67 protein-coding genes and 2 pseudogenes are annotated in these 57,671 nt (G+C 32.3%); 17 read left to right on the forward strand and 52 right to left on the reverse strand.

The window, feature by feature from the left end; translation table 11 throughout:
- Positions 1-792: 792 nt before the first annotated feature.
- Positions 793-936 (forward strand): helix-turn-helix domain-containing protein, encoded by a 144-nt coding sequence (locus ACQKNX_RS23675; protein ID WP_427431003.1) that lies wholly within the window; start codon positions 793-795, stop codon positions 934-936.
- 1,254 nt (positions 937-2,190) lie between these two features.
- Here the strand turns inward: ACQKNX_RS23675 and ACQKNX_RS23680 are convergent.
- The gene (locus tag ACQKNX_RS23680) at positions 2,191-2,466 is read right to left on the reverse strand and encodes a hypothetical protein (protein ID WP_427431004.1); all 276 of its coding nucleotides are present in this window, start codon (positions 2,464-2,466) and stop codon (positions 2,191-2,193) included.
- A 211-nt stretch (positions 2,467-2,677) separates the two neighbouring features.
- Between ACQKNX_RS23680 and ACQKNX_RS23685 the strand changes: the two genes are divergently transcribed.
- Positions 2,678-2,863 carry a hypothetical protein gene (locus ACQKNX_RS23685; RefSeq protein ID WP_427431005.1) on the forward strand — a complete coding sequence of 62 codons (186 nt, stop codon included), beginning with the start codon at positions 2,678-2,680 and terminating at the stop codon, positions 2,861-2,863.
- A 208-nt stretch (positions 2,864-3,071) separates the two neighbouring features.
- On the opposite strand, the gene ACQKNX_RS23690 is transcribed toward ACQKNX_RS23685, so the two are convergent.
- The 7 genes and pseudogenes from ACQKNX_RS23690 to ACQKNX_RS23720 form a co-directional block, all read right to left on the reverse strand.
- Positions 3,072-3,494: an ester cyclase gene (locus ACQKNX_RS23690; RefSeq protein WP_427431006.1), complete on the reverse strand. Its 423-nt coding sequence runs from the start codon at positions 3,492-3,494 to the stop codon at positions 3,072-3,074.
- Between the two features lie 301 nt (positions 3,495-3,795).
- Positions 3,796-4,278 (reverse strand): hypothetical protein, encoded by a 483-nt coding sequence (locus tag ACQKNX_RS23695; protein WP_427431007.1) that lies wholly within the window; start codon positions 4,276-4,278, stop codon positions 3,796-3,798.
- A 188-nt stretch (positions 4,279-4,466) separates the two neighbouring features.
- Positions 4,467-4,991 (reverse strand): annotated as a pseudogene (locus tag ACQKNX_RS23700) (GrpB family protein).
- A gap of 230 nt (positions 4,992-5,221) precedes the next feature.
- Positions 5,222-6,172, reverse strand: coding sequence for a DUF2268 domain-containing putative Zn-dependent protease (locus ACQKNX_RS23705; RefSeq protein ID WP_427431008.1), 951 nt, complete (start codon positions 6,170-6,172; stop codon positions 5,222-5,224).
- 409 nt (positions 6,173-6,581) lie between these two features.
- Complete coding sequence (locus ACQKNX_RS23710; RefSeq protein ID WP_427431010.1) at positions 6,582-6,785, reverse strand: hypothetical protein; 204 nt, start codon at positions 6,783-6,785, stop codon at positions 6,582-6,584.
- A 434-nt stretch (positions 6,786-7,219) separates the two neighbouring features.
- The gene (locus tag ACQKNX_RS23715; protein ID WP_427431012.1) at positions 7,220-7,387 is read right to left on the reverse strand and encodes a hypothetical protein; all 168 of its coding nucleotides are present in this window, start codon (positions 7,385-7,387) and stop codon (positions 7,220-7,222) included.
- A 151-nt stretch (positions 7,388-7,538) separates the two neighbouring features.
- Positions 7,539-8,150, reverse strand: a complete 612-nt coding sequence (locus tag ACQKNX_RS23720) for a hypothetical protein (RefSeq protein WP_427431013.1) — start codon at positions 8,148-8,150, stop codon at positions 7,539-7,541.
- Positions 8,151-8,560: 410 nt separating this feature from the next.
- Here ACQKNX_RS23720 and ACQKNX_RS23725 point away from each other — a divergent pair, with 410 nt between their 5' ends.
- Together ACQKNX_RS23725 and ACQKNX_RS23730 are read left to right on the forward strand one after the other, a co-directional pair.
- Entirely contained in the window at positions 8,561-9,655 is a 1,095-nt protein-coding gene (locus ACQKNX_RS23725; RefSeq protein ID WP_427431015.1) for an NADH-dependent flavin oxidoreductase, read from the forward strand.
- Between the two features lie 150 nt (positions 9,656-9,805).
- Entirely contained in the window at positions 9,806-10,072 is a 267-nt protein-coding gene (locus ACQKNX_RS23730; RefSeq protein WP_427431017.1) for a hypothetical protein, read from the forward strand.
- A gap of 83 nt (positions 10,073-10,155) precedes the next feature.
- Here the strand turns inward: ACQKNX_RS23730 and ACQKNX_RS23735 are convergent, their stop codons facing one another.
- From ACQKNX_RS23735 to ACQKNX_RS23765, 7 genes are all read right to left on the reverse strand, one after another.
- Positions 10,156-10,380 (reverse strand): hypothetical protein, encoded by a 225-nt coding sequence (locus ACQKNX_RS23735; RefSeq protein ID WP_427431019.1) that lies wholly within the window; start codon positions 10,378-10,380, stop codon positions 10,156-10,158.
- A 722-nt stretch (positions 10,381-11,102) separates the two neighbouring features.
- Positions 11,103-11,324 (reverse strand): hypothetical protein, encoded by a 222-nt coding sequence (locus tag ACQKNX_RS23740; protein WP_427431020.1) that lies wholly within the window; start codon positions 11,322-11,324, stop codon positions 11,103-11,105.
- Between the two features lie 395 nt (positions 11,325-11,719).
- The gene (locus ACQKNX_RS23745) at positions 11,720-12,442 is read right to left on the reverse strand and encodes an SDR family oxidoreductase (RefSeq protein ID WP_427431022.1); all 723 of its coding nucleotides are present in this window, start codon (positions 12,440-12,442) and stop codon (positions 11,720-11,722) included.
- Positions 12,443-12,804: 362 nt separating this feature from the next.
- Positions 12,805-13,986 (reverse strand): multidrug effflux MFS transporter, encoded by a 1,182-nt coding sequence (locus ACQKNX_RS23750; RefSeq protein ID WP_427431023.1) that lies wholly within the window; start codon positions 13,984-13,986, stop codon positions 12,805-12,807.
- Between the two features lie 284 nt (positions 13,987-14,270).
- On the reverse strand, positions 14,271-14,717 hold the full coding sequence (locus ACQKNX_RS23755) for a hypothetical protein (protein WP_427431024.1): 447 nt from the start codon (positions 14,715-14,717) through the stop codon (positions 14,271-14,273).
- A gap of 821 nt (positions 14,718-15,538) precedes the next feature.
- A complete protein-coding gene (locus ACQKNX_RS23760; RefSeq protein WP_427431025.1) occupies positions 15,539-16,105 on the reverse strand; it encodes a hemoblobin-interacting domain-containing protein in 567 nt (188 codons plus the stop codon).
- 323 nt (positions 16,106-16,428) lie between these two features.
- Entirely contained in the window at positions 16,429-16,866 is a 438-nt protein-coding gene (locus ACQKNX_RS23765; protein ID WP_427431026.1) for a VOC family protein, read from the reverse strand.
- 355 nt (positions 16,867-17,221) lie between these two features.
- Between ACQKNX_RS23765 and ACQKNX_RS23770 the strand changes: the two genes are divergently transcribed.
- Positions 17,222-17,395, forward strand: coding sequence for a hypothetical protein (locus ACQKNX_RS23770; RefSeq protein WP_427431027.1), 174 nt, complete (start codon positions 17,222-17,224; stop codon positions 17,393-17,395).
- Between the two features lie 188 nt (positions 17,396-17,583).
- Here the strand turns inward: ACQKNX_RS23770 and ACQKNX_RS23775 are convergent, their stop codons facing one another.
- Both ACQKNX_RS23775 and ACQKNX_RS23780 read right to left on the reverse strand, forming a co-directional pair.
- Positions 17,584-17,949, reverse strand: coding sequence for a hypothetical protein (locus ACQKNX_RS23775; protein ID WP_427431028.1), 366 nt, complete (start codon positions 17,947-17,949; stop codon positions 17,584-17,586).
- 154 nt (positions 17,950-18,103) lie between these two features.
- A complete protein-coding gene (locus ACQKNX_RS23780) occupies positions 18,104-18,385 on the reverse strand; it encodes a hypothetical protein (protein WP_340824209.1) in 282 nt (93 codons plus the stop codon).
- Between the two features lie 182 nt (positions 18,386-18,567).
- Between ACQKNX_RS23780 and ACQKNX_RS23785 the strand changes: the two genes are divergently transcribed.
- A complete protein-coding gene (locus tag ACQKNX_RS23785; RefSeq protein WP_427431029.1) occupies positions 18,568-19,140 on the forward strand; it encodes a GNAT family N-acetyltransferase in 573 nt (190 codons plus the stop codon).
- 388 nt (positions 19,141-19,528) lie between these two features.
- On the opposite strand, the gene ACQKNX_RS23790 is transcribed toward ACQKNX_RS23785, so the two are convergent.
- Positions 19,529-20,542, reverse strand: coding sequence for a S66 family peptidase (locus ACQKNX_RS23790; protein ID WP_427431030.1), 1,014 nt, complete (start codon positions 20,540-20,542; stop codon positions 19,529-19,531).
- A gap of 144 nt (positions 20,543-20,686) precedes the next feature.
- Positions 20,687-21,007: a hypothetical protein gene (locus tag ACQKNX_RS23795; RefSeq protein WP_427431031.1), complete on the reverse strand. Its 321-nt coding sequence runs from the start codon at positions 21,005-21,007 to the stop codon at positions 20,687-20,689.
- A 208-nt stretch (positions 21,008-21,215) separates the two neighbouring features.
- Here ACQKNX_RS23795 and ACQKNX_RS23800 point away from each other — a divergent pair, with 208 nt between their 5' ends.
- Positions 21,216-21,746 (forward strand): GNAT family N-acetyltransferase, encoded by a 531-nt coding sequence (locus ACQKNX_RS23800; protein WP_427431032.1) that lies wholly within the window; start codon positions 21,216-21,218, stop codon positions 21,744-21,746.
- A gap of 448 nt (positions 21,747-22,194) precedes the next feature.
- On the forward strand, positions 22,195-22,656 hold the full coding sequence (locus ACQKNX_RS23805; protein ID WP_427431033.1) for a hypothetical protein: 462 nt from the start codon (positions 22,195-22,197) through the stop codon (positions 22,654-22,656).
- Between the two features lie 195 nt (positions 22,657-22,851).
- Here the strand turns inward: ACQKNX_RS23805 and ACQKNX_RS23810 are convergent, their stop codons facing one another.
- From ACQKNX_RS23810 to ACQKNX_RS23825, 4 genes are all read right to left on the reverse strand, one after another.
- Positions 22,852-23,013, reverse strand: a complete 162-nt coding sequence (locus ACQKNX_RS23810; RefSeq protein ID WP_427431034.1) for a hypothetical protein — start codon at positions 23,011-23,013, stop codon at positions 22,852-22,854.
- Positions 23,014-23,304: 291 nt separating this feature from the next.
- Entirely contained in the window at positions 23,305-23,850 is a 546-nt protein-coding gene (locus ACQKNX_RS23815; RefSeq protein WP_427431035.1) for a hypothetical protein, read from the reverse strand.
- A gap of 21 nt (positions 23,851-23,871) precedes the next feature.
- Positions 23,872-24,789 carry a DUF4868 domain-containing protein gene (locus ACQKNX_RS23820; RefSeq protein WP_427431036.1) on the reverse strand — a complete coding sequence of 306 codons (918 nt, stop codon included), beginning with the start codon at positions 24,787-24,789 and terminating at the stop codon, positions 23,872-23,874.
- 121 nt (positions 24,790-24,910) lie between these two features.
- Positions 24,911-25,129, reverse strand: coding sequence for a hypothetical protein (locus tag ACQKNX_RS23825; protein WP_427431037.1), 219 nt, complete (start codon positions 25,127-25,129; stop codon positions 24,911-24,913).
- A 176-nt stretch (positions 25,130-25,305) separates the two neighbouring features.
- Here ACQKNX_RS23825 and ACQKNX_RS23830 point away from each other — a divergent pair, with 176 nt between their 5' ends.
- Together ACQKNX_RS23830 and ACQKNX_RS23835 are read left to right on the forward strand one after the other, a co-directional pair.
- Positions 25,306-25,827, forward strand: coding sequence for a GNAT family N-acetyltransferase (locus ACQKNX_RS23830; protein WP_427431038.1), 522 nt, complete (start codon positions 25,306-25,308; stop codon positions 25,825-25,827).
- 317 nt (positions 25,828-26,144) lie between these two features.
- A pseudogene (locus ACQKNX_RS23835) lies at positions 26,145-27,068 on the forward strand (beta-propeller fold lactonase family protein); the annotation flags it as partial.
- 119 nt (positions 27,069-27,187) lie between these two features.
- Here the strand turns inward: ACQKNX_RS23835 and ACQKNX_RS23840 are convergent.
- The 6 genes from ACQKNX_RS23840 to ACQKNX_RS23865 form a co-directional block, all read right to left on the reverse strand.
- Positions 27,188-27,820: a hypothetical protein gene (locus ACQKNX_RS23840; RefSeq protein ID WP_427431039.1), complete on the reverse strand. Its 633-nt coding sequence runs from the start codon at positions 27,818-27,820 to the stop codon at positions 27,188-27,190.
- 87 nt (positions 27,821-27,907) lie between these two features.
- Complete coding sequence (locus ACQKNX_RS23845) at positions 27,908-28,270, reverse strand: DUF6713 family protein (RefSeq protein ID WP_427431040.1); 363 nt, start codon at positions 28,268-28,270, stop codon at positions 27,908-27,910.
- Between the two features lie 158 nt (positions 28,271-28,428).
- On the reverse strand, positions 28,429-29,007 hold the full coding sequence (locus ACQKNX_RS23850; protein WP_427431041.1) for a hypothetical protein: 579 nt from the start codon (positions 29,005-29,007) through the stop codon (positions 28,429-28,431).
- Positions 29,008-29,222: 215 nt separating this feature from the next.
- On the reverse strand, positions 29,223-30,095 hold the full coding sequence (locus ACQKNX_RS23855) for a hypothetical protein (RefSeq protein WP_427431042.1): 873 nt from the start codon (positions 30,093-30,095) through the stop codon (positions 29,223-29,225).
- Positions 30,096-30,245: 150 nt separating this feature from the next.
- The gene (locus ACQKNX_RS23860) at positions 30,246-30,806 is read right to left on the reverse strand and encodes a GNAT family N-acetyltransferase (RefSeq protein ID WP_427431043.1); all 561 of its coding nucleotides are present in this window, start codon (positions 30,804-30,806) and stop codon (positions 30,246-30,248) included.
- 209 nt (positions 30,807-31,015) lie between these two features.
- Positions 31,016-31,759, reverse strand: a complete 744-nt coding sequence (locus ACQKNX_RS23865) for an amidohydrolase family protein (RefSeq protein WP_427431044.1) — start codon at positions 31,757-31,759, stop codon at positions 31,016-31,018.
- Between the two features lie 519 nt (positions 31,760-32,278).
- On the opposite strand from ACQKNX_RS23865, the gene ACQKNX_RS23870 reads away from it, so the two are divergent.
- Positions 32,279-32,923 (forward strand): pentapeptide repeat-containing protein, encoded by a 645-nt coding sequence (locus ACQKNX_RS23870; RefSeq protein ID WP_427431045.1) that lies wholly within the window; start codon positions 32,279-32,281, stop codon positions 32,921-32,923.
- A 141-nt stretch (positions 32,924-33,064) separates the two neighbouring features.
- On the opposite strand, the gene ACQKNX_RS23875 is transcribed toward ACQKNX_RS23870, so the two are convergent.
- The 6 genes from ACQKNX_RS23875 to ACQKNX_RS23900 all read right to left on the reverse strand — a co-directional run bounded on the left by ACQKNX_RS23875 (position 33,065) and on the right by ACQKNX_RS23900 (position 39,810).
- On the reverse strand, positions 33,065-33,394 hold the full coding sequence (locus ACQKNX_RS23875) for a hypothetical protein (RefSeq protein ID WP_427431046.1): 330 nt from the start codon (positions 33,392-33,394) through the stop codon (positions 33,065-33,067).
- Positions 33,395-33,690: 296 nt separating this feature from the next.
- Positions 33,691-34,050: a hypothetical protein gene (locus tag ACQKNX_RS23880; RefSeq protein ID WP_427431047.1), complete on the reverse strand. Its 360-nt coding sequence runs from the start codon at positions 34,048-34,050 to the stop codon at positions 33,691-33,693.
- An 80-nt stretch (positions 34,051-34,130) separates the two neighbouring features.
- Positions 34,131-34,739: an ATP-binding cassette domain-containing protein gene (locus tag ACQKNX_RS23885; RefSeq protein ID WP_427431048.1), complete on the reverse strand. Its 609-nt coding sequence runs from the start codon at positions 34,737-34,739 to the stop codon at positions 34,131-34,133.
- Positions 34,736-36,676 carry a hypothetical protein gene (locus ACQKNX_RS23890; protein ID WP_427431049.1) on the reverse strand — a complete coding sequence of 647 codons (1,941 nt, stop codon included), beginning with the start codon at positions 36,674-36,676 and terminating at the stop codon, positions 34,736-34,738. The genes ACQKNX_RS23885 and ACQKNX_RS23890 overlap by 4 nt, the downstream gene beginning before the upstream one ends.
- A 413-nt stretch (positions 36,677-37,089) precedes the next feature.
- Positions 37,090-37,614 carry a GNAT family N-acetyltransferase gene (locus tag ACQKNX_RS23895; protein ID WP_427431050.1) on the reverse strand — a complete coding sequence of 175 codons (525 nt, stop codon included), beginning with the start codon at positions 37,612-37,614 and terminating at the stop codon, positions 37,090-37,092.
- Between the two features lie 2,034 nt (positions 37,615-39,648).
- On the reverse strand, positions 39,649-39,810 hold the full coding sequence (locus ACQKNX_RS23900; RefSeq protein WP_427431051.1) for a hypothetical protein: 162 nt from the start codon (positions 39,808-39,810) through the stop codon (positions 39,649-39,651).
- Positions 39,811-40,430: 620 nt separating this feature from the next.
- Between ACQKNX_RS23900 and ACQKNX_RS23905 the strand changes: the two genes are divergently transcribed.
- On the forward strand, positions 40,431-40,850 hold the full coding sequence (locus ACQKNX_RS23905; RefSeq protein ID WP_427431052.1) for an HXXEE domain-containing protein: 420 nt from the start codon (positions 40,431-40,433) through the stop codon (positions 40,848-40,850).
- A 171-nt stretch (positions 40,851-41,021) separates the two neighbouring features.
- On the opposite strand, the gene ACQKNX_RS23910 is transcribed toward ACQKNX_RS23905, so the two are convergent.
- Both ACQKNX_RS23910 and ACQKNX_RS23915 read right to left on the reverse strand, forming a co-directional pair.
- Positions 41,022-41,330, reverse strand: a complete 309-nt coding sequence (locus ACQKNX_RS23910) for a hypothetical protein (RefSeq protein ID WP_427431053.1) — start codon at positions 41,328-41,330, stop codon at positions 41,022-41,024.
- A 500-nt stretch (positions 41,331-41,830) separates the two neighbouring features.
- A complete protein-coding gene (locus ACQKNX_RS23915) occupies positions 41,831-42,280 on the reverse strand; it encodes a phage holin family protein (protein ID WP_427431054.1) in 450 nt (149 codons plus the stop codon).
- Between the two features lie 339 nt (positions 42,281-42,619).
- Between ACQKNX_RS23915 and ACQKNX_RS23920 the strand changes: the two genes are divergently transcribed.
- From ACQKNX_RS23920 to ACQKNX_RS23930, 3 genes are all read left to right on the forward strand, one after another.
- Positions 42,620-43,084, forward strand: a complete 465-nt coding sequence (locus ACQKNX_RS23920) for a GNAT family N-acetyltransferase (RefSeq protein ID WP_427431055.1) — start codon at positions 42,620-42,622, stop codon at positions 43,082-43,084.
- Between the two features lie 404 nt (positions 43,085-43,488).
- Positions 43,489-43,683, forward strand: a complete 195-nt coding sequence (locus tag ACQKNX_RS23925) for a YjcZ family sporulation protein (RefSeq protein ID WP_427431056.1) — start codon at positions 43,489-43,491, stop codon at positions 43,681-43,683.
- 236 nt (positions 43,684-43,919) lie between these two features.
- Positions 43,920-44,096 (forward strand): asparagine synthase, encoded by a 177-nt coding sequence (locus ACQKNX_RS23930; RefSeq protein WP_172771828.1) that lies wholly within the window; start codon positions 43,920-43,922, stop codon positions 44,094-44,096.
- Between the two features lie 53 nt (positions 44,097-44,149).
- Here ACQKNX_RS23930 and ACQKNX_RS23935 read toward each other — a convergent pair whose 3' ends face one another.
- The 7 genes from ACQKNX_RS23935 to ACQKNX_RS23965 form a co-directional block, all read right to left on the reverse strand.
- Entirely contained in the window at positions 44,150-44,719 is a 570-nt protein-coding gene (locus ACQKNX_RS23935) for a cysteine hydrolase family protein (RefSeq protein ID WP_427431057.1), read from the reverse strand.
- Between the two features lie 162 nt (positions 44,720-44,881).
- Positions 44,882-45,628, reverse strand: coding sequence for a polysaccharide deacetylase family protein (locus tag ACQKNX_RS23940; protein ID WP_427431058.1), 747 nt, complete (start codon positions 45,626-45,628; stop codon positions 44,882-44,884).
- A gap of 282 nt (positions 45,629-45,910) precedes the next feature.
- On the reverse strand, positions 45,911-46,555 hold the full coding sequence (locus ACQKNX_RS23945) for an O-methyltransferase (RefSeq protein ID WP_427431059.1): 645 nt from the start codon (positions 46,553-46,555) through the stop codon (positions 45,911-45,913).
- Positions 46,542-46,922: a hypothetical protein gene (locus ACQKNX_RS23950; protein ID WP_427431060.1), complete on the reverse strand. Its 381-nt coding sequence runs from the start codon at positions 46,920-46,922 to the stop codon at positions 46,542-46,544. Before ACQKNX_RS23950 ends, ACQKNX_RS23945 begins: the two co-directional genes overlap by 14 nt.
- Before the next feature lie 407 nt (positions 46,923-47,329).
- Positions 47,330-47,950, reverse strand: a complete 621-nt coding sequence (locus ACQKNX_RS23955) for an NAD(P)-dependent oxidoreductase (RefSeq protein ID WP_427431105.1) — start codon at positions 47,948-47,950, stop codon at positions 47,330-47,332.
- Positions 47,951-48,046: 96 nt separating this feature from the next.
- Positions 48,047-48,712: a hypothetical protein gene (locus tag ACQKNX_RS23960; protein ID WP_427431061.1), complete on the reverse strand. Its 666-nt coding sequence runs from the start codon at positions 48,710-48,712 to the stop codon at positions 48,047-48,049.
- Between the two features lie 145 nt (positions 48,713-48,857).
- Positions 48,858-49,253: a hypothetical protein gene (locus tag ACQKNX_RS23965; protein WP_427431063.1), complete on the reverse strand. Its 396-nt coding sequence runs from the start codon at positions 49,251-49,253 to the stop codon at positions 48,858-48,860.
- A gap of 390 nt (positions 49,254-49,643) precedes the next feature.
- Between ACQKNX_RS23965 and ACQKNX_RS23970 the strand changes: the two genes are divergently transcribed.
- Positions 49,644-50,072: a hypothetical protein gene (locus ACQKNX_RS23970; protein WP_427431064.1), complete on the forward strand. Its 429-nt coding sequence runs from the start codon at positions 49,644-49,646 to the stop codon at positions 50,070-50,072.
- Positions 50,073-50,257: 185 nt separating this feature from the next.
- Here the strand turns inward: ACQKNX_RS23970 and ACQKNX_RS23975 are convergent, their stop codons facing one another.
- Positions 50,258-50,560: a hypothetical protein gene (locus ACQKNX_RS23975; protein WP_427431065.1), complete on the reverse strand. Its 303-nt coding sequence runs from the start codon at positions 50,558-50,560 to the stop codon at positions 50,258-50,260.
- 196 nt (positions 50,561-50,756) lie between these two features.
- A complete protein-coding gene (locus tag ACQKNX_RS23980) occupies positions 50,757-50,909 on the reverse strand; it encodes a hypothetical protein (RefSeq protein ID WP_427431066.1) in 153 nt (50 codons plus the stop codon).
- Positions 50,910-51,278: 369 nt separating this feature from the next.
- Here ACQKNX_RS23980 and ACQKNX_RS23985 point away from each other — a divergent pair, with 369 nt between their 5' ends.
- Positions 51,279-51,578 (forward strand): transposase, encoded by a 300-nt coding sequence (locus ACQKNX_RS23985; protein WP_427431106.1) that lies wholly within the window; start codon positions 51,279-51,281, stop codon positions 51,576-51,578.
- Positions 51,579-51,663: 85 nt separating this feature from the next.
- Here the strand turns inward: ACQKNX_RS23985 and ACQKNX_RS23990 are convergent, their stop codons facing one another.
- The 6 genes from ACQKNX_RS23990 to ACQKNX_RS24015 form a co-directional block, all read right to left on the reverse strand.
- A complete protein-coding gene (locus ACQKNX_RS23990) occupies positions 51,664-51,864 on the reverse strand; it encodes a cold-shock protein (RefSeq protein WP_024360941.1) in 201 nt (66 codons plus the stop codon).
- A 327-nt stretch (positions 51,865-52,191) separates the two neighbouring features.
- Positions 52,192-52,746 (reverse strand): DNA-3-methyladenine glycosylase I, encoded by a 555-nt coding sequence (locus ACQKNX_RS23995; protein ID WP_427431067.1) that lies wholly within the window; start codon positions 52,744-52,746, stop codon positions 52,192-52,194.
- 30 nt (positions 52,747-52,776) lie between these two features.
- Complete coding sequence (locus ACQKNX_RS24000; protein WP_427431068.1) at positions 52,777-53,373, reverse strand: class I SAM-dependent methyltransferase; 597 nt, start codon at positions 53,371-53,373, stop codon at positions 52,777-52,779.
- Positions 53,374-53,776: 403 nt separating this feature from the next.
- Positions 53,777-53,968: a hypothetical protein gene (locus ACQKNX_RS24005; RefSeq protein WP_172771839.1), complete on the reverse strand. Its 192-nt coding sequence runs from the start codon at positions 53,966-53,968 to the stop codon at positions 53,777-53,779.
- A gap of 542 nt (positions 53,969-54,510) precedes the next feature.
- A complete protein-coding gene (locus tag ACQKNX_RS24010) occupies positions 54,511-56,085 on the reverse strand; it encodes a right-handed parallel beta-helix repeat-containing protein (RefSeq protein WP_427431069.1) in 1,575 nt (524 codons plus the stop codon).
- 671 nt (positions 56,086-56,756) lie between these two features.
- A complete protein-coding gene (locus ACQKNX_RS24015; RefSeq protein ID WP_427431070.1) occupies positions 56,757-57,665 on the reverse strand; it encodes an S-layer homology domain-containing protein in 909 nt (302 codons plus the stop codon).
- Positions 57,666-57,671 lie beyond the last annotated feature (6 nt).

The following is a 57,671-nucleotide window of genomic DNA, read 5'->3' on the forward strand; positions in this document are numbered from 1 at the left end:
CGACGTTGACGTGACATAGTAGCACGCTCCTTTAAGTTGGTAGTCTAAGTGTACTAGCCCTTATTTTTTATGTCCAACTTAGTGTAGCCGATTCAGTTTCACCTCATTATTAAAAGGGAATATTTTTGAACAATTACAACCTTAGAAATAATTTTTTTAAATTATTTCAGTTATTTATACGTAGCTATTAGATTTGCAACTCGTGCTATTTTTACAGCCTATAATTCTATTTACCACGTCTTTGCTGAATTCTAATATACAATCCGATTAACCGATTCGTAGTCATCACACCATTTTGTAAATCCTTCAAATGTGAAGCATTGATAATACCTTCCTTCACTGCCTGTGCAATAAAGTTTTCAGTCTCAGTTCTTATAGCTGGTGAACCAGGATTTCAAAGTGTATAACATTCTCCTTCTTGTCTTTCACAATTAATTGGACTTTCAATTTACTCTTGCATGGCACGATTACTCGGCCTTCTAATTTGTAGACTCTAGGCATCTTCCAATTGCGTTACACTTCAAAATGTGGAGGTCAATTCTGCGTGTCCAATCACCGCCCCTAGTAATACCTGTTCCCTTTTTACAACTTCAAATGGAATCAAAATTTACCTCCTAACACTTATAAGAAGTCTACAGTTGTTTATTTTGAGGACATTGGGACTAGGTAGCGCCAAAGTTGGCGACATCCCATTTTTCTTCACCAGCTGCGTTTAATTTATAAATCTAATTCTGAAATTCAGAAAACAATTACGCCAATTACGTCTGTAGAAACAATTAACATTACGTAAACTTGAAAACGATACAGGTATTACTTTATCCTGCGCTCGGAAAGTATGAACGTGAAGAAAGACAACCTGTCTTTGAAACTTTAGAAAAATTAGCTGATTACTTTGATGTTTCAATTGATTACCTTCTTGGTCGTACAGAAAAATAAAGTCTTGCACCTCAATAACCTGAAGATGAAGACTTTCAAGCTTTTGCTAACAATCCAGAACTATAGAAATTTTACAAAGAACTTCCTTATTCGAAAGAAGAAGCAGTTAAGAGATTACGTGATATTGGGGAAATTTTAAAACATGAAAAGTATTAATACCCTTAGCCAGGCAAAATAGAGTTTCTTTTTTCATAGAACTAGCTGCTCTTTGCATAAAAAGCTGAATAAAAAATGTCACAAGAAAAGTCACAAACGTTGATTTAACAACATTCATGACTTTTTGGTGTACGTCTGAGCTTTCATTTTGGAACGTTTATTAGATTTATTTTGCATACTTAATACTAGAGGTTAAAAAAATAAATATTTTATTAAACTTCCAATGATTATAAGGATTATGAGTATAAAAAAACCTCTGAAAGTAAATCCAGTTACCATGTTCCTTTCTGGAATCCAGGGTAAATCTTTATCTCTTTCTCTCTCATCTCTTTTTATAAAACTCACTCCCTTTTACAATATTTCACCTATCACGATAGTTTAATAAGTATCTCTAGAACACTTCAATAGATTCCTTTAAAAACCTTCTCACAGTGTGGTTTGATTTCCTAACTTTGATTTGGGAACGTTATTTAATTTATTTTGTATACTTTATAAATCCTAGTTGCACTAAAGTCCCTGTTACTACAATAAATTATAGATTGAAAGGAAAAGAAATAGTATCGCAATTACTATCAACAAATATGTAGAAATGGATTTTTTGTCTTTACTTAAATATCGTATCCCATTTACAAGCAAATTTATAGACATTAATATGAGTGCGATTTCTCTTAAATTATCGTAAATAAACCCAAGCATTGCGAGTATCAACGCGATGACACCAATGACAATTTGTATCTTATCTAACTTACTAAAAGATTTTTTCATCGTTTCTCCTTTCCACCTTCGTTTAAACAAATTTCACCACGTCAAACAGTTGCTTATTGAATTAAACTGCTTGGTAACGATTATTGCATAATGACTGTTAATCAGGATAAACTCTTATCGACTTCTGCTCAAATTAAAATTAGTTTTTGATTTTCATATCCCACAATGATATATATAATATTTATCCTCAGACAGTTGTTTGGATATAGAACTGAATTTTTCAAATTTTGCTACCGCATAGTCTCTATCGAAACGCACTAATTCATCCTCGGAGTAATTATGGTAATAAATCATTTTTAGGATTTCTTTTGGACCATTTTTTAATAAATCACTTCATGCAGTAAAAATAGAAATAAGCGAAGTAGCTGAATTTTCATCAAATAGGGTGACGCCAATGTTATTAAAGCCTATGTGTTTAGGCATTCCAGGTAAGCTTGGGTTCCTGCATGGAATCCATGTAAGTGAATCATAAATATAATCCACTATGTTATCTTCAAGTCCAATGTATTCAACAATTAAATCTTTGTAATCCTCTTTATCTCTCCAAAAATATTTAAAAAAATCTTCATCTTGTGTTTCGGTCTTTTTTATTAAATAAAAATCATGCATAAATACCTCCATACGAATTAAAACCATTTTATGTAATTAATAACCATCTTATCATATAATGTTCGTTCATTTGTTCTAATTATTTACCTTCGCTTTAATAAAGTATTCTGCTTTGTTATTTGAATTATTAAAGCTCCCAAACACCTTTTCTTAAAATAAAGGCTTTCCCTCCTCTCTGCCGAATATTGACAGCAGGAAGGAGGTATAATTAATGAGTGATGTAAAACTAAGTTCTTTCCCTTCAAATAAAACTGCAGCTTTGACAATGCTTTATCTAGAGAAACAAGATTTTTCTAATTTAACACCATCTCAATTAGTTGATAAATACGATGAAGTCTATTATGAAATTACACAGAGAATGAAAGAGAATAAGAAAGGGAAAAAATTCTCATTCTAATTAATTTGCTATTTCTATCATTGAATTTGTCAATCGCGCTAGTTCCTCATCAAGCGCTGATTGAGATCGCTCCACTAACCATACTAGTTGTTGGCGGAGTATTTCTTCTACTGACATTTCATTTATTGATACTTTGAACTAGCCTCCGATTGTTTTTTCGGCTGTTAGATGCCTTTTTCAAAGCAAAATAAAAACACCCCGAAGGATGTTAAATACTTTTATTGCGATTTAGTTGTTTTTCAATACCAGCCCGATCAATTTGAATCCAGTATTCTGCTATCTTTTCATCTTCAATTCTATATATTGCGCTAGCTATTTCAATAACAGGCAGATTTGTCGGTTGATATCCGTCGATCTCTCCAATATGCGTACCAACTTGTTTCCAGCGTACATATACTTTATTTTCTTGCACCATGAATTCTTGGATTTCTAATGAAAAATCGCCATATGCTTCTATCATTTCTTTCACATGGTCTGCATAATCTTTTGGCGTTCTTATAACCGTTAATTCTTCTTCAGAAATAACTTGGTGTGCCCATACTTGGTCTGCCATTAATTCAGTTGCGTAATCAGGATTTTTCCCTGAACGTACTTCCTCAAAAAATTTCTTAACAATTTGATCTGGTGTCATATTAGTCCTCCGTTGTTATACATAATGGCAAGGATTTTAAAATCTCTACTTACTTAATAATAATGCAAGAGTCAACGAATTGGAATCTTCTTCTACATTCTCCACTCTTATAACTACAAAACGTTGCTTCTTAGGTGCTCTTTGCATTGAAATCTGAATGAATAATGTTCATAAGATAAGTCACAAACGTTGCTTTAACAACATTCGTGACTTTTTGGTGTGCGTCCAAACTCTCATTTGGGAACGTTATTGGATTTATTTTTGTATAGATTATTAGTATTCTATATATGTTAATGATAAGTTAGTTGGATTTAACTTCTTGAATCTTAGAAACAGGTACTTTAATATTTGTTCCTCTTATATCTTCCGAATCTAACGAAAAATCTGCAATCGCCTCAAATTCATACAGACCTTCTTTTAACTCAAATTGTTCTATCCAATTAAAATCCTCTCTATGCGGTTCATTTCGAATCAATGTTGTTGTTAGTAATGGCTGTGTCATAGCACCTTCATATATAAAATTACCGTCTTGCTGATAAATATTAAAGAAAAAAATACTTCCACCATGATATATATCCTTTTTTTCCGTGTCTCCGATATACGTAATCGTAGCATAAACATTCAGGTCTTTTTCAACATGTATAGATACTTTAAAATCATCTACCTGTTTATAATCATTCGTAATTACCGGTTCAACACTTAAATTTTCTTCATTGCTATTTGTTGTTGCACAGCCATTTAGTCCGAAAATCAACATTATAGAAATAATTATAAATATCCGCATTTTCGCACCTCTTTTTTAAGATTAGTCGAATTGCTAGTCGTTCTGTTTCAGACTTAATCGTAAAAAAATGCTGCGTTAATTTAAAGCTCCCAAAGTGTCGTTTGGTAGCTTATATTTATATGCTCTGTTATTATAAAAAGTCTTTACTTCTTATTGAAGTAAAGCACCGGTTACTTTATAACAGATTTTTATTTACCGTACATTTCCTTCATAGCTATCTCGATAATCTTTTTAATAAACGGTTCTTTCCTTTTTGTATATGTTGGTCTATCGAACTTATATTTAGAAGCAAGTTCTTTTTTTAAAGAAGCATACTCTATAGCCACATGGGGTTGTAACCTAAGATAATCTCGAAATATTAATTTTTCAATCCACTCACTGCTGTTAATTTCACAGATATGCAGATGACAAGTACCCTGTCCCCATAAACCCTTCCTAAAAAAACCGTCTATCTTTAAACTCAGGTTTATGAATATACTCAAATTCAATTTCACTAAGAGGAATAATAAAGTTGGATACCTCACCTAAATCTTGTACGCCCAAGTAATATCAATTATTGGTTTCGCTTTCAATCCCTTTATAGAAGTGCTTCCAATATGTTCAATCCCAACAACTTTATCACCTAAAACATCGATAATTCTTTTTTTCTCATATTCAAATTCTTTTTCCCAATTAAGATTATAATCAATAAGGTTAACAATTGGTTTCCTCAATTTTTCCCCACCTATAAAATAATACTTTTAATCTAATTCTAATGACCATTTATTGAAATCGAGCGCTGATTCTTTTTACAAAATAGCGCCCGATTGTTGAAGATCTTTACTAAAGTAAGGCACCCCGTTTGTTCAATAAGAAAAAAGAGATGCATTCGCAACTCAATGATTTTTAACTAATCATTAACATATATTTACCCCTAGAATATATGTTATTTTACATAGATTTGTTATTTATAGTTTTCAAGATAATTTCCTTTTTCAAAAATTTCTTTGGCACTTAGGGCAGTCCATTCCTCTGGAGTTACATTTGGGTGCAAATCAAGATAGGATTTAACCATTCTATAGCCCTCACCGTAACCATAACGACTAGGAAGGCCATTACCTCCCGCAAGAATTTCTAATGACCGATTCAAGTCAACCGTTTCGAGATCCAATGCAATTTTTGACCAATAATATTTGTTGAATGTTGAATGAATTGGATCATAATCAATATCAGGATAAACTAACTTATTAAACATAATCGCCTTTCCTTCAAATATTAGGTTATCCAAAACAGTAAAAGGTGGAGCATTACGAAAGTACTTCTCTGTCCAAACACTATGATGATATTCGTGAGGCATGCTAGACCTTATATCATCTTCGGTATAATCTTTATTGTAATGGACTATTATTTTCCCTGCCCCCAAGTTAGTCATTAGTTTATTTGTATTTGTAGCAGGAAAAACACATACAGTTGTTTCATTTTCAGATGGTATGAGGTTAGAAGATTTTAAAAGAGCTTCTTTAATAATATTTTCAGTTTTTTCCCTATCAATTTTTTCGCTTAATATTTGATTTTCTGTTAAAAGGTCGGCAGCTACATTTAGAATTGAATCTGCCATATAAGGATATTCAACATTCTCAAAGCAAGCACTATGTATTGGTTTAATTACCTCTTCATTATAAATTTCCGATTGTAATTGTTCTGGATTAATTTCAACTTTATCTGCATATTTTTGGTAAAGTTTATAGGCATTGACTATTTTAAATTTTTGACCTGTTTGAGGGTGTTCAAATGATAAAACGATACTTTCAATACCTTGCTTTTCTTTCGATTCTTCAGCTTGTGTACAGGAAGTAAGTGTTAGCAACGTAATTATTAGAAGAAATATGACAACAGTTTTTTGATAATTTTTCAAATAAAATCCCCCTATGTAAAAAAATACTACTCAATTAATTATTTCACCATATTTTAGTATGAAATTGTATATTACTTTGAAATTTCTTATTGAACTAACCTGCCTCGTTAACTTAAGTACACTATTTCACAAACTCACATCAAGATTAACATAAAACCCTATTTTTAATTTAAAAGCGTTATTCAATTAAATGGCCCGATTGTTGAACAAAATTTAAATAATCTTTAAAATCAATTAAATATGTAAGCGTCTATAAGAGCTGCAATTTCTTTTAGTACGTGTCATCATCCATGTAGTCTCTGCCACGTCTATATTCCGGTAGTTTTCCATTTACCAAGTAATTCGAATGACATCGACACTGAATACCCTTGGATGCAACGCCCCAATGCCCCCATTAGTTGGATCAAAGTTATTTCTTCTTTCTTGTTTGAATATATTTTTCTGTCAATAATCCCGCATTAAACACTGATAAAATCATGATGAAGAAAAATATTACCCGAACGGTTGGATCCCTCTTGTCAGCAATAAACTCAATACTAGAAAAATTAATATAAACAAAACCAAAAGCCACAAATATAGATAAGATAAATTGCCCTTTTAAAGACTTAATCACAAAATGCCCCCTATAAATAGTATTTAGCTGTCCTGGGTTAGTTTAAGAAAAAAGTGCCACCCCAGACTTGAAGTAAAGCACTCCTTTCCATTCAATATTTTACATATATTAACTTATTCAACGCATTCGCAATAAAACTCTTCTTCCACTAACCTGCTCCTTTCGTAAAACACACAAAAGGAGATTGATAGTTGTTTCTACATATAAAACCTGTCCCATAAAATTAAGTGTTTTTTACAACCCTTCTTGGTATTGAACCTTATAATCAATACCTGCGACATTTACTTGCAGTGAAATGGCATTCGACTTCTCTTTTTTTTAGGTAAAATAAAAAGCCACTCAGAATGATTAGCTAGTTTTAATATTTAATAAGTTGTTATAAAGAGTTTTTTAATAAGAAAAGCGTTATTGATATAAAGCTCCCGTCAGTTGAATCATTGTTCCGTTTTATTCTCAATTTCCAATCTTTTTTGTTCCAAAGCTACTTTTTCTCTTTCTAATTTGATTTGTTCAAGCTTTATATCATTGTTCTTTTTCATTTCATATATAGCACCTGCAATAAGTACGATAAATAAAATAGCTAGCAATGAGAAATAATTCATTTGTGCTTAATCCCCCCTCTTTAAACATTTAAACCAAACGCTCATCAAGAGCCGCATATGCAACTCAATAATTTTCAATTAACGCTCTTACGAATTACATAACACGCAATATTTAGTTCTAAGCCCGGTATTCCCTATTCCGATTACACCACTAATGTTCATTCGTTCCCTTATCAGTCCATAATACTTTATATAAAAATGCGAGCTCCGCTTCTTCAATGCCAGCAGGCAATTCACCATTTTTACTTCCGACAGTGCGCAGCTCGTTTTTTGTAGTGCCTAGCCATGCCACCAAATAAACCGGTTTGTTTTTCGTTAATGTAATATTTTCGCTGATTAAATTACTAAAAGAAGAAGACGTCATGCTACTTGAATAAGTTGTTGTAGCAATTCCAGAAGGTATGCCAGATAATAATTTCAAGGGACGATTAGAATCACTTACTCCAAATGAAATAAAGCTATCTTGATAGTTTTTTTCGATGGCACCCCAGCTCTTTAGCAATTCTTCTTTCAACTTACCTTTTTTATATACTTCGACTGAAAATTGCAAATCATCATCTTTGGATAAAGTACCATTTAGTTTAAAAAATTCAATATTTCCTACCCCTGTTTTGCTAATTAGTAGACTTTCTTTTTCACTCATATTATATGACTCAATAGTTATCTTCGCTTTTGAGGACGTTTTATCTTTTTCTACACCCACACACCCTGATAACAAAAAGATAAGAATTACAAATGAGCAGTAACGTTTAAAGCCTTGCATTTTTATTCCTCCAGTCAATTTGTCAGGAATTATTTCATACAGGTTTTAATACCAGATATACATCAATATTAACATAAATATCCAATACAAGTGCAATTACTGGGCAAAAAGTAAAAAGGAGATACGTACAGGAGGCTTATATAAAAAAGTTTTATCTATAAGATAATCTTTATTGAACTAAAGCTTATGGCGGAGTTGATGGGGATTCCAGCTCGGTTTAATATGCGTTTGATAATATATCTTAGATTATCGATGCTCATACGTCTTTCCTGCCTTCTAATTTGGGTCAGTCCCCCCTATGTTCTACTACTTTTTTTATTATGATCCCGGAAATAAAATATAGTAGTAAAGCGCAATCTTTGACTTTTAAATCCGATAAATTTACTCTTGTTTTAGAAGGAGTGAATAACATGACAACTTATTTAGCACCATTTACTTATAATAACGGCGTCACAATTCGTAATCGTTACGTGATGGCGCCAATGACAACTTACTCAGCAAATGCTGATGATACAGTATCCGATGCGGAGATTACATATTACCGTGAGCGCTCATCTGGCGTCGGTATGGTCATTACAGCATGTGCTTACGTAATTCCTAATGGGAAAGGCTTCCCAGGTCAAATATCTGCGCATAGCGATGTATATATTCCGAGCTTAAAACGTATTGCTGATGCGATTCACGATGGTGGCGCAAAAGCAATTTTACAAATTTATCATGGTGGACGCCAAGCAGTACGTGACCTTGTACCAAATGGCGATGTCGTAAGCTCAAGTGAAACCATTGCAGCAGATGGCGGTGTGGCCCGTGCATTAACGGTAGAAGAAATTGAGGAAATAGTCTTAGCATTTGGTGAAGCGACACGTCGTGCAATTGAAGCAGGATTTGACGGTGTGGAAATTCACGGTGCCAATACGTATTTATTACAACAATTTTTCTCAGGCTTTACAAATAAACGTTCAGACCGTTACGGTGGCTCTGTTGAAAAACGTATGACATTCTTATCAAAAATTATCGATAGTATAAACCGTGCAAAAATGCAATATGCTGATGACCAATTTATCGTTGGTTATCGTTTTAGCCCAGAAGAGCCTGAAGAAGACGGTATCACTCTAGATGAAACGGTTCAACTTGTAGATCGTTTAGCAGATGTAAAGCTCAATTACTTACACATTTCATTAGGTGATTTCCGTGCAGAAGCGCGTCGTTATAGCGGTGAAAAAGAAAACCGTATTAAAATTTTAAAACGCGTGATTGACGGTCGTGTACCATTTATAGGCGTTGGTTCTATTTATTCACCAGAAGATGCCAAAGAAGCGATGGAAACAGGTGCTGATTTACTTGCACTTGGTCGCGAGCTATTAATTGAACCACACTGGGTAGAAAAAGTAGCAGCTGGTGAACCAGTTATTACTGAAATGGATATGAGTCGTGATAATAACATTCCAGAGCCGCTAATGAACATGATGAAACGTAATGTTGGTTGGGTGCCAGGCGTAAAATAATTGTAAAAAAAGGAACCTCTATGACGAACTGACCCAGACTATATACGATATCCGTTTCGTACTTTGTTTGATTATGATTGGATCAGGCATTTTTATGTTTGTCGCTGGTGGCTTCCCAACTGACATGAAAACGAAACAGCACAATACTATATGAATACGATGGAGCCCACAGGTTATTTTGTACCGATGCTAGCGATTATCAAAATCAATTGTGGGCTCTCATTTATAACAAAGCGTCTTATGCCATTTTCGTTAATTATTTTTATGTCACAATCTGTTGATTTGGTGGTGTTCCATTTATTCTTAAAGCCATTCACAGGCTTCCCTGCAAACTACTTTTTCTTAATGAAAGTTGTATTAATGGTGAAGCATTTACTGGATTATCGCAGTTTGTTATTCATAACCTGTGCCCTTTAATGAAAACGAGCACTGATTCTTATTACAGAATCGCGCCCGATTGTAGAATAATAACTTACAATGTTAATGCCACTCAAAAATAATTAAAAACTAAAAAGAGCCATAACAATAATTAACAAAGATCCTATTATAAGAAGCATTCCCCAACCATTTTTTCCTTTCATTTTATATTCTTCGATTCCCATAATTGCAAAGAGAACTCCAAGCAATAAAGATGAGATTGGACCATAAGAAAAATTCTTTGTCATTAATCCGTACATTGAAATCGCTACTACAATTAAAGCAAGCATCACTTTAATAATTTTCAACTTAGTTCCCCCTTAATTGAAGACAGATTTAAGTTTTAATTCATTATCTCATTAACTTTATATTTTAACATTAATACCAAATTACGAAGTATATTGTTATTCAACAATCTGACCCGTTTGTTGAACACACGTTAACTACTCTGTATAACTAACCTACACTGCTAGTATAAGTAAAATTTCTCACCAGATAAACATAAATATCCACATAGGGTGCGATTACTGAGCAAGATTAATCACATTTTTCCTCTTTATTTTTATCCCTCCTCTGCTAAAATACTTTTTCCACTCGTAATAACTTACATAAGGTACCGTCACACTTGGTGGCTTTACTTTTTTGTAAGCTTTATTATTGCCTGTTTTTATGTTAGCCCTAAGTCCTCCATGTAAGCGTCAATACGAGCTGCTAATTTCTTTGGTACGTGTCATCTATCTCTTTTTTACTGTAATTTTCACTTCAGAAATCACTTCATTTGATAATGCGTATGCAGTAACCACTTCATAAACATACCATTCCAATAGGGCGCAAAATACTAGACTGCTTACCTTCTTTATAAATCTTGATAAACAACTTTTTATAAGTTAGACCTAAGTCCACTATATAAGCGAAGAGAAATGATAAAATAAGAAGCCATTCAAAATGAATGGCTTCTGTAGATTTGTAATAAAGTATGAGTAAATTAATATGGAACAGGAAAAAGTACAATAAGTTGAAATGGTTTTAATTACCATCTATCGTTATTTTTATGATTCTTGAAATGTATGTACTCTGTATTTTTCATTCTCGTCCAACTACTCATAGCATTCAAAATAATAATAAAGATTACAAATAAAACTGAACCGACCATGTAATGACCTAAGAAAAAAGTAACAAATGCCACAACTAATAGTGATATTATTAAAACTATTGCTAATATTTGTAATTTCGCACTCTTCTTATCATTCATATACTCTACCTCCTATAAAATGATTTTTCGCGTCTTTTAACATGTTAATATGGTTTATTTTACCTCATTTTAAAGTATTACACAAAAAATCCTGACATATATATATGATTATCTCTAAGAAAACTAACGCTATTAATTTAAACTTTATTTTGCTCTAAATCGTTTTCTCCAATTCTCGTAGTTCATGTATGGCACCGTTACGCTTGGTGGTATTACCTGTTTGCAAGCTTTATTGAAAGCTTGTTTATTAGTAAGTATAAATTAAACATGTCAGCATCAATACGAGCAGGTAGTTTCTTTTGATACGTATCATCCGTGGCTACCTCGTGGATACTCTGTGAACTTTCCATTCACCATGTAATCGTATGACAAAGGCACTATTATCCATTGAACGATTAAGCATTTAAGTCTGTTATTGAGGGGATACTAATTTCCTTAACACATGAAACTGGTGATAAATTAATCACACATTGCACAATAGAAACAATATCTTGTACAGGTATACGTGTACCCTCATATAAATCAATTGCCTTTTCTGCACCTTCTTCATAAGGTACTTCTGCAGCCAGCTCCCCTGGATTAATACAAGTGACAGGGATTTTATCTTCTCTCAAATGTTCACGTAGAGCATTTGTAATGCCCCGTAAGCCGAATTTTGATGCAACAAATGAAACTTGTGAACTGTTTGTATGATCTAAGCCTGCCGTTGACCCAATTAAAATGACTTTTCCATTTTTAGCTTGTCTTAAGTTCGGTAGAAGCGCCTGAATATACGTAATGGTAGAAGTTAGATTTATATTGATTAAGTTGGAAATATCTTTAATTTCATCCTTGTCAAATGAATAATCATCCTCGAAACCACGCTTTTCCCATACTCCAACATTATAAATTAATACATCTATTGCAATGTCTTTTAATGTTTCCTTTAAAGCAGCGATTTGTTGTTGACTTGACAAATCTATTGAGAGCCATTTGCGAATTACACCATCATTAATATCCAAACTTTCCGGTCGTGTTCTTGACACCATCCATACTGTATCTCCCACTGTGGGTAGACCTTTTACAAAGGCGTCGCCAAGCCCTTGACTTGCTCCAAAAATAATAAAGTCTTTACTCATCCAATCATCCTCTCCTTGAACTATCTTTTTGATTATTTAAGATAGAAAACAACATAACAATATCTATTATATTTACAACATTATTAATTCTCTTCATTCCTTTGACTGAAATTCATAACTGTTGCTTGAGTTTGACTATCAATTTCTTGTTCTAGTTGGCTATACTACACCATTTGGAGTGAAAATGCAGCTCTTACTTTTACCATAAAAAACCCCATAAAAGTTAGATTGCTGTCTAACTTTTACGGGGCAGTTCAAAAGAGGATGCTTTTATATAATTGATAATTTTTTAATATAATGGAACGATTACAGTAGCTTTAAAATAAAGTTCAATTGTGGCCCCTATAACGTAACGTGAGAATTCACAGCTTTTTATTAAGTAAGGGTACGCTTATTAAAAGCATAACAATTCCTATTATTAAAAAATATAGTGGCATCGCTAAAACTGTTCCATTATGGAAAATACTCATACCATAGATTATAGCGCTGACCAGTAAATAATAACCTAAGCTAAATATTGCACCCGCAGAACCAATGACGTCTTGAAAGTCAACGAGCGCTAAGCTTAAACAGTTTGGTAAAGCAGTACCTGTACCAAATAAAATAATGAACACACTAACAATCATAGTTGGCATTTGTAATGCAGTCGGTAAAAAATGCACCGACGTAGCGAGCAATGTACCGATGAGCATAATGACTAAACCTCGTACGATAATCTTCTCAGGTGTTGTGTGGCTAACAAGTCGCTTAGATAGCATCGCACCTGCAATAGAAGCGACCGCAACGATAATACCTAAAAAACCATATACCGCACTTGTTAGGGTAAAGTATTGCGTAAAAATAAATGGTGCTTCGGTATAATAGCTAAATAATACACCGTTAATACCGCCAATTAATACGCCGTAGCGCCATAGACGCGCATTTGTAATCATGCGCTTCACTATTGGTAGTATAGGCTTCATTTCGATTGTTGTTAGCGCTGTTTCAGGTAAGCGTATATACGCATAGCAAAATACAATAATGCTCATAGCAACTAACACGAAAAATACGACTTTAAAGCCAAAATAATAATCGGTAAAACCACCGATTAATGGGCCAATGGCAGGTGTGAAGGCAAGGGCAGCTGAAATTTGAGCAAACAATTTATGTCGCTCAACACCAAAAAAACTTTCGCGTAAAATCGTTTGTGTCACGACAGAGCCGACACTCGCACCAAACGCTTGAATAAAGCGTGCGACTAATAAAACTGCCATTTCATTTGCTACTAAACAAAGTACGTTACCAACAAAATATAAAAACAGCCCATAAAGCATTGCCTTCCGACGACCAATTTTGTCGGATAGACGGCCAAAGAAAAATACTCCGAAGGCAAATGCGATAAAGTACACACTCATCGTAAGCTGTGCATCACTCATAGAAGTTTCAAACACTACTGCGATAGAAGGTAATGATGGGCTAAAAATAGTTTCACTAATTTGTGGGAAGCCTACTAAAACAATTAATAATAATAAGCTAGGTGTTTTGTTTCCGATGTTTTTCTTCAAAATAATCCTCTCCTAGATAATTATAGGTTTGAAAGAAAAACATCGTAGCTTGGGAAATGGTGGCTTCACGAGTTTGATTTTTTCTAAATCTCTCATGAATTCACTTCCTTCTAAATTAAATATACGTAAAATTATACCAGCCAAAGGGATAAACGATGTAACTTTTTTTATATACAGTTAGTCTTTTTACTTAGTCGCATATTAACCTTCAATAGTTTTTAAACAAAATAAAAGGTATTTGTATATTAGGAACACAAATACCTTAAGAACAATCCAATTTCCCCTTAATCTTCTACTGGATATGTATACCTTCTCATCGTTTCACATTTATCATCTGAGCATTCGAAATAATAGGGTTTTTCAGAGTCAGAACTTACGACTTTCACTTTATATCTAAAAGGAAAACCATCTTTTTTTGTATATTCTCCAACCTCAACAGATACAATATTTTCACTTTTTAAATTAAGTAATTGAAATGCCTTCGATGCACCCGTTAATAAAATCTCTTTCTTCTGGAAATCATCATGTTTATGATGATTCAAATAGCCAGCCACACCGATTGAACAAAAGAAGAGAAGCATAATAGCTAGAATAGATATAAAATTTGTTAACTTTTTATTGTCCGATTTTACACCTATTACAAATAAACTGATCATAATTGAAGTACAAATATAAATGACTGTAAATATAATAGTAGGCTTTTCACATAAAGAAATTTGATAAATAAACAATATAAATACATACACAACAAATAAGACAGCCCATATGGGAATTAGATATTTTTTATATGTTTTCAAATTGGCGCACCTCGTATTATTTATTTACCCAATCCAATTTTAACATAAATATCCAATTATAGAATTACCTTTAAAGAAATACTATTGAGGTGATTTATTACACTTTTTTGAAAACCTTAATTATTCACCCATCAACAGTGAAACAATAAACAAGTTTTTATTGCATTATGCCATAAATTTGAACCTCACCATTTAGGGTGAAATTGCTTTACACAATCCCCTACTGCACAATATCCTTCAATTACTCACCTAGTCCACATACGCAAAATAATTTCCCGGGTAAGCGCAAGAAACGACAAGTTTTACTTATCAGCAAAATTATTGTTCATCGACTAATTCCTCTTCAACCGGATCAATTACATTTAATCAGTTACATCGATAGCCTCACTTACCTTCTGCAATTTACTCCTTATAGTGCATTCATCCAAGTCTCCGCATCCATCCTCTACTTTAACTCTGCGTCTGACTTTTTCGTTTTTGCTTTATAGGTTTGCATATTCACGTCGTTTGTTTATAAACAATTGTTTCATTGCTCCCATATCACGAATGCAGCTCAAATACTGATGGAGATGTAGTCAAAAGCTCTATTCCATTATCTACTAAGTTTGTAACGACTTTCTTCCTTATTTCATATACTTACATTTTCGAAACAGAAAAAGCATCCTCAGAAGAGGGTATTTTGTTATGTATTAAGCTCATCACTTAAACAAATGTGCAAAAAGAAAAGAACGCCATAATCGACGTTCTCATTTTGTTCATTTAATAAAATTTATTAAATATTGCCCTTTTGTCGAACCATCTTCAGACGTAATGTCCAGCCATGATACATAGATATCTGATATCGTATTTGATTCTGTATAGTCGAAATTATCATCACCGATATTTTTTCTGAATATATAACTTTGTGCTGAGCCATTGTAAGATTCAATTGCTGCTTTAATTTCACCGACTGTTGCTGTCGATTTAACTGATATAAATCCAATTGAGCTGTCCACTTGTACAATACCAGTGTCTTTTGTTTTTATTCTTACTTCAGCTAATGGTTCAAGTACAGTTTGCCTTACAACAGCATCTTCATAGCCAGTAGCATGAAACTTGAAAATCAACAAGCCAGAAGGCATACCTTTAGGAATTGTGATTTTTCCTGGACTAACCCATGAAGAAATAAAACTTAAAGGAATAAAATTTACTCCGCCGTCTGTACTAATCGATATGGAACTTAATTTAGATTCCCAAGCAGTATTAGAAGAGAAGCTAATTTCCAATACATTGTCTAAGTAGTTATTTGTAGAATCCGATATTAAAGTTGGTGCTGCTAACAAGCTATTCTCGTCTTATACCATTTCTTTTTCTAGGTTTTATAACGAGCCTTCACCGTACAGGTGATTTTCATCACATACGGCGATCCGTCAGTAATATTTCTCCTTATTTCCCCAAAAGAATTATAACTTTAGTCATAGGTTTTTGTCACTATAATATATGATTATAATTACACTAAGTATCTACTTGCCTTTTATTATAGTTCCCTTACCAATGACGCAATTTCTAGCTCTGGATTGTTGTACCGTTCCAGGTTTAACATCTTAACAGTACAAACAAACATCCACCACTAAGTAACAAAGAGTTACATCTTCAATTAACATGCCTACTTGATTTCCTCAGCCAACTCCAAAATAATTCCCTCTGGACCACGAACATAGCATAATTTATAACTTTCTTCATATTGTTGTATCTCACTAAAGATTTCGGACCCATTTCTTTTCAATTTGGCAACAACAGCTTCAATATTTTCAACAGTAAATGCTATATGGCGGATACCTAGTGTATTTGCAAAGGGATGCTGAATATCTGTATCATCTGACGGCGAATAAAATTTGATTAGCTCTATCCATGTTGGACCATCTGATGTTCCCAAACCAACACACGCTACTCTAGCGTCATTAAGCCCAATTGCATATCCCATTAACTCTCCTTCCATATCCCATTCCGCTTTCACCTCAAGCCCAAAATCGATAAAAAACTGTTTAGCGGCAGAGAGATCGTTTACGATTACACCTATATGATCTATTCGTTTGATATTCAAATTTCATACCTCCTATGTTCCTGTAATTATCCAATATACTGTATACAAATGCTAGTAATAACAAAGGGATTATTAATAAAAAGAAAATATACTATCATTACGTTACTATTATAATTATTAGTAGCGTATATTTTTTGATTGGTGGTTTGATATCTTTTGTTTTTAGCATAGCAAAGTTGTCTGAAATCCATCGATCTTAGCGTTGCATATTGCAATGCTTTTTTGTTATTGCACAATTTCTTTCAAATATTCATTACGCAAAACTACCAATTATATTTTCTATTGATTAATTATTTATTGCTTTTAATTTATCCATACCAACCATATAATTAAATAACTAAAAGGAGGCTAAAAAATGAAACATAATCCTTTACATCAATGGCAAAAAGAACATAATAAACGGGTAAAAGAATTCCATAAAAATCACGCTTTAGCATTAGACAATGGTGAGAATGGAAATGGGCTATTAGCTAAGTGGGAAAGATTTATATACAACAAAGGGAAGGCTTTTTTAAAGTCTGTCAAATAAAGTGTTTAGTAGCTGTTCTTATTTAGGGCAGCTCTTTTTAATTTTAAATCACCATTTCTAACAGTTCCTTCTTTCCACTAACCTCTTTCTTCTGCCCTCCCAAGTTACACTTGTAATGAGAGGGATCAGTTTGCTTTTTAAATAAAAAGACACTCCTACTATAAGGAATGTCAAAAGTACGTAAAAAATTATCTATACATATCTAACTGATTTAACAAATATCTTTCTAATTCATTTATTGATAATACCACTTCTTTATGAAGTTTATCTTCGATACTATCTTCAGTAATAAATACTAAATATTTATTTGCATCTACAAAAAACTTTTCAAATTCTTGTAAAAAGGCTTCGATTTTTTGATCGCCAGGCGTTACAGATAAATAGATCGTTTTAAATAAATTAAAGTCACTATACGCATTACTTAAAAAATAGATAACTAGCGTTTTATCATTATTTACATTCGATTTTACAAAAGATAGGTTTTGTTTTAGCTTATTCAATGCATTTATAAGATTTGTAGTTTGCTTAAACATATTCGCTGTGTTACTAAACATCTAATATCCCCTCCAACTTAATAATAAAAAAAAATCTATAAAATTGGAATATTTTTATCAAACTTTTCCTCTCAAAGCTAACACAATTGTTCCTAAAATGCACAAAGAGCTTTCACAACAATTTTTGAAGGCTCTAAAATAAAATTTCCTATTATTAATTCTGTAGTACGAAGTTATATTTTTTATTTATCTTGTTTGCAATTGTTTCTAAAAACAATTCAACCGTCATATTTTCAACTTCTCTTGTATACCATGCGAGCTTAGCGCCATAATTTTTTTTATTATAATTTACTTCTAATGGCCAAAAATTTTTTGTAGCATAAGTATAATCAAACTTAACAAAAAGTTCCTTCCCATCTGGACATTCCATAACAACATTATACATAGGATTTTTTCTTTCTTTTTCAAACTTAACTTTTCTAATTTTGGTTAACAATAGTATCCCTCCATTTATGTACTAATTCGACATAAAGAATGGTTCTCCTCTAAAATCAGACAAGTATAATACACTAAGCTCCATTTTTGAAGTAAAGCCCAGTTTGCTTTAGACAATTTATGCATATATATATGTTATTATAAAATTTACTGTTTTTATAGGTAATAAAGGGAGAAATGATAATGATACATAAAAAAGGAATAAGAGTCACGTTACGTACAGCTACAATTGCGGATTTAGAAGAAATTTATTATTGGAAATATGTTGATGAAACACAAGCCGCTAAGAAATGGAATGGGCCGTATATTCCAGAAAAACAAATGACTAAAACAGAATTTTTAAAGGAATGGGCCGATGATGAAGAGCTATTTGAAGGTGTCCCAAGTACATTAGTCATGGCAGTAAATGACCAATTTATAGGTGTCGTCGGATCATATTGGGTTGACAAAAATACGAATTGGCTTGAAACAGGGATTGTTACATATAATTCAGATTACTGGAATGGTGGTTACGGTTCTGAGGCTTTTAGCTTATGGATTGACTATCTTTTTGAAAACACTACTCTTCATCGCATAGGTATGTCTACTTGGTCCGGCAATGAAAGAATGATGCGAGTAGCAGATAAATTGGGGATGCAATTAGAGGCAAAAATTAGAGACGCACGAATGGTTGACGGAAAATACTATGATGCAATTAAAATGGGCATTTTACGTAGCGAGTGGGAATTACTAAAAGTTAGTCATCATTCAGTCTAAAAGATTAAAAATTATATTTTCACACTTAAAACCAGCTCGGTATTTTTTACATTGCTGGTTTTTGTAAGCGTAAATGTACCTTGTAGTAGTAGGTACTTTGTTTGGGCAATACTTATGAAAGAAAGATTTTCCGAAATCTTTAAAGCTCTTTAATATTTTTTTATTTTTTGAAAGGCAATTAACTATAAAATCCAAGTTAATAGTGCATATAAATAATAGTGTTAAGTAAACTTCCTCCTGATTTGTTTCTTAGGGTCGCCCCTATCCCTGGGTGACCCTTGTATAGATTACATCCCTAAAGTCAGTAAGGTATATTGAATACTAATTGATAATCGTATCCTTAACCGCATATTATATAAGTTTTTAGAAGTTGCTTTACATATTATATTTAAATAAAGTGTTGCAAAATAGTTCCTTTACCGTTATACGTTTGCACTTCTGCAAATGCTCCATTGATTAATGTTATTTGTGGCGGCAAATGACCACAATCGATGTCGTATATAATCGGAATTTCAAGCTCCTCAGAAAGCTCCTCATACACATCTTCGACTGTATAATTTCCAACAGAGCTTTCAGCATTACTTCTACCAAACATTATTCCTGAACAATTATTAAACCATCCTGCTAATCTCATTTGTACAAGTGTCCTACGCAAATCGGTAGTAGATAACTCACAGTTTTCAAAAAACCAAATAACAGATTCACCTTTAATAAAAGTTTCTGTAAAGTTTTGTATTTCACCAAATCGTGTTCCAATTAAATGTCTAATCGTATCAATACACCCCCCTAGTAAACGCCCATGTATTTGAACACGTTTATCTTCAGTAGTTTTCCAGTTTGTTTTCTCAGTAAAATTAAAAACATAAGGTGTAGGCTTATCAAAATGCCACTCCTTTTGATATTGGTTTGAAGAGTGTTGTACAATTGATTCACCTTTTTTTAGAGATAAAACCGACTGCCACATTGCTGTTGTGTCATCAGAATATTCTCCTCTTAAATCTATTAGATTCGTACCATGTGCGGTAGCTATGCCTGTTTCTAATGTAATAGCTAATAATAAAAGACTGATGTCGGAGTAACCTAATACCCATTTAGTTGGAATATTTTCAAAGTTAATATATTCGAGTGTCTCAATAAGTAGCTCTCCTCCCCAAGGAGGAATAATAATATGGATTTCATCATTATTAATCATGTTATTAAACTCTTCCGCACGCTTTTTAGCTGAAGCAGATTTTGCTTTATCTTGAGTCCATACAGTTTCTCCACAAAGGACTTTATATCCTTCCTTTTCCATACGAATGCATGCTGTTTTCAATAAATCATGCAGTTCACTGGGTACCCCCGATGAAGGTGCTGTAACACCAATTGTTGCCCCTACTTCTAAAAATGGATATTTTATCATACGTATTCCCCTTTATAGTTCTAGTTAATTGTCATAAATTAATTAATTGCTTTTAATCTTCGCTCAGTAATATCAACTTGCTATGTAATTGCGTATAAAAGAAGATAAATATTTTATTTACGATAAGCTCGCCTCCCAGCATATTCAATTTTCATATAAATACACTTCGATATTGTAATCATTTAAACGATGGATATTTAGTTGTTGTTTAAAATATTTTTCTACATCTTCCGTATATTCTTTATTAGATACATTCATACTTACAAGTAATAATTTATCATTCTGATCTACACCCATACTATACACCCCATATTTTTTATGCGCTGTATCATAAATTTCTTCATTATTAAAAAATTGCTCTATATATTGTTGTGAATCATCTCCTGAAATAATTAGTTTTTCTTTAAAATAGTATACAGAAAAAACTAATAGTAAAAGAATTATTAATGGAAAAAATCTCTTCAATTTTATTCCTCCTAAAATATTTAAATATAAATTAATTAACTTAATTGACTACACTCTCTTCTTGTTTTTTCATCAAATAAAAGGTTTTAAGATTCCTTTATTTTGCTACTATTGGTATCATTAGGTTATACAACTTTGAAGGGACTGAACTATGCGCAGATGGCAATATTTTTTATCTAACTGATTAAAAATATTGGAGGTACAAAAATTGATAAAAGAACTAAACACCCAAAGATTACATTTAAGAAGAATGGAAATTTCAGACTCATATAGCTTATTTAAAATTTGGTCTGATCCAGATGTCACGAAATTTATGAATATTGCTAGCTTTACAGATGAAGCGCAAGCAAAAGAAATGATTGAACTTCTTGAGGAATTGGCTCAGGCAAATGAAGCAATTCGGTTCAGCATGATTGAAAGAAAATCCAACGAAATAATAGGAACGTGTGGATTCAATTTTATTGACTTTGAAAATAACAAGGCAGAAATCGGTTATGATCTCGCGAAAGCCTATTGGGGCATGGGATTTGCGCCAGAAGGTATAAAGGCACTACTGAAATATGCTTTTGAAAGTTTAAAATTAAATAAAATTGAAGCAAAAGTGGAGCCTGCAAATGTAAATTCTATTAGGGTTTTACAAAAACTTAATTTCACGTTCGAAGACCAAGTTAGACAATACGAAAATTCTAATGAAAGTTTTATAGATATAAATATTTATTCACTTCTAAAAACAGATTAATTTTAAACTTCGCCTATATCAATCAATAAGATATAGGCATTCTTTTGTTTGAGACTTTTTAGTTTGATTCCACCTATTTAATATACATTTTAGCTGCTTCCTTTTTGATTCTTCTCGACAAACACATTCGTGTAAATTTTTATATTTTCATTTTACTTTTCTATAAGAATTCATTTACATAATGGTAATTATATCAAAATAAACAATAAATAGGGGTAATTATCAACTGAATTAATATCATTTGCCCTCATGCTAATGAGTTAGACCTCATCAAAAATGTCAAAGGTATTGATTTTCGACAGCTACAGCAAACATCAAATATAAAAAGATATCCGAACTGGTCAACTATGCTCCATCATTAACACGTTGTTTTATTTGCTTAAAATTCCTATACATAAAACTTCTTTAATCTGCAAATAACAAGGGCAAATGCAGAAAGGAATTGAATATGAGAAAAAGAATAATCATTTCGTTAGTATTAATGTGTTTCTTAGTCACTAATTATGCTTTTGCTGAATCCGATACAGAATATTTCCCTCAAGATAAACCCCCGAGTGTAATAGAATTAGCCTTTTTGCGCGAATTAGGCCAATCAATACTTGAAACAATGACTTCTTACGGTGATAATGAATTATTTACTGCTGGAAGAATCGAAAAAATTGAAAGAAATAGACAAAATGACTTTTATGACGTTACTTTAAGAGTTATTACTTTTGAAAATGCACATAATCCTCCGTATAAACTAATTAACATTACTTTTCGAATCCCCCCTGGTGAAGCTGCAACAAAACATAAAGTGATTTCAGATAAAGCAGTAATATCTTATAAAGTAAAACACATTTCCCCAGAGGAATTTATAAAGTTATCTGAACACACACGAATTAACTCTGAGCAATTTCCCGTTAATTAATAATTAATGGCTAAGAACATTGATATTAGAGCATCAGATTTGATGCTCTTTTTACAATTCAATATATAGAACAGTAAATAGAATCTATACTTAAATCCAAAAATAATTTATAAGCGAAACCCCAGTACTACTGAACTCAGTCTACCTTTTAGGGGTCATTTCACTTCAATACCTGGGGTTTTATTCATTTAGTATTTACTGATTTTCTTCTTGTTTTTCATTCTTCTCATTGGCATTCTTAAATTGTTCTTTTGTAAGATCATTATCTTCACGAACATCTAAATCATCTGGACTTAAATCATTTCCAAATTCTTCTCTTTCTCCATCCTTTTTATTTCTCTTATCTTTCGTCATCATTATCACCTCCAGTTAATACACTTTCCTTTTTTAAGAAATCTATACTTTCATCTCTTTTTTTCAATAAAAATAAAAGAATAAATCGCACTCCCAATTACACCACTCATTCTGGAAAACAAGGTCCTTGATTCTAATTTTTCACAACATACATATTTTTACAAGGTGGTTTCACCTGAGAAACATCTTTTGCTCTCCAGTATCAAGCAGCTTTCTGTCCTTCCTCTCGTTAAATAATAAAAAACACCTTTTGCAGTGCAGCAATAGGCGTTTTATAAAGGTTTTGCTCAGAAATTAGGCTCTATGCAAATAAATATTGTTTGCCAATTTTCTAACATGTAAATTGTTACCACTAATTTTTATTCTATTAAAATAGTCGGGATTCTCCTTCGAAATTATGACTCGGCCAAGCTCATCTTCATAGGTATTCCATCCAAACAGTAAAAACGTTATATTAACATGTATTAAATTAGACTTAACATATAAATAGCCAATTAACATAAACAATATTCCGTTTGTAACCAATGTACTTTTTTCTGTTATGTCGATTGCCAATAAAGGTACTATATATGTCACTAAGTAACTTAAAATTTCTTCATTTTTTCTCGATACACGCTCACCTACAATTGTGCTGTTTAATTCACATTTCTTTATATACAAAATAGGTAAAAATGAAAGGATAAATAATACCATTAAAATAATATACACTGTAAGCGTTACTTTATTTTGAATAATTGAATTGATGTTAAAACCATCATAGGGGTATATTGAAAGAGCAACAATTAGATACAATGGAGAGTAGGACGATATAAATAAAAACAATTTAAAAAGATTTGTCAATTTCCCCCACCCTTTCTTAAATTACCTTAGGTCATCTCTTCCTCTTTCACCTGTTAATACAGTTTTATAATAAGCATCGTTAAGTAACTTGACTATATCGTTTAATTGTTTTTTATCAGTATATTTTATTTTCGTTTTTTCTTCGTTTAATTCGATATTTAAGTCAAATTCCATAATGATTTCTTCTACTTTATCAAAATTGTCAACAAACCTAGTCATTCTTTCAGGCCTTGTCATTAATCTTGAAACTCTCTTTACAATATTGCCATCCTCAATACTATCATTTTTAAACTGTTCAAATCCTTCTAACTTATTCGTTTCTTCAAAGACTGTTAATACAGAATTAGTATTCTGAACATACTTTGTTTTTAAATCAAATATTCTTTGCATCGCTACATTATTAATTACAAGCACTTCATCTTCAAAAATAAGTAAATCAAATCCAGGTTCAATCCCTATAAATGAATCTGAGACTTTTCTAAATGTAGAGTCCGCTAACGTTCCCCATAGACCTTTCGTAAACTTCTTTAGTTGAGGAATACGATTTAAAAAATAAGCAAATTTCCCCACTTCTATTTCAATTTTTATACAGTATAAATCTTTTTGAGTATCTTCATTCAGCGATTCACCTGGTTTTTGTAAGCTTTTAAAGAAATTATCATATGTAATCCCTATATATGAAGACTCACAGTATTCAACGACACCATTTGGTCGACCATTTTCATTAAATTCAACTTGCTCTTTGCCCACTAATTTATCAATAGTTGGTTGGATAACCTTTACAATATCTATTTGCAAAGACCGACTTAAAGATGGTTTAAATGAAAAATAATCTAACACATCATGAGTTTTAATCTTCTCAATTAAAAACAAACTTACTTCAGATGTACTACTTAATAAGTGTTCTGAAATTTTGCTGTTAATAAACTCGATATCCAATAATAATCCCCCTAACTATATGAAATCATTGATAAAATCATACAATATTTGGTTATTTTAGTAAAACAGATTACAAACATAATATTACATTAAAGCTTCTAAATTCATAACCGTAGCTTTTTTATTTTGCCATGAGCAAATTGCTTAAAAATTGATAGCAATTTTCTTTTTCTTTGAAGCATTCATGCAAATTTTTATTTTCAATTTCGTAAAATTTAGCTGTTTTCCGAATGGTATATTTTCCAATAAGGATTTCTTCATTTGCACTAAGCTGATTTAGTGCCTCATAAATAGGGTCAACCGAAACGCCAATGATTTCATAAATATTCACATTTTCCATCTTCATCCCCCTTATTTCTCCAAGCTAAAAACTATATAAAAGTAATTGTATAAATTACAATCCTATAATAATTATTAGGTATTCAAAATAACAAGAAAACCGATCATGTATTAATCTTCATTTTGACTGTCTATTTTGGAAAATTCAACCTATATTTTAAATAGAGGAAACCAATCTTGATTACAAACAAAATAAACATTAGGAAAATGACAGCTAATGATTATCGTTTAATGACTAAATGGCTAAGGACAAAAGAAGTATTAGCATTTTATGGAGAAATTAATTCACCATATACAATTGAAGAAGTTAGGAAAAAATATGAACCAAGAGTACGTGGTGAAAGCACTGTTTCTCCTTTTATTGTTGAGTTAGACGATTTACCCATAGGATATATGCAACATTATCCAATACAAATACATGAGCAAAAAGATTTCGGTTATCTCGAAAATCAAGTGATTTATGGAATAGACCAATTTATCGGTATTCCTAATCTGTTTAATAAAGGCTATGGGACAATAATGGTTAGTAAATTTATTGACTTTATTTTGAAAACGACTAACGTCGAAATAATAATTTTAGACCCTGAAATATCGAATGAAAGAGCAATTCGATGTTATGAAAAATGTGGATTTTCAAAGGTGAAAAAAATTAATCATGAAAATAAATATTTAATGGAAATGACCATCAAAAAAATCTAATTTTTCTAAGCACCTTCCTATTCAGTTTAAATTCCCTCCACCTTCTCTTGAACGCCTAACGATTTAAAAATAAATCAATTTTAGAAACATAAGTAAATACAGACTTTCCACATATAAGAAATATTTTGTATAGGACAACAAACAAGTAATATGGTTTAGTTTACATATTCTATCAATATACGATTGGAAGGAGGTTCAGTGTGGAAAAAGAATCTAATAATTTTAAAAAGTTCAAGTTTAAAACAAATCCTAGTTGTCATTGTCACTGTTGCGGTTTTTGTTGTAATTGTAAATGTAAGCCACCATATTTACCTGTACAACCAAGTTGTAACTATCTCGTGTATGTTACAGACGCTGGTCAATTAGAAACTCCCGACAATAGAGTGTCAGTAATCGATACAGCAACTAATACTATTGTCGCTACCATTCCAGTAGGAAGTGCTCCTCTCGAAGTCGCGATTTCACCAAATGGCGAATTTGGTTATGTTCCTGCACTCTTCTCAAATAATGTAACAGTTTTTGATACTGCAACAAATATGGTAGTTGCGACGATTGCGGTTGGAGTTAATCCGCTTGGTGTGGCGATTTCACCAGATGGAACACTTGCATATGTATCTAATCACGGATCAAACACTGTATCTGTCATAAATACTGCGACTAATACTGTAACCGCGACGATTCCAGTAGGGCTTCTACCTCAAGGTATTGCGTTTACGCCAAATGGTGCATTTGCTTACGTGGCAGATGAAAATTCAAATGCAGTATCAGTTATTAATACCGCTACTAATACTGTGGTTGATACAATCCCTGTAGGCATTCGCCCTAGATCAATCGTTTTCACACCTAATGGCCAATTTGCTTATGTTACAAATGAAAATAGTAACACTGTTTCTGTAATTAATGTAGCAACTAATACTGTAGTTGATACAATACTTGTTGGAACAGGGCCTGTAGGAACAGCAATAACTCCAGATGGCACACTTATATACATTGTAAATAAAGGTAGTAATGCTGTATCAGTCATAAGTACCGCTACAAATCTAGTAATTGCAACAATCCCTGTAGGATTATCTCCAGACCAAGTCACAATCTTGCCAGATGGAAAATTTGCATATGTTACAAATCAGGCTGACAATACTGTGTCAGTTATAGATATTGCAACAAATACGGTAGTTGATACAATACCAGGATTTAATGGACCTACTGGCATAAAAACAGGAACCATTTGTAATTCAAACTAAAATGTACTTTTCTACAGTAATTAGAAAAGCATTTGGTTTAACAAAATAAAACCAGAATAATTCTACAAAAGTAGAATTCATTCTGGTTTATATTTGGAGTTTTGTTCTTTACCAATATATTAATTTTTCTCGTTTAAATCATCTGGATAAACAATCGTATTAATCACTTCACCATTCGATTCATCTTTGAAAATGACTGTCACCTTATATTTTTCTGGATCTACTCCATTAAATAACTGATAATACATACCTGTAATTGCGAGTCCGAAAGAAGCAATTGTATCAAGGCTATTTTCAAATTCTTCTTTGTTGACCGACAATGTAAATTCTGAAAATGCTTTATTATAACTTACATCTTTAATAGAGCTAAAATCTTCACTCGTTTTAATTTCCTCTACTGATTTAATAATCCCTTCTTCTAATTCCTTCATCATTTTTTTGTGCTCTGCTTTAGACATTTTATAAGTGATAGAACCATCTTCATTTTTTATAACTTCCTTGATTCCATCATTTTTCGCTTCAGCTATAACTTTTTCAATATCTTGACCTTCAAAAAAAGTACCTGGTATTGTTACTTCAACATTTAAAACCCCTTTATCAACTTTTAGTGGCTCTCCATCCGCTGTATTTTCAGTTGAGTTTACAGTAGCAACTTCTTTTTCAGCTCCACCCTCTTTTTCCTTATCTTGACTACATGCTGTTAAAAGCATACCTAGCAATAATAAAAATGGTACTATTAATTTTTTCTTCAATTTTTATTCCTCCTTTACATAAATATACATAATTTGGAGATGTACAACCAGAAAAAAAAGCCACATCTTATTAGATATGACTTAAATCTAAATTAAAAATAATAAATGAATTACAGCAAGAATCCCCATTGAATAAATAATCGATCTTGAAAACGAATCTTTAAAGTCGTTTCGAGGGTGCCGTTCAAAAAATAAGTGCAAGATTCCATGAATGATAAAGAAAGCATCAATGACCCAAAAAATAATATTTTGATACTCACTGAAAAGTAAGGAAAGGATAATTACGTAAAGAAATAGGTGAATAAATGTAAATACTTTATAAGCCTTAGCATCTTCCATATCTTTTAGTACGATAAACAATCGCCATTCAGAACGCCTTATTGCATCCATTTCATGCAAAAAAAATAAAGAAAGGTTAAATAAAAAAAGGACAAGCATTAAATCAGGCATATAAAACCTCCCATATCTTTATATACCTAATGTTACTATAAAGCTTCGTTCTAAATACGAAGTAAAACTCCCCAAATATGTCCATATAAAGTCGCAGAGAAAGTGAGTCGCTTTTTTTGAATGGAAAGCAACTTATCCCAACTCTACATCATCGGACTTCATCGAGGTTTCCATTGTATAAGCTGATTCGTATCATGATTTTTCGACCATGCTAAAAAATCAGTTACATTGCTCACTCCATAATCTAATACAGCTTGATAAATAAAAATTGATGAATAGTTTAAATTATCTTCTAGTAAAGCTTCTTTAATTTCTAGAATCGCTTTTCTAGTTGTTTCGGATAAGGCTTTTTTCATTAAAGGCACTAAATCTCTAGAGAGAGCGCCTTGACGGTCATTTGAAAAAAGCCACATATCTATATTCCACTCTTCTTCATTATCAAGATAAATGATTTTAAAGTAAAAGCCTTTAAAGTCTGATTCAATATAATTTTTATATTTTAGTTCCAATACGTTTTTATTGTTAATTAGAGAAGTCAATTCACTCATAATTTTTTCTGGATTCACATTTTCACTAAATGTCTCCATATCAATATCAAGTGACACTATTAAATCGTAAGCTGTTGCCCCCACCAAAAAACAGTTTCCCACAGTACTCCATTTTTGAATTAATTGTAATTCATCCAAAATTCGTATAGCCTTTACTTTTCTTTTATTTGCTCTTTCTATACTATTCACGTCAATCACATCATTTCCAAATTTATGTATTATGATAGAATATAATATTGGAACGTAAAATGCAAATAGCTTCAAAATATCAAATGGAAATAAACGATCTTTGATTTTTAGTTTAAGCGTGGGGATCAGAAAACTAATTAAAGCAGGCAAAAGAAAAATTATTTATAAAGCATTACAACAATTAGCTTTTCTTGGCCATAAATGATTCTAAAAAATTATTCCTTTGTAAAATATTTAGGATCTATTTTATCTATAATTGAGACAATATTATAGAGATCATTGACTATTTTCTCATTTGTTGTTAGTTCAGTTTGGTTATTGATAATAGCTATCCACTCTTTTTCTAACTCATCAATATTTTTACCGTAAACCTGTTCTATCTTTTTATCCAATTCCTTTTCGTTGTATATCTGTTCAAATTTCTCTATTCCATAAGTATCAATTAAATATGTTACAAAAGAATTGGATTGATTATAGCTTAGAGCCATTAGGATACTCTCCTCAATTGGATTTGTAAGCTTTGGGCGAAAATAAGATGCAGCATAATTCATATCCATTAACTTGATAATAGGGATGAATTTATTTGAATCCATAAAATACTTCATTAACCGATGAGAATTGATTTTATCATTTCCGTATTTTTGTTCCATATAAGAAGCAAAACCTTCTTGCGTAAAATAACCACTGCTTGTATCAAAATTATTTCCATAACCGAGTAAAGAATGTGTCATCTCATGGACAAGTGGATATCGATCATCCTTAATGTCATATAGCTGGATTTCCTTTGCGAAGCCCCATGAAATTTGACTTCCTTCATTGAGAAATATCTGAATTCTTTCCGATGGAACATATGTAGTTTGGATTGAACTTTTTATTACTTCATATGCAGCAAGTATCTCTTCTTTAATTGTATCTACTTTTTCTTGGGGAATCTGAATGTTATTAATAACCTCAAACGTTATTTTACCATCCGGTGTAGTCACAATATTTTCATTACTTTTTTCTTGTTCTTTAGGAATAACTGCATCCTGCGTACAGGCTGTTAGTAAGAACACTAATATAAGAAAGTAGCCTCTAAACTTAATCATATTTACCTCCCAGAAAAAATAGTATTTTCCAGTTTATACGGAAAGAAACTATGAAAGTTTCATTTTTTTAGGAAATTTCTAAAAATAAAAAATATAAAGACCCCAACGGAAAATACACAATTATGGAATAGAGATACTTTTTGAAAAACATCACTGATATTCACTTTTTAAAATGGAGAAAATAGCTAAATCAACATATTTCCCATTCTCAAATTCATGTTGTCTTAAAACACCTTCTTTAGAAAAATTTAATTTTTCTAACAATCCAATTGATGATTGATTTTCTGGTTCAACTTTCGCTTCAATTTTATTAATTTTCATCGTCAAAAAGGCAAAAGAAATAATACAACTTAACGCCTCTTTCATTACGCCCTTCCCCCAATAGCTAGGATGTAAATCATAGCCGATTTCAATACGATTATGTTCTCTTTCATAATTCAAAAACCCACAAGTACCAATTACTTTTTTAGTTTCCACATCTTCAATTACCCATCTAAAACCAGTCTGTTCTCTTAAAATCGTATCGTACCAATCCAACTCATTCTTCGCATCATCAATAGACTTAAATGGTGTTAGCGGAGTATATCTAGTCACTTGCTCATCCGAATACAAATCAAAAAGATCATGACAATCATTTTCTAGTGCTTGGCGTAAAATAAACCGTTCTGTTTCAAACATTGGAAAGTTAGTAAAGTTAAAATTGGAATTCATAATGATCACCCTTTATCGTAAATTAACACACACTCTTCCTATTATCGCAAAATTAAATTTAGAATATTTTTAATATCAGCTATTTCAACAAAACAGTCCAACACTTTTAAGGAACAAGAAAACACCCTTCGCAGTTCCATTTCTTTGCTCAAATTATTGCCAGCAACAGATTGCAAAATAGGTGTTTCATATATGTTATTTAAATTCTATTATTTAAAATACCACTCTAACGCATTTTTATATAATATTTGTTCAGCAGCTGCTTGGTCAAATAATTGCTGGATCAATTCTATATCAGAATACGCAAAGGGTCTTTTTGCTCGAGTTGAGGGTAAATCCGTACCGAACATTAAAGCATCTGGATTAACAGCATAAATGGATTTCAAAGCATTCTCAACATTAAGACTCACGCGACCAAAACCTGTCGCCTTTACCCGTACACCCTTTTCAACAAGTTGTAACAAATGAGGTAAGCCTTCCTCGGATAAACCTAAATGATCAATCGATATAGCCGGTAATGCTTCAATTATTGGTGCAATTTCTGGCAATTCTTTGGCATCTATATATAATTCACTATGCCAACCAGCTAAATCATAAACACGTCTTGCAAAGTAATCAAGCTTAGTTAAATCTTCGGAGCCGCCACGTTGCACATTAAATCGTAATGCGCGCACACCTTTTTTCTGCAAATCAATAATTTCATCATCAGTCACGGAAAATGGTAGTTGCGTAACTCCACAAAATGAAGATCCCAATTTCTCTAAAGCATTCACTAAGTAATCCTGATCAAAACCTTGGAAAGAACCAGATACAATAGCACCACCTATAATATTATAAGTTGTTGTTTCGTTTTGATAATCTTCTACAACATAACTTGGTGGAACATATCCTTGGTTTTCAGTAATAGGGTAATTAAAATCTATAATATGAAAATGTGCATCAAAAATTTTCATCTGTCCGCCTCCTCTCATTTACGTTATCATAGATAAGACATAAATAAAAATACTGATTTATTATTACATTTTTTCTCAACATTTTTTCAAACAACCTTTAATCATCGTTATAGTTGTTTGGAACAATGACAGTGGAACCAACTAATATCAATGGTTTTTCACCTATCAATTTTCTTATTTCTTTTATATACTCAGCCAAAAATCGAACACCACCTTAACATTCATTTATTAAATTTTACGAGCAGTCAATATAGGTTGGAAATAACCTGTATTCATGTGGAAATGCCAATCAACATCTACGAAACCAGTTGCTTTCACTACTTTTTTAATTTCTTCGCGCAACAATGCTCTATATTCTAAAGGGAATCATTCAATATAAAGTCCCCTTTATTGTATCTGTTGGAGAAATCTAGGATGACAGATTTTCTTGCCCACACTATCACTAAAAAATAAAGTCTTATATAATAATGTATTTTTTATTATTCTATATTAATAATTACATTTGAAAGGTGTGCTATTGTGGCAAAAGTATTTAAAATGGAATCACCTAAATTACCTTTAACTTTAGAAAAAGCAAATTTTCAAGATATTTTTTATGAAGAAGATCCGTTCTTATCAGATTGTGTAATCTCTAACACCATCATTGATAATGAGTGTATTGAAAGACTTATACTATCAAAAGTACTCTTTAAAAATGTAAGATTCATAGATGTAACATTTAGAAAAATTGATTTGACCGATGTCATTTTTGAAAGCTGTGATTTATCGAATGCGAGCTTTAGTGAAGGACTAATTCACAGAGTCAAATTTGAAAACTGTAAATTATTAGGTTTAAATTTAGCAGAAGCTAATTTAGGGAATGTAAGTTTTGACAATTGCATAGCAAATTTATGTGACTTTTCAGATACCCGTTTAAAACAGATCAAATTTAATAATTCAACTCTACAAGGTGCCAATTATTTTGAATGCAAATTTAATAAAGTCTTGTTTAATCAATGTGATCTTAATGATGTTGATTTTTCTCAAACATTATTAAAAGGAATTGATATTAGCACATGTAGATTTGACAGGATAAATGTTACATTGGAAAGTTTGAAAGGTTGTGAAGTATCCTCAGAACAAGCAGTTGGGTTTGCTTCATTGTTAGGCCTAATAGTAGTATAAAATTGCTAAAATCTTGATTATTTGATCAAAGTAGGATTCGAATAGGTCATATGAAAACAACAAAGATCGTGCCTTTCTTCCTAGTTCAATTGCTGCTTGGGTTTCTCATCGATGGGTACAACTAACACTATTAAATATTTATTAGGCTTTAATTTTATTTTCCATGTATCGGCAGTTGGCACAAAGATAATCTTTATTAATAAAAATAGCCCTATACATATTTGACCAGGGCATTTGTTCAGAACAGCTATCACATTGATCAATATATTTATCACATAATATACCATTCCCAAGAAAGATAGCCCATTGTTCATCTGACAATTTATCAAATCCGTGTTTGATGATTCGTATTGCAATTTCCAACACTTCACCATCATCAAATTTGTTTGTTTTAATTAGTTTTTCCAAATAAGAAATAAATGTAGATGGTTCACTTTTTATTCTCACTTTGAGCTCTTCTATTTGCATCATACTTCCCCTTCTGTCATTTTAAAATGAGGTTTAAGGAAATTATATAGTAAATCAAAAATTCCCACTATATTTACATGTATAATTTTCCTTAAAAAATAAATTAATGTATAAGCTAAACTTTTCCTACTGCAATGTTGCTAAAAAATAGCTTTATGATTTAACAAAGAAAAAACTCGCAATTTGCCATCAAATAATCAAAATGCGAGTTTTTATCATTATTTTGAAGCACTCAGTCTCTATAAGTTTATGTAAGCAGGCTCTGCTACTAGCAAAGCCAACCCCTAATTTTGTATAAATTATATTTCCCCCCACATATCTTGCGCTTTCAAAAATAATGATTCAACCTGTTCTTTGTAATTGTCAATTATTTCTTCATGAACATCATCGATAACGCTTAGATCCCTATTAATCATAATAGAGTAAGTTTGCTTATTTTCATCTGTAATTTGAATACCATATTTATTGTCTCCTACGAATGATGGCCATATGATTAATGCATATTTATTATCATCAGTTGAAACAGCTAAATTGCCCACTAACGATAAATAATCTGGCAATTTCACATTATAAAGATAAGCATTTTGCGATAATATATAACTACGATTGGGTATAAATTCGTCTAAGTCTCCTGTATATTTAGAATACTTAACATTCATCCAGGCATACCACAATAGATTGTAAACAATAAACATAGAAAACATAGTTGCTAAAACAATGATTATTTTTTTCTTTTTTCTCATATTTCAACAATCCGCTCTCCTCTTTTTTTAATGTCTTCATCGTGCGTAACTAAAATAATCGTCTTCCCATCTTCATTCATATTTTTTAATATATTTATTACTACATCCGCATTCGCTTTGTCTAATGAGCCTGTCGGTTCATCTGCCAAAATAATATCGCATTTTTTTATCATTAACCGTGCTAGTGCAATTCTTTGCTGCTCCCCACCAGATAGCGTATAAATCTTATCATTTAGTTTATTTAATAACCCTACAGAGTTTAACGCTTCTTCAAGACTAATACTTGAACGATTTTTTTGTTTAATCATTTTCAAATTATAGCTCACGGTTTTATCTTCGATTAAAGCGAAGTTCTGAAAAAGAAATCCCACCTTATTGCCAAAATAATTTAATTGATTTTTTTTTTGACTAATATCCATCTTATCAACTAAAATTTTGCCACTATCTATCTGTTCAATCGCACCAATCATATTTAAAAGTGTTGTTTTACCACATCCACTTGGCCCTGAAAATACAATAAACTCTCCATCTTGAATAGTTAAACTAAAATCTTTAAATAATTCTCGATTTCCAAAAGATTTACTTAAGTTCTTGATTTCGATCATTTAACGGATCCACCTTTAAGAATTGATTGTATGCTTCTATTTTCTGTTATTCTTATGTAATAGAAAACAAAGCAAAGTTCTAATAACACAACTGAAAACCCACCAGTGATTAAGTATAGTTCCGAACTCCACTCAAGGAAATGCCCTATTATAAAAGCAGCCTTTCCTGCAATACCGCCAAAAATAATGGTTGTTAAAAATAATTTTTTATATCTTTCAAATAAGCCATAACCCAATATTTTTTTCAATGCAATTTCAACTGCATTGATACTATATTCGTAGTTTAATATGGTTTTAATAATGACGGCTTCTAAAATTAATAAAATAATGAGTAAAATGCAACCTATAACTATCCCTTTTTTATAAATATTCCATTGATGAAGATAATGCTCATAAACATTTGTCTTGAAATTATTTGCCTTAGAAAGATTTAAATGGTTGTTTTCAATAAATTGTTCCCACTCATGGTCTTGAATTTTATACATAGTTGTTCCAAATATAAAAACATTCCGGTAAGGGCTAAGCGCATTTGTGTCCATATTGTTGAATAAAATGATTGGATTCTTCACTATCTTACTACTAATATTAAAACCTTTATCTAATGCTATAATATCTAGTTGTTTTTTATAGGCAATAATATTAAATTCATAAGGGTGTGGATAGTACGTTTCCCATATTTTTATCATTTCCGTTTGAACACTTTTAGAATTATATTTTTCCGGAACTAAAAAATACACTTTTTGTTCGAGCGAAGCAGTATTAAATTCGCTTATTTTATCATGTAAATAGTCAAGTGAACCGCTATCAGCAAAAACAAATGGAGAACCTAAGTCTTTAGTTTGTAAATCTACTAAAGAAAGGGTGTTATTCATTGCAAGATTCTCTTTATAAAAATCAAACCTTAATTGTTGTGTCACTTCACCGTCTTCAACATTTATATTTACATAAAAAAAATCTTTAGCATTTTCAAAAAAAGGTTTTTGTTTATAAAATTTTAGCCCTTCATCAATTACCGTTAGACATCCCGCAGCCAGTATTACCGTTATACAAATAGTAACAATTTTGTATACATAACTTAACTGCAAAACTTTTTTGACACTATCTTTTGATTTCATATCTTTTTTAAAATCACCTAAAAAAAGTGTGAAAAAGGTACATGCGTTGAATACAACAAAAGCAGCAAACATTAAAAGGGAAATACTAAAATGATAGTTTGCATTTGTAAACTGTAAAAATAATAGTATTAGCACTAAATACGTGCAAATAAAAAATAGTGTATCTGCGATAATATTTCGAAAAATAATATGTTGCAGTCTTTCTCCAGAAATAACTCTTATCGCTACTTCTTTCCTCATTTGAGCCACTTCGTAGAAAGTTATTAAAAGTAAAAGACCTAATATAATAACCCAAGTAATGCTAATATTGAAGGCACTATTAAAGGCACTATATCCCTCCTGTGGAAACTTTCCTGCATACTTATCAATTAGTTTTTGCTTAAAACGAGTCTGGTTTTCTTTATCCCCAATCAAATAATATTTTTCAAACTTATTGACATCTGGAATAGCGGCGATTGGCAATACCTCAAATTCGATATCCCCTAAAAAGATGCTTTGATAGTGACCAGGTTGTACTGAGGAATTTTCCTTTAAATAGTTTGCGGTTCCTTCTGTCGCATATATATTTATATTCTCAGAATAAACAGTGGAAATTTTTCTATCTACCACAAAAACCTCTAAATTCTCTTCCTTAGCAGCTTCAGAAATATCCTTTAACATCTCATCTTGAGGAATATGGATAGACATTACTCCATTTTTATACATCGTAACGTAATCATATTTCGTATCAAAACTAACTAAATGCCAGACATATGTCTCTCCGATAAAAGTGAACCCTATACTAAATAGTATTACGCTAAGAATATACTTTGCTTTTTTCACTGCAATCACCCTGTTATGGATTAGATTACTTTTAGACAGCAAAAACGAGTTAACCTAGTGTTAACCCGCTTTTGTAGTTCAACTAGATTACCAATTACAACGATATATATAAGTATTAGTATTTCCATGACGTACTTCTACTTTTGATAGTCTTGAAGCAGGTTGACTTGAACCTGTCCATAACTAAACCTGCGGACAAATTTTTTACCTTTTTCTTAAACATAAACTACGTCTCCTCTCTTTTTTTTGCGAACATTATATATTATCAAAATAAAAAAATCAATATAGTTAACTAGATTTTCAGATTTTAAATATTTTTGATAGTGCCTTAATTAAAAAAAATATTAAAATAAGAAAAGACCAGCTCGCTATATTCACTTCGCTGGTCGTTACATTGAGTTTTATACTAGTATTTACTTAATTAAAGAATAAATATTCGTATCATATGGCATATCATTTTGATGCATAAAGTTTCTTAAAACCCCTTCTTTTTCAAACCCTAATTTTTCCAATAGCCTGTTAGATGCATCATTTTCAGTAAACACAATGGCTCCAATACGCACTAAATCCATCTCTTGAAAACCATATGAAATAATTTTATCTACAGCTTCCTTTGCATAGCCCTTCCCCCAACTTTCGGGAAATAGTGCGTAACTAATATCAGCTTTTTTATGCTCTGTGGACCACTCTTGAAAACCAATAGTACCGATTATCCCCTCTTGCCCTTGCACTTCAATACCCCATTTAATGCCTCGTTTTTCCTTGAAATTATTAGCGAAATTTTGGATGATATGATTCACTTGTTCTAAGCTTGTTAATGGCTTTTGTCCATAATGGCGTAAAACGTCTGGATTAGAGAAGCAGTTTAATATCGCTTGCGCATCTTTATCTGTCAATTCTCTTAACACTAAACGATCAGTATTTAATATTGGAAACATTTCTTCACGCTACTTTCGAAAATAGTTTTTTTACCATTCTATAACAATAGCTTTATATTTACATTAATTATTTTCTTTTGTAGTGCAAAATCGAAATTCACTAAGTATGAACGTCTTTAAATAACAACAGCCATTTAGTATCAGTAGACTATTGATTCTAAATGATTGCAAATTCCTACAAGACTTCCTTCTAAATCGTTAATTTGCAAAATTTTGTCACTCAAATATGGTAATGTGATATTAATATGTACATTTAATGTTATCTTACCTAAAATAGTAAATAGATGTTAATAGGAAGGTGTGTATTATGATTGCGCAATTGTCCAAATTGCTTGGCAAATAACTCTTTTAAAAAAATAATTGAAGATGGTTTAATTCTATATAAATGTGAGTATTGCAATACAATTAACGAAGAGCTAAATGAAGAGATTGTTTATCAAAATTCAACTTCTTTTACAGAAAGAGCATCTGAAGTTGAAGAAGCACCAGTTTATAATTAACAAAATGCAAAATTATTTAAAGTAATTTTAGCTTATGTATTTATTTTAGGATTATTCGTTATTATACCCATAATAATAGATGATGACTCTCGTAGTTTTCATCTGGAGAAATTTCTGGATGATTTATATGAAATTTTTAATATTGGAAACAACTAAATGAAAGTAATAGCTTGAATATAAAAATTCGATTTCTACTATTTAATTAAGAATAGTTATATTATTGATGAAGGAAATTATGTTGAATACGAAACAGCGCTTTCCCACGTTAGTTTAAATAAAAAGCACCTCACTCAAAGTGTGATGCTCAGCTTGTCGACAAAAGGGATTAAGAATAGAAATCTTAATCCCTTTTATTATTTTTATTGTAAAAAATGGGTTCTTACTTTCGTCTTGCCATACGCTTCAAGCATCCCCTCTCTATGAAGCTGTTTGCCATGTCCAAGTAGCCATTATAGTAGACTGCTAGCAATACATATAAAGTTGATTGGAGTGGAGGGCGGGCGACTCCTGCTCAGAACGCACAGTACGTAAGACGCAACAGACCGCGCGTTAGCGAGGGTTGCGGCTTACGATGTGCCCGCGGAAAGCGACCGCCCGTAGCGGAAATCAACGGCAGTAGTCATCACTTCTATATTAATTTTTTTTAAAAAGGGTTCTTACTATCGTCTTGACCATACTGTTCGGACTCGATTTATATTGGCGATACCCTTCCTTCGTTTATAGTAGACTGTTAGCAATACATATAAAGTTGATTGGAGTGGAGGGCGGGCGACTCCTGTGGGAACGCACAAAACGTAAGACGCAACAAACCGCGCATTAGCGAGGGTTGCGACTTACGATGTGCCCGCGGAAAGCGCTCGCCCGTAGCGGAAATCAACGGCAGTAGTCATCACTTCTATATTATTTTTTTTAAAATGGGTTCTTACTATCGTCTTGACCATACTGTCCGGACTCGATTTATATTGGCATACCCTTCCTTCGTTTATAAGAGACTGCTAGCAATACATAAAAAGTTGATTGGAGTGGAGGGCGGGCGACTCCTGCGGGAACAGCACAGAATGTAAGACGCAACAAGCCGCACGTTAGCGAGGGTTGCGGCTTACAATGTGCCCGCGGAAAGCGACCGCCCGTAGCGGAAATCAACGGCAGTAGTCATCACTTCTATATTAATTTTTTTAAAAATGGGTTCTTACTATCGTCTTGCCATACGCTTCGAGCATCCCCTCTCTATGAAGCTGTTTGACATGTCCAAGTAGCAATTATAGTAGACTGCTAGTAATACATATAAAGTTGATTGGAGCGGAGGGTGGGCGACTCTTGCGGGAACGCACAAAACGTAAGACGCAACAGAGCGCGCGTTAGCGAGGGTTGCGGCTTACGGTGTGCCCGCGGAAAGCGCCCGCCCGTAGCGGAAATCAACGGCAGTAGTCATCCCCTATATTAGTTATAAATAAAAAAAGACTATAGACAAATTCGAAAAACTTCGAGTTTGTCTACAGTCTAAGCACCTCACACAAAGTGAGATGCTTTCTATTTATTGCGGTACTACTTCAGATATTTTTTCAAAGTCTAGAAGATATCCACCCATTTTTGCTTTTTCTAACTCTTCTTTATATTCTTCTTTTCGCTCATTAAGTCTGTCATCAAGTGTGTTTTGATAGGCCGGAAATAGATTGTAATCTACTGGTTTCCCCATAAGTTCACCTCTTATTTTATATTTTTTATTTATTATATGCTATATTGATATTTTCTGACAATCATGAATGGTAAATTTGATTATTAAGTTCGACAATATTGCAAGAACATAGGCTTATTATACAACACCTCCATTATACTATTTTCCTATCAAATGTACTTATGCATTTAAGTGACTCATACACTATATCGCTTGGAGTTTTAATTAATGGAGTTTGTTAAAGGCTTAAAGTTATATAAAACAAGCGGATTCTCTTCATTCTATATAATCCTAAAAAATTGTTAGTTAAACATTCTTTAATTGTTATAATTACAATGAATTTAATAGGAAGAAGCTAAGAGGTTATTTTTAAGTAAAAAAACTTTTATTTTTTATCTAGTTTACAGGCTAATAGCTAGCTATCATAACTATTTCGACATAGTAATAGTAGTGTAAAGCTAATTTAGCTTTGCACCTCCTGATTTGTTGGTTAGGGTCACTCTGGTCCAGTGACCCTATTTAATTTACTAAAACAAATTTAAAAGAAAGTGGCGTTGCAAAATGGAATTTTGGCTAAATATTCAAACGCTAATATGGTTATTTCCTATTTTTTCATTGTCCACGATTTTGAAGAGATTATAATGGTTGAACAATGGTTACATAACAATCAAAAAAAGTTATATAAGCGATTACCACTAAAATTAGCTGATCGAATAGTAAAACAATTTTCAATGACTACAGCTCAATTTGCAGTAGCAGTCATCATTGTTTTTCTATTTGTAAGTGGCGTTACAATTGCTGCTAATCTACATTTATACAATGGCTTAACGATGAACTTTTATTTTTTCATCTTAGTTTCATCAGTATTTTTTATCCATGCATTTACACACATTGGGCAAACAATCTTTTTTCGCTCTATTAGCTCTGGTACTGTTACATCGATAATTATTATTATTCCATACAGCGTTCTTTTATATAGATCGTTGTTATTTCAGGGAATCATTACTTGGAAAATGAATTTGATAAGTTTACCTTTTGGACTTTTATTTTTGGATAAGTAGAAAGGTTATTTAAAATTTCAACTTATGCAAAGTTTTTTGTTACTCACTTTCTTGTTACCTTTTACTCGGATCGCTTGTACTTAGATATTAGTAATTCCATTCTTTTACGAGCTGTAAACGCCCACTAAACAGGACACAGCTGTTATTCAGTAGCATATTTAATAAATTTGTCTATTTTACATATTTCAAATGCTTTTTGACAAATGCAATAATGTATTGCACTTCCTCTTCCGTCATTTCTACTAAGCTACAAACTCTTCGTAGTTTGGCAGGTGACTTTAATTGTTCTCGCACTTTATCAATTAGCATGTATTTACACTTACGTGGGTTCACATAGTCTCTTATTTTCTTATAGCGTAAGTATGCATAACGTGCAAATGCATTCAGCATCTCTCTCTCATAACCTTCTCGTTCTAAGTTCATGACAGCTGCATCTATCTCTTCAGTTTCAAATATCCAGGATCCGTCAGTCAATTGCATAGTACCACCTCTTCCATTAAGCTTGAGTAGGCTTGTTGATGTGAAAAATTAGGGCATCATCATAAAGCAGTTTTTTTGGCAACTCCTCTTTGGTCATCAATGTCCCCCAATTTTAATAAATTTCCCTTACGGATTTTCTACATCATCAACTTTCCTTCATCTATAATCATTAAATGCATTATAAAAAGCCACACCTAGTTAGATGTGACTCTTTTTTTATTTTTATCAATATTTACTTGTCCATCTTGCATTTTTCACTAATCTATTCCTTCAAAAGTAAATCACCATAATGGTGTAAAAATCCCCACTATGTCCCCGATTTAAGGAATTATTTTCACCTCATGTTAAGGTTGCATCAAATTAATTCTCTCCAAAGGGTGAGTGGTGTTGACTATTATTTCTTTTGCTCTGGTCTTATTTGATAATTTGTTACTATTTCCTGTGTGGGTTATCTATTTTTATTAATATTATTGTGGATTCGCAACTTTACTTTACAGTTACTATTCATCATCCTTTTTATCATCATTATCCTTTTTTAACTGTGCAAAAGCATTAGCTAAAAACTTCGGGACACGTATTCCTAACTTACCTAAGTTTTCGATGATGCTAATGCCTTCCATTCCTATTAAAAATAAAATCATAGCATTTCGCATAAAATCTCCGCTTTCTGTAGCATTGTCCAATTGCACAGCTGCTATGACCATTAAAATCATGGCTGTTTTTTTCAAAAGCCCTTTAAACGTTTTACGAGAATCAATATCTTTTATTATCCAACCAACCATTACTCCTAATGTCAAATCGATAGCCATTAAGATTGTTAAAGATGTTACCAATTCATCTACACCGCCAATTAGATATGCAATTAATGCAGTTATACCACCTACCAACGATGACCAAAGCGTATTTGTTTCCAGAATATCACCTACTTCCCCATTAGTTAAAACCCACACAGGTGATAGCTGAAGGCACAAAACATACTTTATTTTTCATAAAGTACATCGTTTGATTTCGTCAATAACAGCCTCCATTTCTAGCATATTCAATTGCGTAATCGATGAACGTTAACAAAAATACAGAAAAAACGAACAGAAAAAAATATTTTATGATTAGTAATCTATCTTGTAGAAAATAAGTCGATTTATCTCTCCGCTTCTATCCACTAGCGATTTCGCTTCCCTCATTTATATTTAAAGCACTTACGACACGAGAAAACGCAATCTATATATATAAGCTTTCTAATGTTGTAAAATATTAGAATAACCCGAAATAAACGTAATGGAGGCTTTAAAGTGCAAATAAAAATCGCTACATTAAATGAAATTGATGAAATTGAATGCTTATATCAAGAGCTATTTACTGAAATGGCCCACTTACAACCAAAGTATATAAAACCTGCAAAACAAGATGTGACATTTATACAAAATACGATTGATAATAAAGATTCAGATATTTTAATAGCGGACATAGATAGCCGAACAGTTGGCTTTTTGCTGATACAAGAAACTACGACTCCTCCATATTCATGTATAGTTGAACATAAATACGCTTTTATCGTAGATATTATTGTTGGGAGCCAATATCAAAATAAAGGTATCGGTTCAACTTTGCTATCTGAAGCAAAAAAATGGGCAAAAAATCGGCAGTTAGATTACTTGGAGTTGAACGTTTTAACGGAAAATATGGGCGCAATTACTTTATACGAAAAACAAGGATTTCAAGATATGACCCATACAATGCGTTTGGAATTGACGTAGCTTATGATCTTACAGTTTTTCCATCGACGTTTTATATTGTAACGTTGTAATTTCAATTTAGACGTAAGCTTTACTTAAACATCATTTATTGTGAATTAAATATTATGTATACAACTGAAGGCGAGTACTCTATACAGTTGTCCATTATGTATAGCAATCCTATGCCATAATAAAAAAGTGTGTTATACTACTTGTACTGACAAACCAAGGTAACCAATATTGAGCTGTAGCGTCTTTCTGCGCTACAGCTTTTTTTATTAGGCAAGTCTTTTTCTAACTATTCAATACTAATCTTTTTGGTATTACTAAAAACATTTATAAAACAGAACTTGAAAATTGGGATAAATACCCCTCCGCATTTCTACAATGAACATATTATAAATTGAAGGAAGGAGGAATGTTTCATGGGATACTACGGAAATGCAGGTAATTGGAACAATAATTTTTATGGTGGATATAGCATGGGCGGTAGTTACGGTGGTGGTTGTAACACCGGTGACAATTACTACGGCGGCGGAGGCAACGGATCAGCATTCGCGTTAATTGTTGTACTCTTTATTCTTTTAATTATTGTCGGTACTGCGTTCATAAATTACTGACATTTAAAGTAATGGAATGTGTGTTACCAGTTTTAAACTCCTATTAACTCCAAGGGTCACTTCCCCCAAGTGACCCTTTTTATATGTTCTTTTTTAGATGATAAAGGAAATAGAAATGGCGCAGCTTTGAATGCGCATTTTACTAAAACAACAATAGACAAGTATAGCATCATGCATATTCGTAAATAGTAATAATGGTGTCATTACGCCAATTAACTACGATGGAGGGATTGTTGATGAATAACATTCGAGAAGGTTTAATCCCAACTATTTTAGGTTCCGCTGTTACGGCTGCCGGCTATGCCTTAAAGCAAAAAAGTGGTTCTAACAAAATGATTGCAAACACAGTCTTTGGATTTGGTTTAGCACATATCGTGTTAGGAGCAATAGACCTTGTAGAACATCGTCGTTAGTAATTGGAGAGCACATTTTTTGTGCTCTTCTTTATTTTTATACATTCGAATACCTACTTCTCTGTTCGATATTGATTGTGGTTAGGTTTGAATACATAATCTTGGGCGTTTCTGACAACAGCAAAATTATCAACATTATAATGACCATGCAGCGTTTCATTGTGATGCGCAATAATTTGCTCTGCTGAAAGTGACTTTGAATCAGTTGTTGAATGTCCATCAGCAACTAGAGTGACATCGAACGACAGCACTGTAGCTGCCCTCACTGCTGTATCGATACAATGCTCTGTTTTACAACCCATAATAACTAAATGAAACACTTTCTGATCTTTTAAATATTGGAGTAAGTCAGTTTGATAAAAAGCATTAGTCGCTTTTTTATCTATAAATATTGCTCTATTTGTTGGAATGTTAATTTTCTTATGAACTTGAAACCCATCCCCTTGACCATTTGCAACATCTTCATCTCTAACAAAAATAATAAAAGCATTCTCTGTTAATGCTTGTTGAATAACGAAATTAATATTTTCAATTAATCTATCTTTCTTAAATACTTCTTGTTCTTCGTTATTACCATCAATTAATTCTTGTTGAGCATCGATAACTACTAAAGCTTGCTTCATTTATTTCCCCTCGTCTCTATATTAAAAAATTTTATTTATTCCATTAATTACTATAATATATAATAAACACGCTTGAACAGTAAACCCCGAAAAGTGCTCACTTGTATAGTGCCACTAATCGAGGTGTTGGTTTTAGTTCTTACAATTTCGGAACTATATCTTTTATTTATTTTCTTCCAATTTTCTATTTACTTTTTGCACTTCAAGTAATTCAGATACCGTGACAAATTTGTATCCTTGCTTTTCAAGCTCAGGTAGAATTTTTTCTAAAGCTTTAACGGTTTGTCCCCGATCTCCTCCGCCATCATGAAAAAGAACGATATTTCCTTCTTTAGCTCCTCTTAATACAGTATTTACAATTTTATTAACACCAGGACTTTTCCAATCCATTGTATCTTGATGCCAAGACCACATTACAACTTTATATCCTTCCTTTGCAACTGCTTCAATCATTCCATCTGTGTACTGTCCTTCTACAGGACGAAATAAAGTCGGCGTATATCCAGTAATACCGTATATTGTATCATGTGTTAGTTTAATTTCCTTCAGTAAATTAGGCACGCTCGTTCTTAACGGATGAGTATATGTGTGAATGGCTAATTCATGCCCTTCTTCATACATTCGTTGAACAACTTCTGAGTTCTTATCAGCATTTTCCCCAACGATAAAAAATGTTGATTTTGCCTGATATTTAGCTAATATATCTAATATCTCTGGCGTGTATTTTTTATGAGGACCATCATCAAAGGTCAACGCAATAATTTTTTCATTCGTTTTGATTTCCCACAATATCTGCCCTGCTTCTTCATAATACTTCCTTCCTTTATCTGCAGAGAAACTTTTGCTTACAAAAAAAACAGATACCACCAAAATGCAAATAGGCATGATTAACAGCATAAACTTCTTCAAAAATCTTCACTTCCCAGAGAAAAATATTTAGTACTTTATTATCTGTTGATTTCCTTAAAAAATGCTTTTTAATTTGAATTATTAACGGTCATATGAAGTATAAAATTACTACAACTGTGCCATAATAAATTTAAAGCCATGAATCTCCCTAAACATTTTTCTTTTAAGCTGTAGCATTTGTAATTTTTGCTACAGCCTTTTTCTGTTTAAAAATGGAATAAACTAGAAAATGACAAAATGCCTCGAGAGCTTAACTCTCGAGGCATTTATTTCCTTTTATACTCATTCTTTTATTTTTACTTTTGAAATTGTGATACCATCACCGATTGGGATAAGAATAGATTCTAATTGGGGGTGATTAGCCACTGTTTTATTAAATTTCTTCATTATTTCTGTATAACGTTTATTTTTTGCACTTTGATCTGCTACACTGCCACCAGCAAGTACGTTATCTGTAACGATTAATGCCCCCTCTTCAGCAAGAGAAAGACAATAGTTTAAGTAGTTTTCATAATTATCTTTATCAGCATCAATAAAGAAAAAGTCAAATCGTTTTTTATCTTCTGCTAATGTTGCGAGACTTTGTAAAGCTGGTCCAGTCATATAGGTCACTTGCTGACTAAATCCCGCTTTAGATAAGTTACTTGCTGCTAATTTTGCATATTTTCCCTCTAATTCAAGGGAAGTTAAATTCCCTTCACTACCAAAGCCCCTAGCTAGACATATTCCACTATACCCTCCAAGTGCGCCTATTTCTAATATTTTTTTTGCACCGGAGATGGATACAAGCATTGTTAAAAATTTACCCGAAGAGGGTGAAACTGAGATTGAGGGCATGCCATTTTCTTCAATAGATGAAATAACATCCTCCAATAATGTATCTTGATGATAAAAAGTGGAATCAATGTAGTGATTAATTTGTTTCATTTATATCTTTACCTTCCGCCTCATTCAGCATAGATTCTTTATTATCAATAATCGTATTTTCCTCTTCATTAATCATATCCATTGTTTCATTTTCTTGAATTTCAAATAATTGGATAAATTCATTAATGACCATATCCATTGCTTTTAATTCTCCAACTAAAATTTGTTGAATTGATTGATACTCAGGTTGTTCTAATTGCTGTTTAATCGTTGCACGCTTTACATTCATTGTCTCTAAAAAGGCTATAGCTCTGCCTCGACGGAATGTTTTTGGCCCTCGATGATGCGAAGAACTATCCTTTCCTCTGTATCGCTCACCACGATGATGTCCATCTCTTTTATATTCTTTAAATTCTTCTCTTCTCATTTTATATCCTCCTTTTGTATACATATGTATACATCTAATAACAATTTCATTGTATACATTTGTATACACATTGTCAATGATATACTTCCTCCACAAATTTAAGCCTTTTCAACTGGGTAATGAAATATAGTAATGGATAAAATAATTGTATTTTATAGTTTTCAGGCGGACGGCTAGTCAAAAATAGCTTCCATAGCATATGAATAGTAATGTAAAGCACAATAAGCTTTTACAACAAACTCTCCTGTTTTGGGGCTACTTTCTATCGAAGGTAGCCTTTTTTATTTAACTTTTTAAATGTTAGACATCTATATTAGTAAAAAAAAACACTAGCTTTAACAAATTAATGTTAAAACTAGTGTGTTTTAAATTTATTCAACCGCTTTATAAAACATCTTATTTTTCTCTTAGTAAGCAATGCCTACCCGAGATTTCACATATTTTGTACATCGAATTTGTTGGTAGGTAAATTCCGCAGTGTCAGCTACTGAGATTTCAGTTCCACTCTCAGGTAAGTAATCTCGTTCTACGCGATAATTACCAGTATAATGTCCATCGGGTAAATATGTAGGGCAAACAATTGTCCATTCCATATCAGATCCTTCCAATATCTTTAATACATTGTGATGTTCTTGGGCTGCTCTTGTTGTTTTTCTTTTCGATTCACTGGACTGATATCGTAGTAAACTAGGCGTTAGACGGCTTTGTAATATTCCTGCTGTCCCAACAGTAATAATTCGATATAAATTTCTCTTTTTCATCTCTTGTAAAATTAGAGGTAAACTTTCTGTCAATGTCTTTGTACCATCAGTATTTAGTGCACTAATGACAACATCTGCATTAGCCATAACAGATGCAATATCTTCAATGTTTAAGACATTTCCTTGCTTAACATGTAAATTTTCATCGGTTATGTTCAATTTACTTGGCGTACGAACTAAAGCTATTACGTGATGACCTTCTTTTAATGCCAATGAAACAATGTGTCTACCTACACGACCAGTAGCCCCAAAAACTAATATATTCAGTATAATCACCTCTTTCCTAGCGATTATAGCATAGGTCGTTTTGATTTACTTTCGCATAACAATGGGCACATCTCTATGAGTGTGCCCAGTTGTTTACTATTCGATATAGGATGTTGCAATAGCTTGAGCTAATGTAGTGCCACCATCAACATTTTCATAATTATATGGCCCTAATGGTAAACCCCAAATTTCAACAAAATCTCCCTCAAGGAATTCTGTTGAATGATAACCAATTGCAAATATAGCATTAAAATCCATATCTTCAATTAGAATGACTGATAGAGGTGTTCCATCATCTAATGTTTCCTCCTGAATCTGAATAATATCGCCTGCAAAAGTTACCATTTGCTCTAAATACGGCTTTATATTTTTATTTAAATGCTTGGAAGTGATTTTATCATCCGCAAGCTTTTTTGTCTTTTGAATTGCTTCTTTTGATAATGCAGGGAACAAATCTGCATTTGTTGAAATGAAATTATATGATTGCTTATCCAATGTTAATTGTTCTTCTGTAATACTAGGAACATCTTCTAAATAGTTTCTAGCGTAATTAACCGTTACAACCGGAGCAGCTGCTTCTTGTTCTGCTTCATCCTTTTTAGCTTCATCTTTATTTTCAGATTCTTTTTCAGATGATGATTCTTCCTTCTTTGTTTCACTCGATGGTAAAGAGGTGTTACCGCCCTTACTTACTTCATTTCCACATGCTGCTGCCATAATTGCTACGAAAGAAAATACAGCCATTAATACAAACTTCTTCATTATTAAATCCTCCCAATATTTCTTTTAACATACTTAATATACCAATAAAGGGAAGTATAAACTATAATAATTTTACAATATTTTTCAATTTGACATAGTTATTACTATCTATTTTGTCTTATAGGATTAGACATGTACAAAAACTTCAATCTATATTTGTAAGTTGAATATCTACAATAAACAAATTAAAGTTATTTTTTTCGGCAATACCAGTTACTATCTTTTGAATTTTACTTTCTGTTCTACTATCTAATTTTTCTAAATCATGTAAATGTATTGTAATGATTTGATTGTCCGCGGAGTCAATTAAATATTCAATCGTACTATCAGGTTGATAGCCTTCAGCGCGTAACGCCATAATTATTTTTTTTGTTAATTGGGTACTTTGTAATTTTTGTGCTATATCCTCAGCATTTGTTTGTGAAGAATTATATTGAGTAATTTGTACAGTTGAAGGCATTTGATTTTTTAAATAAATTGCTAATAAGACAATCAAAACAATCATTATAAAAAAAAGGCCTCTTTTTAGTCTTTTATGCACCCTCTCTAGCTCTCCTTTATCAATAAAATACGAAACCTTAAAGAAATCGCTTTTAAAGAAGAAATTTGATATATGAGGAAATAGCGGTCGTAGTAGTTATATGAAGTTAATTAACTGGGGTATAACTTCATACTTCGTTCTCGTTTGGATTTGTGTTACTGGAGCATACTTATCACCCATTTATTTTTAAACTATGTTATCTAAACCTTATATTTTTATACTATCCGCTGCTGTTAGGTATACATACCAATTTATTTTTTCGAAATAATATTTTGTTTTAAATCTATTTGATGGACATTTTACCAAGTCAATTGCATTTCAATTCATAGTATATAAATGTAAAGCTGGCGCTCGCATTACACAATAAACTAACAAAAGGGAGATAAAAGAATGGAAGATAATAGATACTTCAAACATATGAATTGGGATTATAGTAAATTTGAAAAGAAATGGTGCTGCGGTAAACATGACCAAGAACATAATGAAAAACCATGCTGTCATAAATATGATGAATGGAAACATAAGCAGCATCATTGTGATTGTAAAGAAGAAAAACATTGTTGGAAAGAAGATCGAGATGAATGCCAAGATGATCACCATCAATGTAAAGGCTGTATTTGTCATTTATTAAAACGATTTGAGTTAGGAACTACAGTTGATGTTTATTTATCGGGTGGGGGTAGCTTCCTTGGAGTTGTATTCTTAAAATTAGATAACAGAAATTGCTGTGCATATTTCGTTGAAAATGGAGCAGCATTCGAACCAATTATCATCGATTGCGAAAAAATTGACGCAATTAGACGTATTGCGGCTGTATAGTTATAAACTAGAGATCAACTAACTCTTAATAAGCATCTGCTTGCAATCTAGAATACTTTTCAGTCTGCTCAGACAATGTCTGCTGCGTCAACCAATTATTAATTTATCCGTTATTGCCAAGCAGATGCTTTCTATATCGTCTATACCATTTGACCATTTCATTTTATTACAATTACAAAGCTCCGTTATCCATTTACTATTACTTTTACAATTGGTTCTAGCTTTCCTATAAACACATCTCCTAAATAGTCCACATCTATTACAACTGCACGCGGTTCAAAACGTTTGATACTGTCAATAATACGTGCGGTATTCCGTCTCTTTGCAATTTGAAAGGGTACTTCCATCTCCTTTTTCTTATCTCTCACCCTTTTTTCTGGGTAAGACATGACAAATGTAGATAAAATATAAGCTACATTTTGCAAAACTTCATCAACACCTGTTGCACAAAAATCAATATTGCTCTTAGCAGTAACTTGATGTGTCATCCTATCAACCTTTCTACAATAATCCAATTATTTATTTTCATGTTGCGTATATGAATAGTATCATCCCTTTTTCTAATACAGATGCTTGAAGTTTCACTAGATTCAAAGCAACACTTAGTTATGTATGCCAAAACGGCAAAGTATATGATTAGCAACAATATGCATATTCTGTCATTTATATTTGTTTAAAAGTACCTTATCTTGTTAAAGCATAATAAATTACATATAACCAACTAAAACAACCGTGAATAATAGCCCAAATTATTGAATGATTAACACTCCAAGATATTGTAATGGCTAGAACTGAGCCAAACCCTATTCCACTTTTTACAACTGATTTATTCTCCATTTTATACACCTTCCTTTTCGTGTGTAAAAAACGATTAACTTTTATTTTCATGTTCCCCCTTATTTTTCATTTACGTTCTCATTTCATCAGGTTGATTGCTCTTGTTTACCATGTTGGTACATAAATCATTATATGTTTTGTAAGGCATAACCATCCTATATTCGCATATAAATTTCTAATTTTACTTATACGGGTGATACCCCTTTTACGCCTCTCACTTAATCTTTATTACCCCATTATCAATTATTTAACACTTCTCATTACTAAAATGTTGTTTTCCATGCAATAGAATGAGCATGTTTACTACAGCGAATGTTTATGTCTAAATGTCTGTGGTCATAATTAGGTAAAGGAAGTGATTGATTGAAAATGTTATTGGTAGCATCAAGCATAATTGTTCCTGTCGTAATGCTATTGCTTCAAAAGAAAAGCAAAATCGTGCGCCTTTTGTTTAACGTTCTAGCAGTTTTTGCTATGCTCATATTTGGGGGCATTGCATCTACCTCCATCTATCAAATCATTGTGGATAATGCAGTATTTATGACAACAATCCATGCCATTTTTTTAAATCCATTATTTTTAGTATCTGGTGCTTACATTGGCGTCTTCATAATTTACAGGCTGATGCTTTTAACATGGCATGAAAATAACGTTAACTATCCTACATGAACAATTCTTTGTATAGCGGATGTTTCCACAGCACAAAAAAAGAGGCAATCCCGAAGGATGCCTCTTTTGCAAATGCAATTATTAATTAAAGTTTAACGATGTTTTTAGCTTGTGGTCCGCGGTTACCGTCTTCCACTTCAAATTCAACTTTTTGACCTTCGTCAAGTGATTTGAAACCTTCACCTTGAATCGCTGAGAAGTGAGCGAATACGTCTGCTTCACCTTCAACTTCGATAAATCCAAAACCTTTTTCTGCGTTAAACCATTTAACTGTACCTTGTTTCATATACGAAACCTCCAAAAAAATAAATTAATAAACAATTTCTTCAAAAAAAAAATTCACCTATTATAAAAAGTACCGAAAAACACGATTACTTTTTGTAATAGGTGAATTCAATATTTTAAATCAAGAAATCTTTTTATTAATTTTATTATATAATAAAACATACCAATTGTCTAGCTGAATTTCGTTATTTTTTAAAGTAAACGAGCAATACACCTTCATTTAAGTCACTTTTCAATTGCTATACTTCAACTTTAGAGTTGTTTTTGAAGGCGCTTTCTTCTAGGACGATGATACACGCCTTTTTCTTTTACTAACACGCTGAAATTATCATTGACGACAACCGCAATCAACTATATGATCATTAACCATTCCTACTGCTTGCATAAATGAATAACAAATTGTACTTCCAACAAATTTAAATCCATCTTTTTTTAATTGTTTGCTCATACGTTCACTTAACTCTGTTGTCACGGGTACTTCAGCTATAGTTGCCCAATTGTTGACAATAGGCTGATGATCGACAAAGGACCATATGTAATCAGAAAATGATTTATGTTGTTGTTGTATTTTTAAAAAAGCTTGCGCGTTCGTTACGACACTGGCTATTTTAAGTTTATTGCGAACGATACGCTGATCCTCTTTAAGTTCAGCTAACTTATCTTCTGTATATGTGACGATTTTAGATGCATCAAATTTGTCAAAAGCCTCACGGTAGCCCTCTCTTTTTTGTAAAATCGTCCACCAGCTAAGTCCAGCCTGTGCTCCTTCTAGACAAAGCATCTCAAATAAGTGTTGATCGTCATAAACTGGTACACCCCATTCCTTATCATGATAATCTACATATAAAGGCTCGTCCAACTTTACCCATTCACATCTTTTCATCGATTCAACCTCCATTTTAATTTTTATCGGTTATTTGGTACCTACTATATAGAGCCAGCCATTTTTTGTATGTTCTTGTATGTTCATCGATTGAAAACCGACACTGTCGAATAGCTGCCTTAGCTCTATATTGGTTTTATAGTCCTTCCTATGATAATTGATTTTGTATATTTCTGAAATGATAATAAACTGACCACCTTGTTTTAAAACCCTAAATACTTCTTTAACATCGTTTGCTAAATCTTCCCAAAAATAATGTGTTTGGCATGCTGTTATTTTATAAAAAAAGGCTTCTGGATATGGGATATTAGAAACACTTGCCTGTTTTACAATTACTTTACCACTAGCTACATCTAACTGATTTACATTCGTAGTATTTCTTATCGCTTGTTCGGAAAAATCGATTCCATAGATTTTTCCATGACGATTGATTTTGGATAATGCTTCGATTGTTCTTCCGCCACCACATCCAATGTCTAAAACTACATCGCCATTTTCAATTGCACCACTTTGAATTAACCAATTATTTATTCCACTATGGGCTACATTCATAATACGTAGCATTACTGAGCCTATCAACCCTCTTGGACGCTTCGCCTGTTCAATAAGTCTTTGTAAAATAGTCAATCTAATTAAGCTCCTTTACTACGAAAGTTTTCCAACGACTTAATAAATTTACAAGAAATTGTCTAAGAAATGATTTATTTTTGATATAAAAGATAGTTATCTCTATGTTAAATAAGGAAATTAATTCTTTCTAGCATTAGTCCAATTTGATGCTGATACAGACATTTATGATTGTTATTGGAATTAATCGTTTTGCATATCGAGCATTCCTAATTATCTTTTACGTTTATATCTCATTAAAGTTTCAATATTTACCATTTTTAAAACAAGAAAAAATCACAGTTGCATACTACTGTGATTTTTATAACTTAATATATATATATGAGTTCACTTAATATTGACAAATTGTTCTATGGATCTGTCAGGACATTTTTTTGCATTCCTTCGACAAAATCACTCTGCATTAATTTAAATATGTATTGTTTGAAGTATTCCGTTCGCGCTCATCTATTACTAGATGGATAATAAATGCTAGCTGTTGCTCAATTCGCAGATTATTTTGATGAAATATATCAGCTATTGCACTTTTTTGGTTATCTGCCAATTCAACCTTCTTAAGCATCAACATAATTTCTTCTTTCGAAAGCCCAAACATCTTTTCTCACCCCATTTCATATTCCAAAAATAATTCACTATTCCAAAAACATTATCCAAAGTTCTAGTACTGAAGACACGCATTATTATTAATGAACCATTTTTACTAATTATAGGATATAACACACGAATTAATCAATCTATAAACAAAATTTTCTAATAACATATTCTTCTATTAATACACTGATTATTATATTGTATATAATATTACAAATACTTTGTTCCTTAATTCCAATAAATTAACAAGGTTTTCTAACATAATACTCCCTTGAGCAATAGCAATGAAACATTTTTCACACTTTAAAAAGGAATTTTTTTATGTCGAAATCCAGTAATCTTTGTCAATATTTTGCATGAATTAAAAGTAATCTTCAAGTATTTACACTCGTATCGTCCAAATAATGAATGTATTCTTTCATGTTTATTTTTGAAATCTATCTTTGTTGCTCTATATGAAGGACTATTTTTATAGCTAAACTTAGTGACTTTTTACATAAAAAAAGTAATTTCAAAAAGCTTGAAACTACTCCTGTTACATTTTTCTCATTGTTCCCCCTTGCTAACGTTACATGTACTGAACTTCTCAACGAGTCGCTGTATTTTTTCAGTCGTTACGGGCTGTAAATTTGGACGTGTGATTTTTGAGGAGCTATCTTTTTGACAATTGCCAACATTAAATTCCCCACGTATATATAGTTGACTTTGTTCCTGGACAATTGCTGCTGTTTTGACATGAGGTAAACTCATGTTGACGATTTCAAGAAGAGATTGATTGGTCATTGCTAAAAATGTTCGCTCGGTTTCATCGATTACGCAATTTTGGATGCGTCCCATTGACTTATCAGACCAAAAAATTGAATAAGGGCTTTTCTGACAGTGCAAAAATTGACTGTCTACCACTTCAACAATTGCATCAATACATGTAATACCATTACCTATAATGTGTTTAAAAGTACAATTATTCGCAAAAAGACGTGCATTATTTATATAAATATGATGGCTTTCAAAATCCTGTATGTGTGAATTTTTTAGAGTAATCTTTGCATGGTCATTGCCATAAATTCCGCCCGTCTGCCCAGAATGTATCATGCATTGATCGACTACAAGCCCACTTGCGTCTACAATAACATGGAATTGTGTATGGTGATGTATATCACATTCCGTCATTATGACATCAGCTTCGTTAAAAATAGTGACTCCTGTTGTACTACCTTTTCTCACATGACATTTTCGAACATCAGCTTTACTATTTTCAATAAACAACTGTGGCTTGACATGTTCAAATAACAGACAATCATAGATTATAGCTTTTGATTTTTCACCTATATAAAATCCGTTACTTTGACCATTCGCAATGATGCTATCTGTCGCAACAATATCGCTTTCATGGACAACTACATTTGTTCCTATATGATGTTTTATCTCACAATGATCCATTGTTATTTTAGAACTACTAAATACTTGAATTCCTAGATCTTTTCCTCCATGAATTACTGTATTTATCATATTAATTGTGCTTGAAGCTGCAACAATTTGTGTTTTTTCGTGCCCATGAATTTCACAATCCTCTATGGACATTTTGACATTCCGTATGGCAAAGATTCCATTCATTGCACCCTCTAACAACAAACATTTTGACATTGAAATTTCACTATTTTGCACGATGATTTGTGCCTTGGCATGTTGTTGTATCGAAGACTCCGAAAGCATTACGCTAGACCCATTATCAATTCGCAGTCCAAATTGGTTGGATGGGCTTGCTATAATATCGACATTTTTCATCATTAGACTTCCAAAGTTAACTGTTACTTGCGTACTCACCATTTGTTGCTCAATTACGCAGTTTTCAAGCTGTAAATCACCTTTAATATAAATTCCCTGTCCCTGACTAAAACGAAGATTCCGCATTTCTACATGTGTTTGATAGCGAATAAATACGCCGCCTTTAATCGTGACATCGCCTTTACCATAAAGCGTTAACCTTTTTGAAACCTCTATACTTTCTTCGTAAATGCCATCCCTTATTTCTATAAGGTCACCTACTTTAGCATCCTTTAGCGCCTGGTTGATACTTTGATAACGGTGCATTAAACTTTTTTTTACAACAAGCGTTGCCATCCACTTACCTCCTATCTTTAACGATTTTCCTTAGCTCACTACCTTTAATCAATCCATTACATCCTATTTATATACCCATTGAACTTCCTGTTATACAATTTCGTACAAATAATTTACAATTCACTTAGTAGTGCCTAATGGATGACTATTAATTTCATAATAAGTAGTTACTGAATTAACCGATATTTCTAATGCTCAAAGTTAATTTTAAAAAATAAAAACCAGCAATAAAGCGATTAATTCACTTCAGCTTGTCGACAAAAGGGATTAAGAATAGAAATCTTAATCCCTTTTGTTGTTTTTATTGTGAAAAATGGGTTCTTACTTTCGTCTTGCCATACTCGAGCATCCCCTCTCTATGAAGCTATTTGCCATGTCCAAGTAGCAATTATAGTAGACACTGCTAGCAATACATTTAAAGTTGATTGGAGTGGAGGGCGGGCGACTCCTGCTCAGAACGCACAGTACGTAAGACGCAACAAACCGCGCGTTAGCGAGGGTTGCGCCTTATGATGTGCCCGCGGAAAGCGCCCGCCCGTAGCGGAAATCAACGGCAGTAGTCATCACCTATATTAGTTTTAAATAAAAAAAGACTATAGACAAGTTCGAAAAACTTCGAGTTTGTCTACAGTCTGAAGCGATTAATTCGCTTATTACTGGTTTTTTCCACATTATTTTTTTCGTTTAATGAAGAAAATTGCTATGATCACTGCAACTAGTGCAATAATTGCAACAATCCATATCGTGCTTGAGCTAGTTGAAGTTGTGTCATTTCCTTCATTCTTTTTCAGTTCTTCTCGTGGTGTTGCAGTACCTTCATACTTGTCTTTTGTATCTTCGGTTGTTTGTTGTGTAGTCGAAGCAATTTGAAGATATTGTATTGTCGGTGTATTTGATGACTGTTCTTCTTCATGTCCATGATGATGACCACCGCTCGTCGTCAAAATAGATTTCTCTAAGTTTTGACCAATCCAGCTTTTAGGGTCTGTTGAATCAGCAAAAATACGAGGATGACCTGATAGCATATACGTTTTGCCTTCAATGATAACACCCATGTTATCTCCTGTTACGACATCTTCAATTTTTCCAGTTGGTCCATAAGAAAAACCACCCATTTGAAGTAAAGTATGTCCACCCATATCCATATCTAAGTTTTTAGATAAAAAGTTAATATACTCTTCTTTTGTCAACGTTGCATCTGGTTTTTCAAATTCATATTTATTATGCAATAACGCTATATTAATTTCTTTATACGTAATGTCTCCTTCTAACGAAGACACATATTCTTCATTTTTTGCTGCTTGGGCAAGTTCTTCCACCGTTGAACCTTCAAGACCGAAAAATGCTCCGATCCAAGCTGCAAAATCTTTACGGGATAAGTTCTCAGATGGGTTCAGTGTCATGTCGACACCGTTATAACCAATAAGCCCCATACTTTGAAGGACCATGATTTCTTCTATATTCGCTGAAGTTGCAGAAACATCTGTATAAAGCATACTTTTATCCATCGTATGCGCAGAGGCTACTGTAGGCGCCATAAGCAGTGCACTCATTAATATTAATAGTATATATTTTCTCAATTTTAC

The organism is Lysinibacillus sp. NPDC093712 (assembly GCF_050280025.1).
Taxonomy (GTDB): Bacteria; Bacillota; Bacilli; order Bacillales_A; family Planococcaceae; genus Lysinibacillus.

Coding starts and splice junctions, on each gene's coding strand:
- ACQKNX_RS23680 (WP_427431004.1), bottom strand. CDS start 2,466: ATGCATGATTTTTATTTAATAAAAAAGACCGAAACACAAGATGAAGAT.
- ACQKNX_RS23685 (WP_427431005.1), top strand. CDS start 2,678: ATGAGTGATGTAAAACTAAGTTCTTTCCCTTCAAATAAAACTGCAGCT.
- ACQKNX_RS23690 (WP_427431006.1), bottom strand. CDS start 3,494: ATGACACCAGATCAAATTGTTAAGAAATTTTTTGAGGAAGTACGTTCA.
- ACQKNX_RS23695 (WP_427431007.1), bottom strand. CDS start 4,278: ATGCGGATATTTATAATTATTTCTATAATGTTGATTTTCGGACTAAAT.
- ACQKNX_RS23715 (WP_427431012.1), bottom strand. CDS start 7,387: ATGAATTATTTCTCATTGCTAGCTATTTTATTTATCGTACTTATTGCA.
- ACQKNX_RS23720 (WP_427431013.1), bottom strand. CDS start 8,150: ATGCAAGGCTTTAAACGTTACTGCTCATTTGTAATTCTTATCTTTTTG.
- ACQKNX_RS23725 (WP_427431015.1), top strand. CDS start 8,561: ATGACAACTTATTTAGCACCATTTACTTATAATAACGGCGTCACAATT.
- ACQKNX_RS23730 (WP_427431017.1), top strand. CDS start 9,806: ATGAATACGATGGAGCCCACAGGTTATTTTGTACCGATGCTAGCGATT.
- ACQKNX_RS23740 (WP_427431020.1), bottom strand. CDS start 11,324: ATGAATGATAAGAAGAGTGCGAAATTACAAATATTAGCAATAGTTTTA.
- ACQKNX_RS23745 (WP_427431022.1), bottom strand. CDS start 12,442: ATGAGTAAAGACTTTATTATTTTTGGAGCAAGTCAAGGGCTTGGCGAC.
- ACQKNX_RS23770 (WP_427431027.1), top strand. CDS start 17,222: ATGAAACATAATCCTTTACATCAATGGCAAAAAGAACATAATAAACGG.
- ACQKNX_RS23775 (WP_427431028.1), bottom strand. CDS start 17,949: ATGTTTAGTAACACAGCGAATATGTTTAAGCAAACTACAAATCTTATA.
- ACQKNX_RS23785 (WP_427431029.1), top strand. CDS start 18,568: ATGATACATAAAAAAGGAATAAGAGTCACGTTACGTACAGCTACAATT.
- ACQKNX_RS23790 (WP_427431030.1), bottom strand. CDS start 20,542: ATGATAAAATATCCATTTTTAGAAGTAGGGGCAACAATTGGTGTTACA.
- ACQKNX_RS23805 (WP_427431033.1), top strand. CDS start 22,195: ATGAGAAAAAGAATAATCATTTCGTTAGTATTAATGTGTTTCTTAGTC.
- ACQKNX_RS23810 (WP_427431034.1), bottom strand. CDS start 23,013: ATGATGACGAAAGATAAGAGAAATAAAAAGGATGGAGAAAGAGAAGAA.
- ACQKNX_RS23825 (WP_427431037.1), bottom strand. CDS start 25,129: ATGGAAAATGTGAATATTTATGAAATCATTGGCGTTTCGGTTGACCCT.
- ACQKNX_RS23845 (WP_427431040.1), bottom strand. CDS start 28,270: ATGCCTGATTTAATGCTTGTCCTTTTTTTATTTAACCTTTCTTTATTT.
- ACQKNX_RS23855 (WP_427431042.1), bottom strand. CDS start 30,095: ATGATTAAGTTTAGAGGCTACTTTCTTATATTAGTGTTCTTACTAACA.
- ACQKNX_RS23860 (WP_427431043.1), bottom strand. CDS start 30,806: ATGAATTCCAATTTTAACTTTACTAACTTTCCAATGTTTGAAACAGAA.
- ACQKNX_RS23865 (WP_427431044.1), bottom strand. CDS start 31,759: ATGAAAATTTTTGATGCACATTTTCATATTATAGATTTTAATTACCCT.
- ACQKNX_RS23875 (WP_427431046.1), bottom strand. CDS start 33,394: ATGATGCAAATAGAAGAGCTCAAAGTGAGAATAAAAAGTGAACCATCT.
- ACQKNX_RS23880 (WP_427431047.1), bottom strand. CDS start 34,050: ATGAATGTTAAGTATTCTAAATATACAGGAGACTTAGACGAATTTATA.
- ACQKNX_RS23885 (WP_427431048.1), bottom strand. CDS start 34,739: ATGATCGAAATCAAGAACTTAAGTAAATCTTTTGGAAATCGAGAATTA.
- ACQKNX_RS23895 (WP_427431050.1), bottom strand. CDS start 37,614: ATGTTTCCAATATTAAATACTGATCGTTTAGTGTTAAGAGAATTGACA.
- ACQKNX_RS23900 (WP_427431051.1), bottom strand. CDS start 39,810: ATGGGGAAACCAGTAGATTACAATCTATTTCCGGCCTATCAAAACACA.
- ACQKNX_RS23905 (WP_427431052.1), top strand. CDS start 40,431: ATGGTTGAACAATGGTTACATAACAATCAAAAAAAGTTATATAAGCGA.
- ACQKNX_RS23910 (WP_427431053.1), bottom strand. CDS start 41,330: ATGCAATTGACTGACGGATCCTGGATATTTGAAACTGAAGAGATAGAT.
- ACQKNX_RS23925 (WP_427431056.1), top strand. CDS start 43,489: ATGGGATACTACGGAAATGCAGGTAATTGGAACAATAATTTTTATGGT.
- ACQKNX_RS23930 (WP_172771828.1), top strand. CDS start 43,920: ATGAATAACATTCGAGAAGGTTTAATCCCAACTATTTTAGGTTCCGCT.
- ACQKNX_RS23935 (WP_427431057.1), bottom strand. CDS start 44,719: ATGAAGCAAGCTTTAGTAGTTATCGATGCTCAACAAGAATTAATTGAT.
- ACQKNX_RS23945 (WP_427431059.1), bottom strand. CDS start 46,555: ATGAAACAAATTAATCACTACATTGATTCCACTTTTTATCATCAAGAT.
- ACQKNX_RS23950 (WP_427431060.1), bottom strand. CDS start 46,922: ATGAGAAGAGAAGAATTTAAAGAATATAAAAGAGATGGACATCATCGT.
- ACQKNX_RS23960 (WP_427431061.1), bottom strand. CDS start 48,712: ATGAAGAAGTTTGTATTAATGGCTGTATTTTCTTTCGTAGCAATTATG.
- ACQKNX_RS23970 (WP_427431064.1), top strand. CDS start 49,644: ATGGAAGATAATAGATACTTCAAACATATGAATTGGGATTATAGTAAA.
- ACQKNX_RS23975 (WP_427431065.1), bottom strand. CDS start 50,560: ATGACACATCAAGTTACTGCTAAGAGCAATATTGATTTTTGTGCAACA.
- ACQKNX_RS23980 (WP_427431066.1), bottom strand. CDS start 50,909: ATGGAGAATAAATCAGTTGTAAAAAGTGGAATAGGGTTTGGCTCAGTT.
- ACQKNX_RS23985 (WP_427431106.1), top strand. CDS start 51,279: ATGTTATTGGTAGCATCAAGCATAATTGTTCCTGTCGTAATGCTATTG.
- ACQKNX_RS23990 (WP_024360941.1), bottom strand. CDS start 51,864: ATGAAACAAGGTACAGTTAAATGGTTTAACGCAGAAAAAGGTTTTGGA.
- ACQKNX_RS23995 (WP_427431067.1), bottom strand. CDS start 52,746: ATGAAAAGATGTGAATGGGTAAAGTTGGACGAGCCTTTATATGTAGAT.
- ACQKNX_RS24005 (WP_172771839.1), bottom strand. CDS start 53,968: ATGTTTGGGCTTTCGAAAGAAGAAATTATGTTGATGCTTAAGAAGGTT.
- ACQKNX_RS24010 (WP_427431069.1), bottom strand. CDS start 56,085: ATGGCAACGCTTGTTGTAAAAAAAAGTTTAATGCACCGTTATCAAAGT.